53 protein-coding genes (1 of these 53 cut by a window edge) are annotated in these 56,785 nt (G+C 59.0%); 44 read left to right on the top strand and 9 right to left on the bottom strand.

The window, feature by feature from the left end; translation table 11 throughout:
* The 6 genes from N5D53_RS20350 to N5D53_RS20325 all read left to right on the top strand — a co-directional run.
* Positions 1-791 carry the 3' portion of a ParB family protein gene (locus N5D53_RS20350; RefSeq protein ID WP_279840696.1) on the top strand. The gene continues 745 nt to the left of window position 1, outside the view, so the window shows 791 of its 1,536 coding nt (coding positions 746-1,536); its start codon lies off the left edge, out of view; the stop codon is at positions 789-791.
* 16 nt (positions 792-807) lie between these two features.
* Entirely contained in the window at positions 808-1,359 is a 552-nt protein-coding gene (locus N5D53_RS20345) for a DUF2857 domain-containing protein (RefSeq protein WP_201173481.1), read from the top strand.
* Positions 1,353-2,573 (top strand): STY4528 family pathogenicity island replication protein, encoded by a 1,221-nt coding sequence (locus tag N5D53_RS20340; protein ID WP_279840694.1) that lies wholly within the window; start codon positions 1,353-1,355, stop codon positions 2,571-2,573. Before N5D53_RS20345 ends, N5D53_RS20340 begins: the two co-directional genes overlap by 7 nt.
* Before the next feature lie 151 nt (positions 2,574-2,724).
* On the top strand, positions 2,725-3,480 hold the full coding sequence (locus N5D53_RS20335) for a PFL_4669 family integrating conjugative element protein (protein WP_279840693.1): 756 nt from the start codon (positions 2,725-2,727) through the stop codon (positions 3,478-3,480).
* Positions 3,477-3,986, top strand: a complete 510-nt coding sequence (locus tag N5D53_RS20330; protein WP_279840691.1) for a DUF3158 family protein — start codon at positions 3,477-3,479, stop codon at positions 3,984-3,986. Before N5D53_RS20335 ends, N5D53_RS20330 begins: the two co-directional genes overlap by 4 nt.
* On the top strand, positions 3,983-4,420 hold the full coding sequence (locus N5D53_RS20325; protein WP_279840690.1) for a single-stranded DNA-binding protein: 438 nt from the start codon (positions 3,983-3,985) through the stop codon (positions 4,418-4,420). Before N5D53_RS20330 ends, N5D53_RS20325 begins: the two co-directional genes overlap by 4 nt.
* A gap of 94 nt (positions 4,421-4,514) precedes the next feature.
* On the opposite strand, the gene N5D53_RS20320 is transcribed toward N5D53_RS20325, so the two are convergent.
* Entirely contained in the window at positions 4,515-4,742 is a 228-nt protein-coding gene (locus N5D53_RS20320; protein WP_279840688.1) for a hypothetical protein, read from the bottom strand.
* Positions 4,743-4,864: 122 nt separating this feature from the next.
* Here N5D53_RS20320 and N5D53_RS20315 point away from each other — a divergent pair, with 122 nt between their 5' ends.
* From N5D53_RS20315 to N5D53_RS20240, 16 genes are all read left to right on the top strand, one after another.
* Positions 4,865-5,224 (top strand): helix-turn-helix transcriptional regulator, encoded by a 360-nt coding sequence (locus N5D53_RS20315; protein ID WP_347881668.1) that lies wholly within the window; start codon positions 4,865-4,867, stop codon positions 5,222-5,224.
* A 124-nt stretch (positions 5,225-5,348) separates the two neighbouring features.
* A complete protein-coding gene (locus tag N5D53_RS20310; protein ID WP_279840686.1) occupies positions 5,349-7,322 on the top strand; it encodes a DNA topoisomerase III in 1,974 nt (657 codons plus the stop codon).
* A 757-nt stretch (positions 7,323-8,079) separates the two neighbouring features.
* Complete coding sequence (locus N5D53_RS20305) at positions 8,080-8,625, top strand: STY4534 family ICE replication protein (protein WP_279840685.1); 546 nt, start codon at positions 8,080-8,082, stop codon at positions 8,623-8,625.
* Positions 8,626-8,692: 67 nt separating this feature from the next.
* A complete protein-coding gene (locus tag N5D53_RS20300; protein ID WP_279840684.1) occupies positions 8,693-8,950 on the top strand; it encodes a hypothetical protein in 258 nt (85 codons plus the stop codon).
* Between the two features lie 67 nt (positions 8,951-9,017).
* Positions 9,018-9,512 (top strand): JAB domain-containing protein, encoded by a 495-nt coding sequence (locus N5D53_RS20295; RefSeq protein ID WP_279840683.1) that lies wholly within the window; start codon positions 9,018-9,020, stop codon positions 9,510-9,512.
* Between the two features lie 65 nt (positions 9,513-9,577).
* A complete protein-coding gene (locus N5D53_RS20290; protein ID WP_279840682.1) occupies positions 9,578-10,294 on the top strand; it encodes a hypothetical protein in 717 nt (238 codons plus the stop codon).
* Between the two features lie 131 nt (positions 10,295-10,425).
* A complete protein-coding gene (locus N5D53_RS20285; RefSeq protein WP_279840681.1) occupies positions 10,426-10,935 on the top strand; it encodes a PilL N-terminal domain-containing protein in 510 nt (169 codons plus the stop codon).
* On the top strand, positions 10,932-11,600 hold the full coding sequence (locus tag N5D53_RS20280) for a hypothetical protein (RefSeq protein WP_279840680.1): 669 nt from the start codon (positions 10,932-10,934) through the stop codon (positions 11,598-11,600). The genes N5D53_RS20285 and N5D53_RS20280 overlap by 4 nt, the downstream gene beginning before the upstream one ends.
* A 10-nt stretch (positions 11,601-11,610) precedes the next feature.
* Positions 11,611-12,330 (top strand): TIGR03759 family integrating conjugative element protein, encoded by a 720-nt coding sequence (locus N5D53_RS20275; RefSeq protein ID WP_279840679.1) that lies wholly within the window; start codon positions 11,611-11,613, stop codon positions 12,328-12,330.
* On the top strand, positions 12,312-12,866 hold the full coding sequence (locus N5D53_RS20270; RefSeq protein WP_279840677.1) for a transglycosylase: 555 nt from the start codon (positions 12,312-12,314) through the stop codon (positions 12,864-12,866). Before N5D53_RS20275 ends, N5D53_RS20270 begins: the two co-directional genes overlap by 19 nt.
* Complete coding sequence (locus N5D53_RS20265; RefSeq protein ID WP_279840676.1) at positions 12,863-13,282, top strand: integrating conjugative element protein; 420 nt, start codon at positions 12,863-12,865, stop codon at positions 13,280-13,282. Before N5D53_RS20270 ends, N5D53_RS20265 begins: the two co-directional genes overlap by 4 nt.
* Positions 13,283-13,291: 9 nt before the next feature.
* Positions 13,292-15,418: a type IV conjugative transfer system coupling protein TraD gene (traD, locus tag N5D53_RS20260; RefSeq protein WP_279840675.1), complete on the top strand. Its 2,127-nt coding sequence runs from the start codon at positions 13,292-13,294 to the stop codon at positions 15,416-15,418.
* Between the two features lie 26 nt (positions 15,419-15,444).
* A complete protein-coding gene (locus tag N5D53_RS20255; protein ID WP_279840674.1) occupies positions 15,445-16,173 on the top strand; it encodes a TIGR03747 family integrating conjugative element membrane protein in 729 nt (242 codons plus the stop codon).
* Between the two features lie 104 nt (positions 16,174-16,277).
* Entirely contained in the window at positions 16,278-17,483 is a 1,206-nt protein-coding gene (locus N5D53_RS20250) for a HEPN domain-containing protein (protein ID WP_279840673.1), read from the top strand.
* A 68-nt stretch (positions 17,484-17,551) separates the two neighbouring features.
* Positions 17,552-18,223 (top strand): hypothetical protein, encoded by a 672-nt coding sequence (locus tag N5D53_RS20245; RefSeq protein WP_279840672.1) that lies wholly within the window; start codon positions 17,552-17,554, stop codon positions 18,221-18,223.
* Between the two features lie 69 nt (positions 18,224-18,292).
* Positions 18,293-18,703, top strand: a complete 411-nt coding sequence (locus N5D53_RS20240) for a hypothetical protein (protein WP_279840671.1) — start codon at positions 18,293-18,295, stop codon at positions 18,701-18,703.
* A gap of 375 nt (positions 18,704-19,078) precedes the next feature.
* On the opposite strand, the gene N5D53_RS20235 is transcribed toward N5D53_RS20240, so the two are convergent.
* The 5 genes from N5D53_RS20235 to N5D53_RS20215 all read right to left on the bottom strand — a co-directional run bounded on the left by N5D53_RS20235 (position 19,079) and on the right by N5D53_RS20215 (position 30,888).
* Positions 19,079-19,939 carry a phospholipase D-like domain-containing protein gene (locus N5D53_RS20235; RefSeq protein WP_279840669.1) on the bottom strand — a complete coding sequence of 287 codons (861 nt, stop codon included), beginning with the start codon at positions 19,937-19,939 and terminating at the stop codon, positions 19,079-19,081.
* Positions 19,929-21,683, bottom strand: coding sequence for a hypothetical protein (locus N5D53_RS20230; protein WP_279840668.1), 1,755 nt, complete (start codon positions 21,681-21,683; stop codon positions 19,929-19,931). The genes N5D53_RS20235 and N5D53_RS20230 overlap by 11 nt, the downstream gene beginning before the upstream one ends.
* Positions 21,684-22,155: 472 nt before the next feature.
* Entirely contained in the window at positions 22,156-26,355 is a 4,200-nt protein-coding gene (locus N5D53_RS20225; protein WP_279840667.1) for a DEAD/DEAH box helicase family protein, read from the bottom strand.
* 11 nt (positions 26,356-26,366) lie between these two features.
* Positions 26,367-28,886, bottom strand: coding sequence for a hypothetical protein (locus tag N5D53_RS20220; RefSeq protein ID WP_279840665.1), 2,520 nt, complete (start codon positions 28,884-28,886; stop codon positions 26,367-26,369).
* Between the two features lie 322 nt (positions 28,887-29,208).
* Positions 29,209-30,888, bottom strand: a complete 1,680-nt coding sequence (locus N5D53_RS20215) for an N-6 DNA methylase (protein WP_279840664.1) — start codon at positions 30,886-30,888, stop codon at positions 29,209-29,211.
* Between the two features lie 649 nt (positions 30,889-31,537).
* Between N5D53_RS20215 and N5D53_RS20210 the strand changes: the two genes are divergently transcribed.
* The 13 genes from N5D53_RS20210 (at position 31,538) to N5D53_RS20150 (ending at position 43,370) form a co-directional block, all read left to right on the top strand.
* Positions 31,538-31,873, top strand: a complete 336-nt coding sequence (locus N5D53_RS20210) for an RAQPRD family integrative conjugative element protein (RefSeq protein WP_279840663.1) — start codon at positions 31,538-31,540, stop codon at positions 31,871-31,873.
* On the top strand, positions 31,860-32,099 hold the full coding sequence (locus N5D53_RS20205) for a TIGR03758 family integrating conjugative element protein (protein ID WP_279840662.1): 240 nt from the start codon (positions 31,860-31,862) through the stop codon (positions 32,097-32,099). Before N5D53_RS20210 ends, N5D53_RS20205 begins: the two co-directional genes overlap by 14 nt.
* A gap of 15 nt (positions 32,100-32,114) precedes the next feature.
* The gene (locus N5D53_RS20200) at positions 32,115-32,492 is read left to right on the top strand and encodes a TIGR03745 family integrating conjugative element membrane protein (protein WP_279840661.1); all 378 of its coding nucleotides are present in this window, start codon (positions 32,115-32,117) and stop codon (positions 32,490-32,492) included.
* 7 nt (positions 32,493-32,499) lie between these two features.
* Positions 32,500-32,901, top strand: coding sequence for a TIGR03750 family conjugal transfer protein (locus N5D53_RS20195; RefSeq protein WP_279840660.1), 402 nt, complete (start codon positions 32,500-32,502; stop codon positions 32,899-32,901).
* The gene (locus N5D53_RS20190) at positions 32,898-33,536 is read left to right on the top strand and encodes a PFL_4703 family integrating conjugative element protein (protein WP_279840659.1); all 639 of its coding nucleotides are present in this window, start codon (positions 32,898-32,900) and stop codon (positions 33,534-33,536) included. Before N5D53_RS20195 ends, N5D53_RS20190 begins: the two co-directional genes overlap by 4 nt.
* Positions 33,536-34,342 carry a TIGR03749 family integrating conjugative element protein gene (locus tag N5D53_RS20185; protein ID WP_279840658.1) on the top strand — a complete coding sequence of 269 codons (807 nt, stop codon included), beginning with the start codon at positions 33,536-33,538 and terminating at the stop codon, positions 34,340-34,342. The genes N5D53_RS20190 and N5D53_RS20185 overlap by 1 nt, the downstream gene beginning before the upstream one ends.
* On the top strand, positions 34,332-35,840 hold the full coding sequence (locus tag N5D53_RS20180) for a TIGR03752 family integrating conjugative element protein (RefSeq protein WP_279840657.1): 1,509 nt from the start codon (positions 34,332-34,334) through the stop codon (positions 35,838-35,840). Before N5D53_RS20185 ends, N5D53_RS20180 begins: the two co-directional genes overlap by 11 nt.
* Positions 35,803-36,222 carry a TIGR03751 family conjugal transfer lipoprotein gene (locus tag N5D53_RS20175; RefSeq protein ID WP_279840656.1) on the top strand — a complete coding sequence of 140 codons (420 nt, stop codon included), beginning with the start codon at positions 35,803-35,805 and terminating at the stop codon, positions 36,220-36,222. Before N5D53_RS20180 ends, N5D53_RS20175 begins: the two co-directional genes overlap by 38 nt.
* Complete coding sequence (locus tag N5D53_RS20170) at positions 36,222-38,963, top strand: conjugative transfer ATPase (RefSeq protein ID WP_279840655.1); 2,742 nt, start codon at positions 36,222-36,224, stop codon at positions 38,961-38,963. The genes N5D53_RS20175 and N5D53_RS20170 overlap by 1 nt, the downstream gene beginning before the upstream one ends.
* A 221-nt stretch (positions 38,964-39,184) precedes the next feature.
* Positions 39,185-40,162, top strand: a complete 978-nt coding sequence (locus N5D53_RS20165; RefSeq protein ID WP_279840702.1) for a TIGR03756 family integrating conjugative element protein — start codon at positions 39,185-39,187, stop codon at positions 40,160-40,162.
* Complete coding sequence (locus N5D53_RS20160) at positions 40,162-41,517, top strand: integrating conjugative element protein (protein ID WP_279840654.1); 1,356 nt, start codon at positions 40,162-40,164, stop codon at positions 41,515-41,517. Before N5D53_RS20165 ends, N5D53_RS20160 begins: the two co-directional genes overlap by 1 nt.
* Entirely contained in the window at positions 41,514-41,819 is a 306-nt protein-coding gene (locus N5D53_RS20155) for a hypothetical protein (protein ID WP_279840653.1), read from the top strand. Before N5D53_RS20160 ends, N5D53_RS20155 begins: the two co-directional genes overlap by 4 nt.
* A gap of 9 nt (positions 41,820-41,828) precedes the next feature.
* Complete coding sequence (locus N5D53_RS20150; protein WP_279840652.1) at positions 41,829-43,370, top strand: conjugal transfer protein TraG N-terminal domain-containing protein; 1,542 nt, start codon at positions 41,829-41,831, stop codon at positions 43,368-43,370.
* Here N5D53_RS20150 and N5D53_RS20145 read toward each other — a convergent pair.
* Positions 43,359-43,724 (bottom strand): hypothetical protein, encoded by a 366-nt coding sequence (locus tag N5D53_RS20145; protein ID WP_279840651.1) that lies wholly within the window; start codon positions 43,722-43,724, stop codon positions 43,359-43,361. The genes N5D53_RS20150 and N5D53_RS20145 overlap by 12 nt on opposite strands.
* Before the next feature lie 438 nt (positions 43,725-44,162).
* Here N5D53_RS20145 and N5D53_RS20140 point away from each other — a divergent pair, with 438 nt between their 5' ends.
* From N5D53_RS20140 to N5D53_RS20130, 3 genes are all read left to right on the top strand, one after another.
* Positions 44,163-44,528 (top strand): DUF3085 domain-containing protein, encoded by a 366-nt coding sequence (locus N5D53_RS20140; protein ID WP_279840650.1) that lies wholly within the window; start codon positions 44,163-44,165, stop codon positions 44,526-44,528.
* A gap of 295 nt (positions 44,529-44,823) precedes the next feature.
* Positions 44,824-45,144, top strand: coding sequence for a hypothetical protein (locus tag N5D53_RS20135; protein WP_279840648.1), 321 nt, complete (start codon positions 44,824-44,826; stop codon positions 45,142-45,144).
* A gap of 89 nt (positions 45,145-45,233) precedes the next feature.
* The gene (locus tag N5D53_RS20130; RefSeq protein WP_279840647.1) at positions 45,234-46,172 is read left to right on the top strand and encodes a zincin-like metallopeptidase domain-containing protein; all 939 of its coding nucleotides are present in this window, start codon (positions 45,234-45,236) and stop codon (positions 46,170-46,172) included.
* A gap of 85 nt (positions 46,173-46,257) precedes the next feature.
* On the opposite strand, the gene N5D53_RS20125 is transcribed toward N5D53_RS20130, so the two are convergent.
* Together N5D53_RS20125 and N5D53_RS20120 are read right to left on the bottom strand one after the other, a co-directional pair.
* Entirely contained in the window at positions 46,258-46,623 is a 366-nt protein-coding gene (locus N5D53_RS20125) for a histone-like nucleoid-structuring protein, MvaT/MvaU family (protein WP_279840645.1), read from the bottom strand.
* A 125-nt stretch (positions 46,624-46,748) separates the two neighbouring features.
* Complete coding sequence (locus tag N5D53_RS20120) at positions 46,749-46,943, bottom strand: hypothetical protein (RefSeq protein ID WP_279840644.1); 195 nt, start codon at positions 46,941-46,943, stop codon at positions 46,749-46,751.
* A 222-nt stretch (positions 46,944-47,165) separates the two neighbouring features.
* Here N5D53_RS20120 and mobH point away from each other — a divergent pair, with 222 nt between their 5' ends.
* The 6 genes from mobH (at position 47,166) to N5D53_RS20090 (ending at position 56,410) form a co-directional block, all read left to right on the top strand.
* Positions 47,166-48,878: a MobH family relaxase gene (gene mobH / locus N5D53_RS20115; RefSeq protein ID WP_279840643.1), complete on the top strand. Its 1,713-nt coding sequence runs from the start codon at positions 47,166-47,168 to the stop codon at positions 48,876-48,878.
* A 169-nt stretch (positions 48,879-49,047) separates the two neighbouring features.
* Positions 49,048-50,220, top strand: coding sequence for an ABC-three component system protein (locus N5D53_RS20110; protein ID WP_279840642.1), 1,173 nt, complete (start codon positions 49,048-49,050; stop codon positions 50,218-50,220).
* A 39-nt stretch (positions 50,221-50,259) separates the two neighbouring features.
* Positions 50,260-50,754 (top strand): three component ABC system middle component, encoded by a 495-nt coding sequence (locus tag N5D53_RS20105; protein WP_279840641.1) that lies wholly within the window; start codon positions 50,260-50,262, stop codon positions 50,752-50,754.
* Entirely contained in the window at positions 50,754-52,739 is a 1,986-nt protein-coding gene (locus tag N5D53_RS20100; protein ID WP_279840640.1) for a DUF3732 domain-containing protein, read from the top strand. Before N5D53_RS20105 ends, N5D53_RS20100 begins: the two co-directional genes overlap by 1 nt.
* A gap of 289 nt (positions 52,740-53,028) precedes the next feature.
* Entirely contained in the window at positions 53,029-54,186 is a 1,158-nt protein-coding gene (locus tag N5D53_RS20095) for an ATP-binding protein (RefSeq protein WP_279840639.1), read from the top strand.
* A 1-nt stretch (position 54,187) separates the two neighbouring features.
* Positions 54,188-56,410, top strand: a complete 2,223-nt coding sequence (locus tag N5D53_RS20090; protein ID WP_279840638.1) for a hypothetical protein — start codon at positions 54,188-54,190, stop codon at positions 56,408-56,410.
* The last annotated feature ends 375 nt before the right edge of the window (positions 56,411-56,785 follow it).

Here is a 56,785-nt window from a genome sequence, read left to right as displayed (position 1 = left end):
AACCCGAGCTGGATACCAGCGAGCTACAGGATGAGCTCATCGCCAAGATGGCGGTGTACCTGAATCAATCGCCACGAGTGCTGACGCTGGACATCCACCAGGATAGCCGCGCGATGTTGAACCCGGCACCGCCAACGCCCAGCCTATCCCAACAAAACGCAAACCCCAGACCGGCACCATCAGCGACTCAGGTTATCGAGAAAGAGCAAGTTTCTGAGTCGCTGAAGGATGAACCAGCCGTGGCCAGTGTTCAAAATGCTCCCAATTCGGAACCTCGACTGCCGCACATCCTGCAAGCGCTGGGAAGCGAATCGTCCGGGACCGCGCCATCTGAGGTCGATGAGTCAGACCGAAGGACCAGGGGACCGGCGTACTCCGGACTTGGAGCTACCGATGACATCGACGGCCTGCGGGAACGCTGTGCCCAGCTGGCGCAGTACCTGGCGGTTTACGCCGATGCCAACGACCTGGTGCTTCGGCAAGCAGAGGGCCTCGGTTTCATCCTCGCTCTGGACCAGGACGCCCAGCTCACCCCTCGACGCACGGGCGTCCAACTGCTGCTCTCGGCGCTGTTGCGCCTGCAGGATGACGTGGCCTGGGCGCAACGCCAGCAGTTGCCAGCCGCCCTGTTTGGGCAATTGCTGATCGGCGCTTACGACCTGCCGTTTGCCGAACGCCCGGCTCTGACCATTGGCCTCGAGCGCTTGCCAGACCAACAGCTTGAGCAGCTATTTGCCCTGATCCGCCATGCTCGGCAGCTGATCGATACCACGCTGTCGACCCTTCGTTAACGTGAGGAGCCACCTCATGACCACGACTTTCAACCTGCTAAACCACGCCATGTTGAACCAGGTGCTGCATGAGCTGCGCCACGGGCGTTTGCAACGCTGCAAAGCACTCGGCCTGGCGGATGAGGACATTGAGGTGCTGCAGTCGCTACCGCCGACAACGCTGTCCCAACTGGCCCATTCGACGATCAGTTGGGTCGAAATCAAGGTCGACACTACCGTGTTGCGACGGCTCATCGCCCAGGCCGAACGGGACGAACTGAACGAGCGGTTGATCAACCGGGCACTGAAGCTCGGCGCCAGCTCCAGCATCATGTACCGCTGCTTCGGCCTGGACCATTCGGAAACCGCCCTGCGCCGCCGGGTACTGAAGATCGAAACCCACCGCGGTCGACCGGTACAACTCACCGAGGCGCAGGAGCATGCGGTGTGGAACCGCTGGAGCCAGTTGCGTGAGGAAGACCCGGACAATGATCCCCTCGACGCGATGATGATGCTCGCTGAAGAGCAGCACATCAGCCTGACGCTGATCTGGCAACAGATCGAGCTGTACGGAGGCGCCCCATGCTGAGCTTCTACGAGGTCGATTGGCAGGACGTCGTGCGCCAGTGCTACGACGCACTCCGTCGGCGCTTGGAATGGCAGGCCGAGCAGGCAGAACTGGCAGAGGTCGCTGCTGCCGAGGCACCGATCCGCACGATCTACTATGGCGACAACGATCCATTGCCGATGAAGCTGTTGCTCGACCGCCGCCTCACGCCGCTGGAGCGCAACACCTGGCAGGTCCTGCGCTGGCTGATTACCGAGCGGAAGGTGCAGACACCCCGCTATCAAGACCTTCAGCCCTACCTGGCCACCAGCCCCTGCGGTACCCAGGCCTCCCGTGAAACGGTCGCCCGGGCGCTCAATGTCCTGCGCAGCACCCGCTGGCTCAGCCTGGTCGAGCGCTCGCGGGATGCCCAGGGCTGTCTGCGTGGCTGCGTCTATGTGCTGCACGGAGATCCGTTGACGGCGGCCGAGCAGCTTGAGCTCGACAGCGGCTACCGGTCACTGCTGCTGCAGAACCTCACCCATGCCACCAAGGGTGTCAGGGATGTCGCCGAGCATGTGATCGCAGATATCCAGTCTGATCCCAAGGTCGCCGCTGCTGACAAGGCCATGCTTGCGACGACCCCGCCCGTGGCGCAGCAGCACTCGCTGCCGCTGATAGAGGAACAGACGGCGGATTCCGAACGCGGTGAATGCCACCCGGTTCGGAATTTTAGGGCCCCGGCAAGGAATTCCGAATCCTGCGGCAAGTCCACAGTTTCCGCTGCCGTTCGGAATGCCGACGACGGCCGTACAGTACAGAAAGACAAAAACAAAAAAAGTACAGTACTGGCGCACGTGGAGTTCGGACGAGCGCGCTGGCCAGAGGATCTCAAACTGAGCCCTGCCGAGCGGCGCATGGCCTCCCAGGCGATGCGCCCGCTCGAGCCAGAACAGCAACAAGCGGTAATCAACGAAGCGGCGGTGCGCTGCGCCCGTGGCGAGATCCGAAAACCAGTCGCCTATCTGATGGGGTTGATCAAGCGGGCGTGCCGAGGCGAATTCAACCTGTGGGCCGCACGCACCGACACGACTACCCCTGAGCACACACCTCGGCGCCCGCCGACTGCAGTGCCGGAACCTGAACCATCTCGCGAGCGTCGGCAGCCCGGCGAGCAGCGCACCGCCTCACCACTTGCCCTCGCCTGCCTGGAAGAACTCAAATTGCGTTGCCGCGTCCCCGCTGCATCGACCTAGCGTCGGAACACAGTGGATTTGATGCCTAGTGTGATCAAATCCACGGACGTCCACTGTTTGAAAATGCGAGCCCAGCACCTTCGCGTTGATCCACGCCGAGGGCGATGACACAGCTCATCGTCTGCCTCAGTTCAACGGCGAGGATCCGGCGATGGTCGATCACTACCAGCTCAACCTGGGCTCATTGCGCAGCAGCATCACGCTCACCCTGCACACCCACCATGCCGCGCGACTGTGGCAGGGACGTGCCGCCCGCGAGGGCGTGCATGGCATCCTCGGCATGGCCGGCTACATCAGCGTGACCAACCTGCTCAAGCAGGCCAGCAGCCAGGACGATCCCTTTGCCGACTGGTTCATGCTGCAACTCGAAGACAAGCTGCTGCAGGCAAAGGCCGATCTGCAGACGTTGACCGAGCAGGTCAGCCTGGTGGAGCGCGGTCTCCCCACGCAGGTCGATGTCGGCGACAACCTCAATATCCATCCAGTGACCCTGCCGCTGTTCATCGGCAGCCAGTTGGGCTTTCTCGCCGTCTACCTGCTGACCGACTACGACACGTTGGTGCGGCGGGTGCTGCTGGCGCACCACACCGCGCTGATTGGCCGGGGCGACATGGAGATCTGGATCGACCGCGGCGCGCACTTGCTGCGCAGCGTGTTCGGCCTGGCCCAGCGCTACCGCCTGGCCGGCGTCAGCCGCGACGACGTGGCGGCCAACAACGCCCGCGCGCGGGAGGCCGTGGACAAGTTCGGCTTACCCCCGCAGGACGTCCTGGAGGGCACGCGCCGCTCCCGCTTTGCTCCGCCCATTCTGCGGCAAGCGATGGACTCTAACCTGGCCACACCGCCGTCTGAGATTGCCGATGAGCCCCTGATCCCGCCGCCCGCGTCGGAAGGCGGTGACGCATGACCCTCGCCGAGGCCATCGCACGGCGCTTTTCAACGGATGCTTATCGTCAGCTTGAACAGGGTGCCTCCCTAAAAGGTCTTTTAAAGCCTTTTAAGGGTAAGGGGGAGCTGCAGCAGTTCGCCGAATCGATCCTGCGCCTACGTACCCAGGTCGCCGGGCTGATGGCGGGCATGCTGGCCATCGTGGCGCAGCCGCCCTTCTCACTGCTGGACCTGCGGTTGGTGGTGCAGCACAGCGCAGCCGGCACGGACTTTCTACGCTGGCGCAGCCGTGACTTCAGCCGCATGGGCGCCGAGGTGTGGAAGCAGGCGATGGAGCAGCCGCACCTGGCACCTGCCGTGCGCGAGGCGCTGCACCAACTGGAGGTCAACCGCGTGGTGCTGAACCTGCAAATGAGCAGCCTGCACTCACTGCACCGCCAGGCCTCGGCTTCCGCCAATCAGTTACTCGACGCCGAGGTCGCATTCGGCAGTTCCGTTTCCCCCCACCCGGAGTCAGTCCCATGAGCACGTTATTTGTTGGCGAAGGCAACATCGGCAGCGTCCCTGAGTTTCAGGAATTCAACACCAACCCCGAAGAGCCGCGTCGCCTGCTGCGGCTCAATGTGTATTTCGACAACCCGGTACCGCGTGACGGCAACTACGAGGACCGCGGCGGCTACTGGGCGCCGGTCGAACTGTGGCACCGTGATGCCGCGCATTGGAGCACCCTGTTCCAAAAGGGCATGCGCATCCTGGTCGAGGGCCGTACGGTCAAAGAAGAGTGGGAGGACAGCGAGGACAACGCGCGGGTGACGTTCAAGGTCGAGGCCCGGCGCATTGGCATCCTGCCCCACCGTCTGGCGTCGGTGACCATGCGCGAGAAGAACCAGGACGGCGGCAAAGGCGACGGCGCCAGCACTCGTCGCAAACCCGCGAGCAAGAAGAGCCCGCGCAAGTAGGGTGATGTTGTGGTACTCGGTGGACTGGCCGAGCCAGCGTGCAGCTGGTTCAGCACGGCCACCCACCGAGCGCGGTACATGCCGCAGGGCTTGCTCAATGGCGCGATGATGACGCCAGTCGGCTATGGGCCAGCAGCAATGAGGCCTGCTCCAGGTGTTCATCCAAAGCGCGAAACGCGCGCCAGTGTTCGGGGCTTTCGCGCAGCCATTCCTCAAGCCGGGTGCGAGCGTCAGGGTTGTCCGGCTCCAGGTGCGTGGCCAGCAACAACTCGTACGCCTTCAACTGCAGAGCCTCGGCCCCACCGTCCTTGCTTTCGTTCATGTCCCTACCCTCCACGAGAGTTGGCAACTGCACTTTATTGGGGTGATACGCCTCAAAAGGTTGATAGTCAACCTTATGAGGCGTTCATATGCGCGGGTTGATGGTCAACCATATGGGTCGAATTGGAGAGCGCCCCATTGCCCGCGAAGAAGCCTAGCCTACGCCATCATATTGGCCGCCAATTGGCCAAGGTCCGCACTGCCTGCAATCTGACGCAGGAAGAAGTAGGCGTGCGGCTGCACGTAACCAGCGAGGCCATTTCTCGCATGGAGCGGGGCCAGGTCGACCTGTCAGTGAGCAAGCTGCTACGGTTGGCGGACATCTACAAATGCACGGCAGACGAACTGTTGCTGGCCGCGAGCAGCCGGCCTCTCGATCAAGGGCTGGTGATCGCTGAGCTGTTGCAAGACTTGAATGAAGACGATCGGCTGTATGCCGTGGAAAACTTGCGCCAACTGGCCACCCACCTCGCCCGGCGCTGATCCGCGCACTCCCCTCCTTTCCCCTCGGGCCAATCGTTGAAGTGACTGGCGCCCATTCGGCTTTCCGCTGGCCTCCCCTTCCCACCCCGGCACGCTGTGGTGAACCGACTGGGAGTGCCTGCTCATGCGTCTGTTCATCTGTGAAAAACCTTCGCAAGCGCGCGATATCGCTCGCGTGCTCCAAGCCACGCGGCGCGGCGACGGCTGCCTGGCGGGGTCGGGCGTGACGGTGACCTGGTGCGTGGGCCATTTGCTGGAGACCGCGCCACCGGAAAGCTATGGCGAGCGCTACAAGCGCTGGACCCTGGAGGATCTGCCCATCATCCCCGAGCGGTGGCAGGTCGTTGTAAAGCCGAAGGTGGCCAAGCAGCTGAAGGTGATCCAAGGTCTGCTGCAGTCATGCGCCGAGGTGGTAGTCGCCACCGACGCCGATCGCGAGGGCGAGATGATTGCTCGCGAAATCATTGAGCGTTGCCAGTACCGCGGTCCGATCCAGCGTCTGTGGTTGTCTGCCTTGGACGAAGCCTCGATCCGCCGGGCCTTGGCCGCCCTGCGCCCGGGTGAGCAAACCCTGCCGCTGTATCACTGCGCGCTGGCGCGATCGCGCGCCGACTGGCTGATCGGTATCAACCTCAGCCGTCTGTTTACCTTGCTCGGCCGGCGTGCCGGTTTTGACGGGATACTGCCGGTGGGTCGGGTACAGACGCCGACGTTGCGCTTGGTGGTCGAGCGCGATCGCGCCATCGCCAGCTTTGTCGCCAAACCGTTCTGGACCGTTGAAGCCACGCTGGAGGCCGACGGCACGCGCTTTCGCGCACGCTGGCAGCCCCCGGCGAACGCGTGTGATGACAGCGGTCATTGCCTCACTGAGACCGTAGCGCAGGAAGCCGCCGCACGACTGGAGCATCGAGCCTCGGCACAGGTCCGCAGCGTCGACATCGAGGCTGTCCGCGAAGGTCCACCCCTGCCCTTTGACTTGGGCACCCTGCAGGAAGTCTGTTCCGCCAAGCTGGGCCTGGGCGTTCAAGAAACGCTGGCAGCAGCGCAGGCGTTGTACGAGAACCATAAGGCCACGACCTACCCACGGACCGACTGCGGCTTCCTGCCCGAGAGCATGCTGGATGACGTGCCCAAGTTACTGCGAGCCCTCGCCGCCGCATCGCCGGCCTTAGCGCAGTGGTTGAAATCGGCTGACCCAGCGCGACGGTCGCGCGCCTGGAACACGCCCAAAATCACCGCCCACCACGGCATCATACCCACCGCAGTGGTCATCGACCTGACGCAGTTGTCCGAGCAGGAGCGGGCCGTGTATTCGCTGATCCGCGCCCGCTACCTGGCCCAATTCCTCCCTGATCATGAATACCTGAAGAGCCAGGTGCTGCTGCAGGCGGGTCAGGACCGCCTGCTCGCCCGCGGCAAGCAGATCCAGGTACGCGGCTGGAAAGCCGTGATCGACGAGCTCGGTGACAGCGATCGGCCAGAACCCAACCAACCGCTGCCCACGTTGAGCGAAGGCGCTCAAATCACGCTGCTGGAGACTGCGGTCGCGGCCCAGCGGACCCAGCCCCCGAAAGCCTTTACCGAAGGTACTCTGGTCAAAGCGATGAAGACCATTGCCAACCAGGTGGACGATCCGCGTCTCAAGCAGAAGCTCAAGGACAGTATCGGCATTGGTACCGAAGCCACCCGCGCGGCGATCATCCAAGGCTTGATTGATCACGGGTACTTGCAGAAAAAAAGGCGTAGCCTCGCGGCATCGGCCGCCGCGCACACGCTGATAGAGGCCGTACCCCGGGAGGTCGCCGACCCTGTGCTGACCGCACTCTGGGAGCAGGCGCTGGACCGTATCGAGTCAGGCCAGCTCAGCGTCGATACCTTCCTCGCCAAGCAGGCGGCATGGCTGACTCAGCTGGTGCACAACCACCGCTCGCTCACGCTGCCACTGCCCGTCCCGAAGGGCCCAAGCTGTCCGGTGTGCCGAAGTGCCATGCGCCAGCGCAAGGGCCGAACCGGAGACTTCTGGTCGTGCACGCGTTACCCAGACTGCAAGGGCACGAAGCCCGTGAAGACGAGCAAGCGCCCGGTCAGATCCAAGTAGCGGTGGCGCCAACGCTTGACGTCGACCGGCGGCGCTGCTGTAGTGGGACTGCCCATCGCCCCTGGCGATCCCAGACCGATTCGCTCCGGGCAGTTCGGTCAGACTCATTGAGTTCGGAGCCCTCTTCTCCAGCGCACCCTGCGCCCACTTTACGTAATCAGCGTCTGACTGAAGCGGATGACCCGCGCGGCTTGCTCCCAGGCCGCAGGGGTCATCCGCTTCGGCGGCCATGCTCAGCCCCGGTGCCCGCCGGCGAAAGACTGGGCACCTTTTGTGCGCGGATGCGTGCCAGTTGGTTCCGACCCAGGCCACGACAAGGGTCGGTTGATTGCGCGGAACGACAGCTTGAGGTTTGCGATGACTTGGCTGTCCGGATACGAGTCAAAGGTGGTCCCTCTCCTCCTAGCCTGATGACCGTCGGGCTATTTTTTCGCCGGTAACAATCCGCCGAGCGCCACCCACTGCCGGGCTTCCGCAGCGCCATGCATCACCTGTTGACGACACGTTTGACCCGTCCTATAGATGGGTTGCGTACCGCTGTCGTTGACAGCACCCAGGTAGCCAGGACCTTCAAGGCTACGCCCGCTTCGGGTGGTTCTCCCTAAGTGCGACTCGCGCTCGGCAGCTCGCACGGTCATCGCCCCATAGATGATGAGCGCCCTCCACACCGATCACGTTTTTGCACCTCTCCCTTGCGGAACTCACCAGCCGCCAGGGCCGGTGGATGTCCGCGTTTCTGCTGAACAGGAGCTCCACCATGACTACTGCAAGCAATAACGCCCCCACCACCTACTTCAACCTGCACACCCAAGGCATCGGTTACCTGAACCGTGTTCGCGAAGTTCCGGTCCGCCGTGGACAAGCGTTCATGGCGTGTGACATCGCGGCCTTGCACGGTGCCTCGGACGACGTCGAGTACACCCGTTTCGATTGCAAGGTCGCCAGCGGCGAAGCCGATAGGCTGATCCGTGAGCACCTGGAAGACGTCCGCGCGGAACGCAAGGTACTCATCTCGTTTCGCATCGGCGATCTTTGGGTCGATCCGTTCCTGTACGAGAAAGGCGAACGCAAGGGGCAACCCGGCGCCAGCCTCAAAGGTCGTCTGATCTTCATCGAGTGGATCAAGGTCGATGGCCAGTTCAGCTACCGTGCGCCCGCCCGCACCGGCGCTGCCGCCGCTGCTGAGGGTGCTGAGCACGCGGAGGCGGATGGAGCCAAGGCAGACGCTGACGGTGACTCCGATCAAGGTCAGCCAATTCCAACCGCCACACGCAAACCCACCGCAGCCCATCAGTCTGCCTAAGGCAGTTTGACTCCCCCTTGCAGGCGCTCTCGCGAGCGCCTGCAACTCACCTATGTCGGAGGTCACCATGGAGAGCTTCTGGCTCTGTGAGGTCTGCCTGCAGGCCGTTGCCTACGACGACTTCAGCGCGCTGTCGCTGTACTACAGCGAGGCTGAAGTCGAACAGCGCATTACCCATATGCGCGCACAACTGCAGGCACTGCTGCCCCTGAGCGCCGATTTCGATCCGCACACTGGCGCAGGCATTCAGGCCTTTTCCACCCACCCGTGCGAGGTCTGCCAAAGCCCACTGCACGGTGAGCGTCATCGTTTTACAAGGCTGTAACTCACCTCTCTCATCTGCCTGGGGCACTCCTCCAGGAGGCGCTCCCGTCTCCCACGAGGAATTGCCCATGAACACTGCCCAAAACCGGGTCGAGCATCTCGACCCTGCACTGGCCCAGCGTGCACGCGAGGATGCGCTGCTGAGCGAAGCGCTTGAACTGCTGGATCAACGTTACTTTCAGCGCGGCGAACAACTGATCACGCCGTGCGATGCAGCGTCCTACCTCAAATTGCAGCTCGCCCCCTATCACCATGAGGTGTTTGCCCTGCTCTGCCTGGACTCCCGGCACCGCGTGCTGAGCTTCGACATCCTCTTTACCGGCAGCATCGATGGAGCTTCCGTGTATCCGCGTCAGGTCGTCGTCAAGGCTCTCGAGCACAACGCCGCTGCGGTCATTTTCAGCCACAACCACCCCTCCGGCTGTTCGCAACCGAGCGGCGCCGATCGGGTGCTCACTACCCGCCTGATCGAAGCCTTGGCCCTGGTTGAGGTGCGTGTGCTGGACCACATTATCGTGGGCGAAGGAACGCCGCTGTCGTTGGCCGACTACGGCTGGATCTGACCACACCCACCACGTGGAGGGTCACCGCCTGTACGGGGTGCCCTTCGCCTTCTTGGAGCGCCCCCATGTCCACTTCCCTTAGCAATCCCTTCCTCCGCGGCTTTCAGGATCTGAGCTATGAACGCGTGGTGCAGATCAGCTACGCCGACGATTGCCCACCCTGCTACCGATCCCTTCACCCTGCGCTGCATGACCTGCCGGATGACAGCATCAATTTCCAGCCGTGCCTGTTCGATGATGACTTCGCAGTGATCACCGACGGCGAGAGCATGCCTGAGTTCGTTCGCATGGTGTGTCCTGGCGACGGTACCGTCAGCCAGGTGCTGTATCAGGTCACAGGCCTGCATCATGGCAAGCGGCAACACGTCAGCGACCTCCCCAGCGAGGAAGCTGCACAGCACTTGATCGAGCAGCTGTCCTTTGCCACCGGACACTACAGCCGCAGTTGGGAGATCAGCAGTGCGCACCTGCCTGCAGAAGAGTTCGAGTACCTGCAAGTGTGCGCCTGGTGTCGTTCACCGTCGGGCTTCTTCGAATGCTTCGAGCTGAGCAGCAACAACGCGGTAGGCTGCAAGCTGTATTCGACGCCCTGGCTCAGACAAATTGCCGCGGGCGGCAGCTACTGCTGCATTGAGGAAGTGACTGCACGTCTGCGCACAGATCATATGCCACCGGTGCTGCTGCGCCTGCTGTTGATGGCCGGTGAAGCAGACACCCGTTTGCTCATCTTCGACCCTGATGCGCGGCCGCTGCCTGAACTGCCTTTGTTCACCGAAGATTGACCTCAAGGCGCCCTCCGGGCGCCTTTTTCATGGTTGCACCAGCATAATCAGGCCGGCGAACTTCGATTTTTCGATAGGGGCGCGCTCTGGCTTTTCGACAAGGTGTCGGCATCTTTTGTCGAGACCTGGTCATGCATATCCTCACGTTCTTCACGCTCGGACTGATGCTCACGCTGCTGGGCTGCAGCACGCCGCCACCGGCGCCCACCCCTGCGCCACCTGCACCGGCCCCGACCGCAGTGGCCAAGCCAAAATCCCCGGTACCCGCCTGGGTCCGACAGGACCGCTACACCTTGGCCAGCACCCGGCCAACGCTGGAGCAGCGCCAACCGCTGTATCAACTGATCAATGTCCAGATCGCCCCCGGGCTGCACGCGACGGTCGGTGAAGCACTGCGCCACGTGCTGCAGCACTCGGGCTACTCCCTCTGTCCCGACAGCCCTGCCGTGGCGCGGTTGTTCGGCCGCCCCTTACCCGCCGTCCATCACGACCTCGGACCGGTCTCGCTGCTGGATGCCTTGACCATAATTGGCGGCCCCGCCTGGCGGCTGGACATTGACCCGGTCGAGCGGAGCGTGTGCTACGTCCTGCCTCTGCCCACGCCCGAACCCCCCTTCTCGACCCTGGAGACCGCACCATGAAGGTTCACCATTTTCAGGCCCTGGTGATCGGCGCCCTGTGCCTAGGTGCTGCCGTTCTCGCGGCCGAAACCTACAACCAGCACCAGCAACTGGCTGAACTGCAGACCGCCGCACGCAATGCGCCGGCGGACCCTGGCCCGTCACTGCGTCGCGATATCGGGGAATTGCGCACCACCCTCGCCACGCTGTTGCCACAAATCGCGGCGCTGAAAGACGCCCAGCACCAGCACACCAGTGCACAGGCAACCCTCGGCCAGCAACTCGACGAGTTGGCGGCGTCCGTCAGGATCCTGCAAGCGGTACCGCCAGGACCGAGCAGCGCCGATCTGACCACCCTGGCGCAACGCATGAGTGCGGCAGAAGCGGCACTCGAGAAGCTGTCGACCGCTCACAAGGTGCCGGCCGCCTCTGCATCCCCAACGTCCCCCGTCAGCGATCAATCAAAAGCCAAAGCGCCGCAGCCGCCCTTCACCCTGCAGGGTATCGAGACACGCGGCACCATCAGGTTCGTGACCGCGTTGCCTGCCGGCACCCATGCACTGTCCACCGTGCACCTGCTCCAGCCCGGTGACAGCTTGAACGGCTGGCAACTGCTGGCGATTCGCGAGGGCCAGGCCGTGTTCCACGTCCCGGGCCATGGCGATCGCACCCTGCCCATCCCGTGAGGAGGTGAACGTGCATAGGTTTTCCGCTGTTGCGCTCATCCTGTTGCCAGCTTATGTGTTCGCCGATCAGGGCTTGAGCGTCCCCAAGCATGTCGACGCTCAGGTGAAGCTTAGCGAGCAGTCGCCACTATCACGGCAGGCATCTGCAGCAGACCAGGCCAAGGCGTGGGGCCTGACAGATGACGAATGGGCTACGTTTGAGCGCCTGCAGACCGGCCCTCGCCATTACTGGTCGCCACGGCTTGACCCGCTCACCACACTAGGTGTCGAGGCCGACTCGGATCAGGAGCGGCAGCGCTATGCCGAGCTGCAGGTCCGCCTGGAAGCCAGGCGTGCCGAGCGCGAACTGGCTTACCAGAAAGCCTACACCGCAGCCTGGGCGCGGCTATTCCCGGGTCTGCAGCCCGTGCAGGGGATGAGCGACGATGCCGGCCCCTCAAGCAGCAGCCGCACGGCGATGTTCGTGGAAGATCACTGTGCCGCCTGTGGGAGCAGCCTCCAGCAATGGCTACAGGCCGGTGCGCGGCTGGATGTGTACCTGGTCGGCAGCCAAGGCAACGATGCGCGCCTGCGCCAGTGGGCCAAGGCCGCAGGCATCACCGCCGCCCAGGTCTCCGGCGGACAGATCACCTTGAACCATGACCGCGGCCGCTGGTTTGCCCTGGGTACCAGCCGGCCCCTGCCAGCCCGCTATCAGCAGGTGGACGGAAAATGGCAGCGCATCGACTGATTCTCGCCCTGGCGATGGTCGGGGCGGGCAGCGTTCATGCAGGCACACTTCCGCCGCCGGCCTATCAGTTGGCGGCCGCGCGTGCCGGTATCCCCGCCTCGGTGCTGTTCGCCATCGCCCTGCAGGAAAGTGGTACACCGCTGCGCGGACAGCTTATGCCCTGGCCGTGGACCCTGAATGTGGCGGGTTCCCCACTGCGGTTTGCCCGACGCGACCAGGCCTGTGCCGCACTGGGGGAAGCGCTTAGCCTCCACGACCCTAAGCGCATTGATGTAGGGCTGGGACAGACCAACCTGGGATATCACCCCGACCGCTACCCGAGCGCCTGCGATGCCCTCGATCCCCGCGCCAACCTCGCGGTCACCGCCGAGCTGTTGCGCGCGCACTATGCCGACACCGGCAACTGGGTTGTCGCCGCCGGCCGCTATCACCGGCCTGCCGGTGGTCCGCCTGCGGCGCGCTATCGCCATCAATTCAGCCGTCACTGGCAGCGCGTCCAGCCCGTCGCGACGGCACCCGGACGAACACAGCCATGAGCTGCTTGCGCTGGGTAGCCCTGGCCCTCTGCCCTTGGCTGTCGTTTGCCGCGAACGCTGAGTCCAGCAGTCTGCCCGCTCCCACCACGCTGAACTGGGTGCTGCCAGTGCACAGCGCTCGCCTCTCGCCCGGAATCGTGCCGCCCAGGGCATTGAGCCTTCCCAGCATGACGCCGCTATTTCTGGTTGGGCAGGACGCCGCCTCCCTGGAGTGGCTGTCACGGCACGCCCAGGCGTTGCAAGACTTGGGCGCCAACGGGTTGGCGGTCAAGGTCGACGATGTGCAGGCGCTGCGTCGCATCCAGACGGCAGCGCCTGGGCTGAACATCTGGCCAGTGAGTGGTGACGACATCGCCGAACGGTTGGAGCTGGAGCACTACCCGGTGCTGATCACGCCCACCGGCCTGGAACAGTGAGGGCACCTCATGGGCGAGCATGCGATGGAATCCCTGCTGCGCCCGGCGGTGGAACTGTACACCGTGGGCATCTGCGCCGGTGCCGGTGCGCTGTGCCTGCACTCGCCCTGGGCCGTGGCCCTGTCGCCTGAGGTAGGGGCTGGCATGGCCCTGGCCTACACTGCGTTCGGCCTGAAGCGACTCAACGAGGCGCGGATCGTCCTGCGCTACCGGCGCAATATCCGCCGCCTGCCACGCTATTCGCTGACCAGCCGGCAGATTCCGGTGAGCGGCAAGCGCCTGTTCATGGGCCGCGGCTTCCGCTGGACGCGCCTGCACACGCAGCGCCTGCTCGAAGCTCAGGCCCCGGCGCTGGCCCACTATGTCAACCAGTCGGCTGCCCACCAGTGGGCGCGGCGGATGGAACAGCTGCTGGAGAACGCCCCTCCGGGGCTGTCGCTGCTCCCTCGCCTGACGGCCTGGGACAGCCCATTCAACCCGGTGCGTCCGTTACCGCCGGTGGGTGGCTCGCCATTGCTGCACGGCGTCGAACCGAAGGAACAGGAAGCCAGCCTGCCACTCGGCGAACGGGTCGGCCATACCCTGGTGCTGGGCACCACACGGGTGGGCAAGACGCGTCTGGCCGAGGTGTACATCACCCAGGACATCCATCGACCGAGCCGGGAAGTGGTCATCGTCTTCGACCCCAAGGGCGATGCCGACCTGCTCAAGCGTATGTACGTCGAGGCCCGTCGCGCCGGCCGTGAGCACGAGTTCTATGTGTTCCACCTGGGCTGGCCGGAAATCTCCGCGCGCTACAACGCCATTGGCCGCTTCGGCCGCATTTCGGAGGTGGCCACGCGGATCGCCGGCCAGTTGAGTGGCGAGGGTAACTCGGCAGCATTCCGCGAGTTCGCCTGGCGTTTCGTCAACATCATCGCCCGCGCACTGATCGAACTCGGTCGGCGTCCGGACTACCTCCAGATCCAGCGCCATGTGGTGAACATCGATGCGCTGTTTATCGAGTATGCCCAGCACTTCTTCGCCAGGCATGATCCACAGGCCTGGGAAGCGATCGTGCAGATCGAAGGACGCCTGAACGAGAAGAACATCCCGCGGCACATGGTTGGCCGGGAGAAGCGCGTCGTTGCCATTGAGCAGTACCTGACCGCCAAGCGCATCTTCGACCCCGTCATGGACGGCCTGCGCTCAGCCGTGCGCTACGACCGCACCTACTTCGACAAGATCGTGGCATCGCTGCTTCCACTGCTGGAAAAGCTCACCAGCGGCAAGACCGCGCAACTGCTCGCCCCAAACTATTCCGACCTGGATGACCCGCGGCCGATTTTCGACTGGCTGCAGGTCATCCGCAAACGCGGCATCGTCTACGTTGGCCTGGATGCGTTGTCGGATGCCGAAGTGGCCGCCGCCGTCGGCAACTCGATGTTCGCCGACCTGGTCTCTGTCGCTGGCCACATCTACAAGCATGGCATCGACCACGGTCTGCCAGGCTCTTCCAGCGCGGCAGACAAAGTGCCAATCAACCTGCACGCCGACGAGTTCAACGAACTGATGGGTGATGAGTTCATTCCGCTGATCAACAAGGGCGGCGGTGCCGGTATTCAGGTTACCGCCTACACCCAGACCTTGAGCGACATCGAGGCACGTATCGGCAACCGGGCCAAGGCCGGCCAGGTCATCGGCAACTTCAACACCCTGCAGATGCTGCGCGTACGGGAAACCGCCACCGCTGAACTGCTGACCAACCAGTTGCCCAAGGTCAACGTGCAGACACGCACCCTGGTCTCCGGCGCAACAGACACCGCCGATCCTGATGCCCATACCGACTTCACCTCGTCCTCGCAGGATCGCGTCACCACCACTGCAGTACCGCTGATCGAACCGGCGCACATCATCGCCTTGCCCAAGGGGCAGATGTTCTCGTTCCAGGAAGGCGGCCAGCTGTGGAAGGTGCGCATGCCACTACCGAAGCCAGCCAGCGACGATACGATGCCTGCGGATCTGCAGACCCTGGCTGCGCGCATGCGCGAATCGTACAACGCCAATGCGGGGAGTTGGTGGAGTAGCGCGGGAGGCGCACCCACGGCCGATTTCGATCCCGAGATGCTTCCACCAGGGCGCAGGCACGCGCCGTAAGCGACCGAGTTGTGCGGAGCCCCCCTATGCCGACCACTCCAACCAGCCCGCCTCCTGCGCAAAGACGTCCGGGGCTTATCTTCGGCACGCTTGAGCTTTGCCTGCGGCTACTCGGTTTGCTGTTCGCTTCACTGATCCTCTCCATCGTCCTGGAGTTCGTGGGCATGCTGTGGTTCTGGCCCGACCAGGGCTGGCATCACAGCCATGCCATGTGGCTCAGTGAGCTTGGATGGCTCAGCGATCACTTCAAGAACTCGCTGCTCGTGGTAGAACCCGCGCAAGCCACCGCCAAAGTCCTTGAGCACCTGAGCGATTGGGTCGTGGTCCGCTCTGGCTGGGCGCAATCAGATACTCAGCTGAAGCTCCTGAGTCACGAAATGTCAGTACAAGGCCAGTTTGCTCAAGCCTATGTCTTGTTGCAGGACTACCTATTGGCCGCCTTATTCACCGTTTTCACCTTCGTCGTGCGCCTGGCCGTCCTCACCCTGGCCATGCCCCTATTCCTGCTCGCCGTGATTACCGGCGCGGTCGATGGCTTGATGCGCCGCGATCTTCGCAAATTCAGCGCCGACCGCGAGAGCAGCTTCGTCTACCACCGAGCGAAGCGGACATTGTTGCCGTTGATGATAAGCCCTTGGGTGATCTACCTCTCCCTTCCCACCTCAGTGAATCCCATTTGGGTGCTAGTGCCATGCGCTGCATTACTTGGGTGGATGGTGGCAATAACGGCTACAACCTTCAAAAAATACCTTTAACTATCCGCTATCGCCCCATAGCTGCTCTTCGCGGGGCAGCTAGGTACCTACACATGGCCACGAAAATACTTTACGCTATGTAAAATTCCGCGTGAGTGAGAAACATGGACGATCGATTAACTCAGAGCATCTATCACCTTGCTTTCTCTCGGCCCAAAGACGGTCATCCAGAGATTGCCTATGCCAACGCGGAAAAGGCTGGAGACCGATTGAGATCGGAGATACTAAACCTCATTAATGAAGAGCATGATTTTAAGGAGTTGATGGCTGGATACCAAGTCGTAGGTGCCTCAAGAAATCTTGTAAGCTCTGAAATTATCGCTGCCTGGATGTCGTCCTGCGTTCAGAAAAACTACGGCCGAGATTTTGCGGCCGACCTTTTAAATTACTTACAAAATGAGTCATTCCAAGCCTTTGGAATCGTTCTGCTTGCCGGCATTGAAGTCGAGGAAACTATCAATCTCGGAAAATTTGGATCATTGACGAGCATTTACCAACTGCCCAACAAAGCCCTTCAGCTCTCACTCAGTGAATCATTAGATGAAAACGCATTGACGCCTCAATATTCAGCCGCTCTAGTTGTACCATTTAAACATCCTTTGCTTATAGGGCAAGCTAGGCTTGGCGAGCAGCCTAAAGTCGCTAGCGACCTGCTCCAGATTTTAGAGGATGTAGTACACTGCCTAGCGTTGTGCAGCGAGGGATCAATTGCCGTGCAAAGAATTGCCACTGCCATCGTAGCGGCCGATGAGGTTCCCTGCTTTGGACCGGCAGTATGGGAGTATCATTCGTTTCACGTTGTATCTGAACTGTCGATTCTCTCCGAAGAAGATGTAAAAAACGCTGTTGCTTTACTGACTAATCTCTACCATCTGGATGAGCGACAGAAAAACCAGATTAGGCTTCCACTCGGTAAGCTCCACGACTTTTATAGTTGCAATAACATTTCTGAGGCAGCAGTATTACTACGCACCACGTTAGAGTCGCTATTTCTTGACAATGACAGCGGAGAGCTTTCACACAGGCTATCCATCAGGGCTGCTTTATTATCAGGGGGAGGAATTGAGGAAAGACTAGCAACATATCGCATAATTAAGAAGGCTTACGAACATGGGTCTGCGGCTGTTCATCGAGGTAAAATCAGCAGTAAGAAACCCGACGAAGTGCGACTGGTTCTAGATGAAGCTGCCGCATTGGCAAAACATGCTATAAAAATGTATTTATCCAACCCATTTGATGATTGGCTAACTTTAGAGTTAGGAGGTTACTTCCCAAGCCGGCATTCACGGATAGAAGAAAACCGTTCTTGATCAGACCTAACTGATTACAATCACCCCAAAATCCAGTCAGTAGCCCTAAAAGCCGAGAGCAATCCACCATGCTACCAATAAAAAATCAGGAATTTATAAAAAATGAAATGAAAATTTTGCTAGAAAGCATTAACTCAAAACTCAGCGAGAATGTACTATCACCACATAGAAACCAGCTTGAATCTGCGATTTCTTTTTTTATAAATGCAATCCACAATCAAAATAAGTCAGGATATCTTTATAACGGAGACTCATTTCAGCCCAGCCCAGCTGAAGTAGAAATCAATAATTACAGCGCCGAATTATCTAAAGTCCTTTCGAACACTGACGCAGCGTCTACTCTTGATTCATTGAGACATGCATTTTCCTCATATGCCCGCAACGGTCTTCATGAATTGTTTACATGCCAAGAAAATGAGGGGTGGCATCCCCAAGTAATCCTTGATGAAGAACTAAGACCGAACGACATCAATATTTTACCAAACCTAATCACGCTATATAGGGGCACCGACATTACCGAGCACAACTCATCAAACTATGGGCAGTCATGGAGCACTAACAAAGAAATTGCCTATCTTTTTGCGTTTAAGCATTACCTGGGCCAACCTTGGTTTAACGCAAACCAAAGAGTAATCTTAAAAACTAATATCTCGAAAGAACATGCGTACTTTTCCAATCAGTCCGGCGAATTTGAGGTCGTTATTAACGCCAGAAAAATTTCACATGTCGAAATAGCCTAACCATCCATATCAATCGGGCCGTAGTGACACAGCCCGCTCTTAAAAGACTTTATCGCATGGAGGCCGTATATGAGTAGCATTGTTTCTCGAATCAACCAAGGAAGATATGATTCTGAGCGAAGCCTACTGAACCTACGAGACAACGCCCTTAATAAGTCTAGGACTGATGTTCTAGATGCGGTAAATCAACGCCTTAAAAAGTGCCATCCGAAAATTTACGAACGACTTGTTGGGCCGCTACATGAGCGCAAGAGAGATAAAAAATTCAACTGCTACTGTAATAATCCACAGAGCCTGTACGGCATTTATCAGGACATTATGAATGACGACGTACATTTTCATTCGTTAATTTGTGATGAATGCTGGCAGAAGGACATTGCCAAAACTTGGGGTTACTATGGCTGGACGAGTAAATTAATTCCACAGAAGACATGGCACGCGTTGTGTGAAAAACGTGCGCATGCAAAATTTGTTGAGTGAATTTACCTCAATTTAAGGGGTGATCTGAGGGGATTCGCTGTACGCCACGAAGGGCACCTCTGGGCCCAGGCTGTGTGAAAACGCAAATAAACAGGTCGACTAGTTGAAACGCTGGGTCTGCAGAAGTAAGTGGAGGTCAAACTCAGTTGGGCCCCAGCTAGCCGTATTCAAGCGCAAAAAACAGTTGGACTCATGTCCTATCGCTTCAATCAGCCAAGCGATGCCAAAGATGTTCATCATCCGTTTGAGATTGTAGGCAAGCACGAGAAGCCTCATCTCGGTGCTTCACGGCCAATAGCGGCCACTCATCTCAGGCTGCTTTCGAGCCAAACCAGCCGTACCGGCTTCCCGAAAACCGATGTTAAACGTCGTAACTCACCACCCCGCCCGCTCCATCCGCCCTGAAACGGCGCGGACGGCGCGCAGCAGCATGGCGATTCGCGTGGCAGCTTTGCCTCGTACGTACAGCCCCAGTTCGAGAGAGTACTCGAATGACCACTGGTTCATGTTGGACGAGCCCACATAGGCAGCCGCTTCGTCTGCAAGAATCACTTTGGCGTGGAACGTTTCGTTGCCTGGCGCGTCGGGACGGTCAAGACGGAAGTTAAGCACTGTCACGCCGAGGCGAGAAAGCTCTTCGCGGACGTCTTGCAGTCCTGGCGGGGGCTGCCCTTCCTTGTTAGTGCGTAAAATGAGGCATCTGTCGGGCGCAGAGGTGCGCTCGAAGAGATTTACTACGATCTGCGCGCCGAGCTCGTCAAAAAACGGCGTCATCACGCAAAAGGAGCTACGTGCAGACTCTGCAATCGCTGGCAGTAGCTGCCTAGTGTCCTTGAAACCCCAACTGCCATGCAGCATGTTCTCAAGTTGCAAGGAAACCTGGCTAGGAGCGGGTGGTTTCGTCAGCACTACGTCGACGATGTCGGCATCGCGGTAGACCCGTGCGCGATACAAGCGCGCGCCAAGTAGCAATGGTGCCAGCTGCGCTGCAAGGGCGCGATCACGCACCTGCCAGGTGAGCGGCGTTGACCGCGCGAATAGCCCATATGCTTGCCCGGCAATCAGCGAGCGCTCGACGTCAGCAACTCGCGCCTGCGGCAGACCGGCACGCGTGCAGATGGAGTGCAGGTCCAACGGCACATTAAATGAGCCTTGCCCGGCCGCGTCGCACAACGATGCACTCACCTCGCAGTAAGGGGATGGCGCGTCAAAGGCGCTTAGCAATTCACCCTGCATCAGTTTCGTTGATCACCTCGAGGAAACCACGGATGCGCTGCCCCTTGTGTGTTGCATCCTCGCGGGGCGGCGGGCCCCCTTTCAACACGGCGCGTGAAAGCAGCTGATTCTGAGCTACGCAGGATGTCTCGGGAATCATGATGCAGTCGGGGCAAGCTCCCCCTGCCGTATCACAAAGGCGCCCCGAATTGCAGCGATGTGTCGATGCCTCCAGGAAACGAGAAAGGAATCGATTGTGTTCGTTCCGCCACAGCGACGATAGGTTTCCCAAGTCCATGGTCGTGCCGTTTCGATACACCACGAATGCAAGATCCAGCGGAAATATGTATTCCCCCATAGAGCCTAGGTCCAGGCCCGACAACTCGGCTACATTCTTCATGAACGCGTGCGCGTAGGTATGCAGCAGCGTGTATACGTAACGGTAGGTCGACGCATCCCCTTCCTTGAGAAGGGAGAAGTAACGTCCAAAAGGCTGCGCCACCTCCAAAAGCCTACCGCCGAACTTGACGGAACTGCTTTCGTCCCAAATCGGCAGGTCCGATACCCCGACGGCCTGGAGCCACTTGTAGACAGCGCCAGGGTCCAGACGCACGTAGAGCGCCTCGTTGGCCTGCGTTACAACGTAGATCGGCCTCTTCCCGCTACGCAATGGCTCGAACAGCCTCAAGCGAACGGGCATGTCCTGATTTCGCTTGTCTAGTGTCGGCGTCGCTGAAACCCGCGTATACCCGTGTGTGAAGCGGCACAGGTCGAACTCGCGAATCAGCCCCAAGTCGGCGATGCCAAGCTTGACCATGAGGCGCTGGGTTTCGAGCTCCTGAGCTGCCTTCGCGCTCACATCCTTTGGTGCAAGGTCGTTGTCCAGATGATTGAAGCGCACAAACCTCGCGCGCCCCCCGTCGGGCAGAGCGGAAAGCTTGCCTCTGTTCAGCGCTTCGTGCTCGACCGCCAGGACGAAGGGGTCGAAGCGGCTGGTATACTCGCTACGTAGTGAAAGTTGCACATTGATTGCTGGTGGGAGTTCGACGTGTGGCCGCACCAGCGGCGGGTCGCTGGTGGTCCATCTTGTTACGAGCTTCTTCAGTTCGTTTTCCATTATCGTTTGAAAGGCTGTATCCGCTGAGCCACTCGCAAGCTGATGCATCCGCGAAAAGTTCTCGTACGACTCCCACTCGCTGGCCTTTCCTGCTGCGAGCAAAGCCTCTCTCATCTGGTCGGATGTGAGCTCCGCGCCACCGAATCGAAACTGGTTTCCGATGAAAGCAGCGAGCTCGGATTGCCGTTGCGGCTCTAGCATCGTGATGAGCTGATGCTCCGTCTCTGGGAAAAGTACAAATTGCTCTGACTGCGCATAGTACGCTGAAGACGCGCGATAGGAGATTGGCTCCATGCGGCGCTCGCTAACGCGCGCACTGGATTGATTTCTCAGGAGCTCGGTCGTGAACCGGTCGTTTTGGCGCCACTCATTGGACCCTTTATGCCCGCATGTAGGGTTGGCGCAGTAGAAGTGCCACTGACCGATGCGAGGCGAGTCGGTATTGAGTTTGAAGTCGCCGCCACCGCATACATTGCACTCTTCACCATAGAGCCTGAGGGTGTTGTTGCGGTCATCCCACTCCCATCGGCCGGGAGTCACAGGCATCCACTCACCGGACCAGTGCACGAAGATGACATCGACCTGACGCCACTGGCACGGCCCATTGGTATCAGCGGCTGTGCAACGGATCTTGCGTAGCTGGTCCATGCTCTTAGCTAGCTCGTGGGCTGACTTGAAACGCCTGAAGAGCCGGCACTTGTTACAAACGAAAGTCAGTGGAGCCGGGGCATATCCCATTCGCAGGGGGCTCAAGAATGCCAAGCGATCAGCGCCCAACGGGATCACAGCCGCCCCTTTGAGAAGCGACTCGTCAAGGCATTGGTAAGGGTCGATTTGGCGTGTGCCTGTGCCCACCGCATACGAGCGAGTGAACCAACTCTGCCAGACTTCCTGCAGCCTCAGGATGATTTGAGACTTCGTTGCCGGCTGGATGGGGGCGTCGTCTACCGTTGCTGATAGGTCTGGGATGGAGATGCACGCGCCCAGGCCGCCTTCGAAGGTGAAGAAAGCTCCAGGGGCATATGCGGATCCTAGCTGCCCTCTCGAGCGCGCCATCGTCGGCGCGCTGAGTGTTTTATCCTCGTCGTCAGTTGCCAGAAACCCTCTGCGTACCGCCATCTCAGTCCCCTTTCTGCGCGTTGTCCGCGCTATCGTTGTTAGACACACCGTGACGAACGAGGTCCATTACCTGCTGTATCTCGCCAAGCGACTGGATGTTGCCGGCCACGTCGCGAGTCGATGCCTGGATGACGCCGCCTTGATCAACATCGCGTAACGATGTCATCGGCTTGAGCATCAGGTCCGTCTGGCCCTTGAAGTAGCCCTCCATAGTACCGCTGCCCCAGACCGGGCTACTCCACGTGTTCACGATGAGATGGCGAGTTCTCTGGTCGATGCGAGCACGGTAGTGCTCTTCGCCTTCGGGAGAGAACGCACCGCGCAAGCCCACCGCAAGCTCAACAAACTTGTCGATTTCGTCGATGAACGCTTCGCCTCGGGAGTTAAACTCCTTGCGCACATTGGGAATGAAGCTGAAGTCAGGCGTCATGCCTTTTTCGTCCTCTGGCAGCTGAATCAGCTGGCGGCTTGGAACTACGCCCAGCAGGTAGGCCTGGAACAGGCTAGGAAATACTCGTTCGATGGCGCGCTCCGCCCAGCGATCGATGGCCGCCGGCTGAACCATACGCTCCAAGAAGCGATGGAAAATGTCGAATACATGCACGATATGCCGGTCGCGGCGACGCTGAGGCGTGGGCACTAGGACAACAAAGCCAATGTGTGTCCGCCCGACGCGCGAGGAAGCCTGGATGTACTCGGCAATATCCGAAGGCATGCCGGCGAAGAACATCGAGTTGAACTCATCGACGTCGACGCCGTGTGAGATAGCTGAAGTCGCAATTACCGAACGCAGCTGTTCTCGCAACGGAGGCAGAGGCTGCCCCGGAGTAACGCGGCGCTGCGCAGTATCCACGACACCTTGTATTTCGCCTTGCTCTACCGAGCCGGTGATTAGTCGGGTGTCCAGCCCCCCAAGGTCAATGCCTTCATTGAGGTGCCGCTTGCGTGTCTCCTCCGCCTCAGCCGCCATGATTTGATCGCCGCCCTTTTTGTTGGTGACGTAGGTCAACGCGATACGATGAAGGTCGACTAGAGTGGCTAACTCCGAAGCGCTGGCCGCGCATAGCGCCTGCCTATGAAGCCCGTGAAGCGCTCCTAGGGAGACATGGTCCAACAGCGCTTGGCGCGCCGACTGAAACAGCTGCTCGACGCCGCTAGTCAGGTTGTCGAACAGCCGGGTTACTGTCAGGTGAAAGCCAGATAACACTGCGACGCTGGTCGACGTGTGCGGCTTACCGTTGGTCATGAAGGCCGTATACACACGGGCCTGCCTACTTGCAACTTCGATGTTCGGATGGGTCTGACGATGCGTTTCTTCGGCCAGTGCAGGCTTCGCATAGAAGGATTCGTAAAGCGACGGCCCAGGCTCAGGGAACTGGGTTGCCGGAATGGAGCGCTGGTACAGATGCTCCAGCTGCCTCTCAGGGTCGGATACCGTGGCAGAGGCTGCGATGACCTTGGCCCGACGCCTACGGCCTTGCTCGTCTGTGGCTACCAGGCCACTGAGTGATTTGGCGAGATATTCAAAGACCGCATCTAACGTGGACTCGAACAGGCCGGCAAAGGTGCCCAGCGACTCATCGAGCAGATGCGCCTCGTCTTGGATAATGAGACTCGGGAAGGGGTCATGGAAGATGCGTCTGCCGGACTGGTAGGCCGGATAGACCCCGTCCATACCCTTAGCAGTTGGTCCTGCGGCTAGGTCGCGATTGTCCGTCGGCACTTGCAACCGTCCGTTGACTGGGTTAACCCACGGCGCAGCTCCGAACATTGCATAGATGCGTCGGATGGTTCGACTCGAATGGCCGATGAGTGCCAGCTTGTCTACCGTTCCCAGGAGGACGGATGGCGCCAAGTCGTAGATGTCGTCATCGACGATGTAGAACGGTAGTGGCCTCCACTGGCCCTCGTTGGAGTCGCAGTGGATGTCGGTGCAAACGTGGCCTAGCGTCTGATCCCCGTGGTCGACGAAGAGCCGCAAAGCGGTTTCTCTGCTGCAGAACGGGCACTTGGGAAGCTTCCGCCATGCACGCATGGCAGCTGAGTACTTAGAGTCGTTCTCGCGAAGGGCCAGCTCATCAGTCAGGATGGGCGGCGCTGCCGACACGGTCGGGATGCTCTTAACCCCCTTTTCACTGTGTCGGTTCGGAGAGCCCCCACTGCCGACCCAGAAACCAATGGATAGTGAGCTCCCTCCGTACCCGTGGAGGCGGCGAACTCGCTCACCGTGTGCCAGCACTCGTGCGCACCGCTGGGCCTGCTGAATCGTCAGCAACCGCAGCGGATATCGAATCAGGGCTGTCACTCCGCGGTGTTTTCCCCTCAGCCGATCGAGCATAAGGTTGAAAACCAAGAGTCCGAAAAACGCCTCGGATTTGCCACCGCCGGTGGCAAAGTACAGCAGCGTGACGGCGTCGTCTCTTCGCTCGTCATAGTGATGCGCGAACTCCGGGATGCGCGACGCTAGTGCGGGGATATTGGCGATAATGAAGGCCAGCTGAAACAGGCGCCACTCGTTGTTGTCGTCCCCGAAACGGGCCTTCATGAAGTCAGCCATAGTCTCGTTCATGGCGAGCCAGGCTTCATAGACGATTGCCTTTGAGGCAGCCTGCGCACCACGCGCGTACCAGGCTACGCGAGACTCCTCTAAACATTTCAGACCCGCAGCTAACGCCTGCAATTCGGAGGCCCATTTCTGCAGGTCCTGCGTAAACGCCTCTTCTTCCCGAGCCACGCCCGCCGTGTCAGAGGGATCCAGTCCTTCGGCGGGATTCACCTGTGCAGGTAGGCCGTCGAGCCACTCTTGCATAGCTGGCACCAACGGTGCCAGGCTGTCCAGTCCGTCTGGCTGCGAAAGCAAGCGCACTCGACACTCGACCCCATTGGCGCTCGTAGGGATAATACGTGGCTGCGCATAGCGGGGTGTCCAAGTTGTCTCGAGCACCCGAATCGAAGTACCAGACTGCACTTGCAGAACGCCGCCGTTGTGCCCCATGGCCGGATGGGCCAAGTACTTGTTGTAGCGGTAGGATGGGTCGATGCGCTCCAGTTTCAGTTCGTGATGAAGCGCAATCGGTAGCTCCACCCTAAGAGACACGAGGAAGACAGCTTCTTCCGTCTCGTCGACATGCTGGCTCGGCATGTTACTGATGTTCTCAAGCGCCAGAAAGAAGCTGCGCTTGTAGGGATCGAGCCAGTCGGTATGCAGCTCGAGATTCCAATTCAGTTGAATCTGCGGTAAAGCGATGGGTAGCTGCGACTTGCGCACCACGTCGAGGAAATCAGCCCACTTGGTGTATTGGCTGGCAGGGATGGATAGCTGATGCCGATATCCCCAGGCCTTGCCCCCCGTTTCCGGGTCGTCGCTTTCAGCCCAGTCCTGCAATCGCTTGGCCACAACCGCATTCATCCGCGTAGCGTGGTTCTCAATATCGAGTTGAATTGCTTCTTTGGATTTTGAAGTGTCAAGCTCCAGTGAGGGAAGCTCCACCTCCAGTCGCATCCACTTGTGTGGAACAGCCAATGGTTCGAAATGCTCGTCCTTGATAGGGAGCGTTTCCCCTACCTTGACAGGCACCCCTTCCTTCGTGCCGTTGCCAAGGTCATCGGCTTCACCCGAGGGCTCGTTGGTTTCGCCCGAATCCGGGGGTAACTCTGAGGTGAGCAGGTGCCTTGGGATACCCTTGGCCGAGTAAACCTCGTCAACGACCTTGACACGAATTGCCGCCCAGTCTGGATGCTTCCACTTCGAGGTGTACGCTCCTTTGACTTTATCCCATTCTTCATCCAGTCGACGGTTGCGTGCAGTTCTAATCTCGTCAACCACTGCCTGGCGAAGCATGAAGACAGGCCGGCAGTTTGGCCTCTTGAGGTCCTCCTCGCGAGGCAAAACTCGGACATAGACACACAGCCTTGGAAAAACCTTCATCACCGAGGTCTCAGCGACGTTGAGCTGCATCTGCAGTCCGTGCGAAGAAACCCAAATGGGAGACGTCACCTCGTCGTCTCCGGACGGACTGCGCTGGGGCAGCAAGAAGCCGGAGTTCAGAAGTATTCTTGGGCGGGCGCCGAATAGGTACTGGCCTGTGCCCCCTTGTCCACTGAGTTGTGCATACGTCAGGTTGAGGAGACTATCGACGACCGCCTCCTTGAGAGTGGAGGGAATTTCAGCGGGATCGGCACGAAGAGTGGGCTGTGTCATTGCTGCGATTCCTAGAGGGGGCCAACGTGCTCGACGGTGGCAACATTCTCGCGCGCCTTGTTGAACAACGTATTCAGTGTTTGCCGTCTAATGCTTGAATTGGCCATAACAGACTCCGGCTGCAAGAGCATATATGCATAGATATCAGAGACATGGCGACCGTCTAGTCGACGCGAGCTGCGCACAGCCGTTATTACGCGCTGCCACTGGTAGGATGCCTCCAGCTCAGAGAACCCGAGCACCTCTGCGAATGCCTTGAAAGTCGCTTCACGTAGCGGCGCTTGTGGGCGAAGCTGCTCGAAAGGCGTTTCAGGCGAGTGCCCGAGGTCAATCCATAGACGCATAGCCTGAAAACTCGGCAGCTTACTTTCCAAGCTCGGGTTGAGCTCGATCATCTCCTCACGTATTGCCCGAACTTTGTCAGAAAGCGTGGCCTGCGTGAACCGCTCCGCAAGGCGTGTTTGCACCTGTTCGTGATAGCTGCGCAGGGCCGACTCAAACGTCTTGTCTGATTGGATGGGCACGCCGGCGTCGCGCAGGACCTGCTCGACCGTTTCGCGCAAGTCAGCCGACATAATAAATACCTTATCTCCGACACCCAGTGAGCAGACCTGGCACGGCCTAAACCCCGCATTTGTCGCAAGCTGCGAAGCAGGGTCGTACACGTACACCTCTGAAGTGTCATGGCGATACTGGGTGACTCCGGTGTCGAATCGGATAACCCAAGATCCCGGTTCGACATCGTGGTCGCTCGAGATGATGTTCGATGACAACTCGACACGGAATGTGGGAAGCACATAGTCGCCGGTAGAAAGGACCGAGGCGCTCTCCGGCAAGTCCTTCAGCTGTCGCAAGATGGACTCCATCCGGGGTTTGTAAGACTTGAATTCGGGCATTTGCTCGACAATAGGATTGAGCGTGGCTCGCAGGAACTGACCTGCGCGCTGAGTCAGCAGAAGCACAGAATGTGCGGGGATGCGGTTGTCCGTTAGCAGCAGACGCAGGCAATCCTCATTGAGTCCGGCGAACACGAGTGTGGAACCTTGTAGCTTTTCAAGGTGATCTTCGAGATGTGGAGCAGACAGTAAATGTACGCGCTCGTGGAACGAGTCATAAGTCGCATCTTCCGGATACTGGCCATACCCGACAAGGAAGCGCTCGGCCAAGCGTAGGTATAAAGCGTTGGTAAACACAATGGCTACACTGCGCCTCTTGCTCGTCGCGACCGTCGCAACAAGCTCCGCTAGTTTATGGGCAAATGGGGTCGCCTCATGGTAGTTGGCGAACAGCCGTGAGCTTCGATCTAGACACTCCATAAGGGCCGGTCGGTTATCTCCCACGCCGACATTGCGATCAAACTCGTGGACGGCCCCCATATGTCCGGGCCAGTCGAATGCTGCGCGCGTACGGTCCGACACATCGAGACCAGCAAGGTGCTCCGACAGGTGCCGAACGCCGCAGGGTAGCGCCGCCAAGCGAGAAAGAAACGAGGCCGCTTCAACAAGCGGCCTGGCGCCCAACTTACCTCCCTGTGCAGTGTTTGCAATGTGCATGAACTTGTTCGCCGCTTTCGCCACATCCGCATCTACGATATGGACATCGAATTCGCGCGGGACTGGGGGGGGTGTTTCCTGAACACCCTCCGACAGCAAGCCCACACCACCTGCTACGCTCGGGATGCCCGAAATTCTAAACTCGTGAGGCGAATGCCAGCGACCCGCAGAATCACGTTTATGGTTTTGCGCCCAGAGCTCGTCCTTAAGTCCGTAAGCCGCATGCGGTTCATCGGTAATGACAATGACCCCCGGTCGACAGCCGCGAAAGACGTCCTCCAACATCAGGCAGAAACGCGCCAGTTGTCGCTTCCATTTAGGGGCCTCAAGGCGCACAGCTCGTGTGGCTTGCACTATCACCACCTCTGGGGCGCCGAGCTCCGCCAGAGCCTTGCAGGCTTGCCGAAGTTCGCTATCTGACATCCGCCCATCCAGCGCAAAGAGTGCATCAGGCGCAGTGCGGGGGTCACCCATGATGACGCTGTTCATCTGCAAGGCCTCTTTGGCTTTCCCTCGCCGGGAGAGCTTCGCTCGAGTAAGCGCCAGTAGCTGAGCGTCGCAGGGTTTCCACACCCTGAAGTCTGGTGTAGCTAAGTAGTGAGGTAGCAGCTCTCCAATCGTTGGATTGAAGCACCCACCCAGGACTTGACGAAGGCTGCTGTCGTTCAGCCAAAAGTAAAACGGATCCTTGTCACGCATCGATCGAGTGACGCGTGGATTGTCGGCGACCTCCACCAGCTCCTTGACAATGCGAAGGATGCTGCCACGGTCGAAATGAATGTGGTTGAGACAATGGAAGGCATTGTTCTTGGCGGGAAAAAGCAGGCCGCGCACACCTTGCTTGTCACCATTACTCCACCGGGTCAGTGTGGCGAGTGCATGTACGAGGGGAAGGGTTTTTAGCGACGCCGGCCAGACCATCGCAATGTGGCGTGAACGATGTTGAGCTGCGTGCAAGTACAAGTCGGCCAGCGCCACGAGTGCTTTTGAAGGTTCGCTGGGCTGGGGGCTATCGTCCTGGAACAGCGGGATGAGGGCTTCATGGCTGCACGGTACAACCGGAGGGGGAGGCACCACTTCTCGCGGAGCGGGCGCAGAGTGGCTCGAACGGCGTGACGGCGCAGCCTGTGCCGATGGGGTAGGCCTTGCCTCAGCGGCAGCCTTATAGGCAGCGAGCCTAGTCGCCAGTCCTTCGCGCCTTCGGCTCTCAGCTTCCAACAAATCGTTAAGCAACTTCCTTGATGCCATATGTCTTATCGGCCGTGTGGCTCCCAGATTCATTGGAGAATAAACGAAATACCTACTCTACTTCCAATGCCTTTTGTGCCGCACTAGCCATGTCGCAGCCCTGTTCGAGATAGTTCCTGAGACGGTTCGGGTCAGGCAATTGCAACTGACGGAGCTCGAAAGCCGATACGTTGGTCGCCCCTGAAATACAGCGGAAGTACCGGTCCACCGTAGGCGTTCCGAGCAACTGAGCCAACTGCTCAGGTGTCAGTACAGGGTCGGGTATCACTTGCTCAAGAATGACAGTGTGGTTCTCGCCAACGAATCCGTTGTAAGTATCAATGAGTTGGATTGGAACCGCTGCGGCAACCAGCCGTCGCGGCTGGTCATTTGAGGTGACGCGCTGCAGTAAGACGCTGGGTCTGCGCACAATCGAACGATGCCCCTTTGCCCCCATGTCCACAAAGCATCGCTCCTTATTGTTCTTGGGCTCGCCAGTGAATCGCAAGGTACCGTCCTGTGCTATGTCACTAGACCAAAGCAACGGAACGACTAAACCACCATCTGCTAGAGCGGCATTTTCCGCCGACGCGTAAGTCGTGCGTGTATCGCGGTTCCACACAAAGGCGCCGATACGAGGTGTATATCCGTAGTCCGAGAGACTCGCTTTTGACTTGGCCGCATTTTTTAGCAGCTCAACGTCGCCTTCGGCGCGAGGAATCGGCCAGGCAGCCCCCGAATTGGGCAGGACGCATCGCCCTACGTCAACGTAGTTACCATCCCGTGAGACAACCGAAACCTCTGCCTCGGTCGCCGGTGCGTGCCCGGCCTCTTCACGGCGAGCTAGAGTCAGAGCCGTCTCCTGCTCGACATCAATGAACACACCAAGACGATGGCTCACCATGCCGACCCTAAGCACCGTGGTGTGCGCCAACAAAAAAGTGCGTAATTTCGAGAAGTACTGCCCCGATAAGAAGCTCGTCGGAGTCACCAGTGCGCAGATCGCTCCAGGCGCTAGCAACTTGACGCACAAGGCGATGAAGAGCGCGTAGAGGTTAGGCTGGGCCTCGATGATGTCGGAAAACTCGTCGAAGTATTCCTCGACTTCTACCTTAGCCATCTTCCTAAAAGGCGGATTACAGATCACAACATCAAGCGCACCTAGCAGATGCTCAGCCTGCAGGAGAGAGTCACCATGCTGCACCTGGAAATTCGGGCATAAGCACGTAGTGACAACCTCGTCGTGCAACGCCATTAGCAGAAAGTGTTTTGACAGCTCGCATAGCGTGGCATCCTTGTCGAACCCTAGTAGGTGCTTTTGCACGTGGTCGAGTATTTGCGCCGCACTTGCTCCCTGAAGATAAAGCGCGTCTCGCATACGCATCGCAATAGGCGCCAAGAATGCAGCACCACCGCAAGCGGGGTCGCAGAAGCTGCGAGTGGTAAAGTCCACTCCATTGACTGACAAGTCGTCGAGCAGACGCCTCGTCAGCGACGGTGGCGTAAAGAACATCGCCAGTCGCTTGCGACGCTCTTCTCCCAGCAACTGAGCGTATGCCGAAGAGAACCAGAAGGTCGCCTCGAGTAGGTCTTGGTCCTTCACAAAGTCCACAAGCGCGCACACTGCGGGCTCATCCTGCAACGCCGCTAACGTGGGCAGGCCAGACCGCGGTAGGCCGGGGAAAGAGTTTTTGCACCACTTCGCTAATGCGCTGCCGAGAATCAGATCCGGCCCGAACTGCGTATCCTGCATGACAATCCGCAGGCCCCGAACGAGGCGATGAAACCGAGTCTTATTAGGTAAATTCATTGGAGGGCACGATTCAGGGCAGCGCATTAATCTCCGTATTGTCCAATATTACGCCCCATTCGGGATACTTTTATCCGAGGCAGCTTGGTTTGTCCTGTAGGCTGCTAAAAGGCGTCCCATCGCCAAGCTCCAACCTAGCAAATTAGTCGTACGCAAGATGGAGGTCAGAAGGGACATCACTGTAAGGCAGCTTGAGTTGTAATCGCGACCTGCTGCTTCTAGCCGACTCTTGTCTTTCCTGAAAGGCCGCTATGAGTCGAAAGCGGCCGCTCGCGAGTGCCTGATTTCGACCGATTGCACACCACCAGAGCGCGTCTTGAACAAGCTACAAGTGGTGCCAGATTGAAAAGGAATGCTTCTCTTCACCCAGTACTGCGGCAAATGCTTCAGGCGCTCCTCCGCCAGAGCACCACGGGCGACGCACACAGGCGCGATTCAAGCGGAGCCGCCCTTGTCAGACAGAGGCATCTGGACCCTGCTAGCGATCGCGCTGCCGGTGCGATAAAACCGAATCCCCTACATTCCCTTTAGCGCATGCCAACGGGAGCCTAACTGATCATGGTGAAGACCAGTTACTCAGCTGGATTTCGCCATGATGCTTTCGCCTTACCCCCTACTGATAGCCTGCTTGATTGCTTTCACGGCCGCCGCTCAGGACGTGCGCGAGCGCTCCGATCTTGGCCTGGTGCAGCGGCAGATCGATGCTATCGAGCTATTGGCCGAGCGAGCACATAGCAGCACTACCGGTGCTAACCGAGTTCGTTTTCGCTTCGACTACCTCAGGTTGACTGCGGATTTGGAGCGCATGCGCCACGGTATACGCAACTACCTATCGCCCTCACGCGCGCAGCCGGCTGATCTGGTGGAGCTGGCCGGTGATTACCGTATTGACGCGCCCCACTTGAGCACCGCAAATGAGCATGACTGACGCACAACTCAGCGCGTTCTCCGCCGTTGCCGGGTTTACCCCGCAGCTTAGCTCGGTGCTGTGGCGTTCATCGGTACTAGTGCTCGCATTGCTCTGGTGCACCTGGGCCCTGTGGAGCGGCTACCGCGGCTGGGCGGCCGGTAACCTCAATTTTGGCGCGCTCGGCGGCAGCACGCTGCGCCTGGCCCTCGCCCTGATCGTGCTGATGTTTTTCATGCTGTCGTAATCCGGAGACCTTGACATGAAACTCTCCCGCCACTTCATTCGCCCGTTTCTCCTGCTGGGGAATACCTGTTCCAAAGCCCTGTTCGGCGGTCTAGTTTTGCTGAGTTCGACGTTCGCCATGGCCGACCTACCGACTATGGAAGCGCCCTCTCGCGGCGAGGGTTCGGGGCTGATCGATACCATCAAGAACTACGCCTACGACGGCGGCATCCTGCTCGGCCTGTTGATCGCCACCCTCGCCTTCCTGGGCGTGGCCTGGCATTCGCTCACTGTCTACGCTGACGTGCAGAACCAGCGCAGGACATGGAAGGACCTTGGTGCAGTGGTCGGCGTCGGCGCACTGCTGGTGGTGGTGATCCTGTGGTTCCTCACCAAAGCCGCGACGATTCTGTGAGGTCCTCATGTCCGACGCCCCTGCCACCCTCCCTGACGGCACGCTGACCTTCCTGCCGGAGCGCCTCAATCGTGACCCAGCCGTCCTGCGCGGCCTCACCAACGACGAGATGTGGGTCGCCCTGATCGTCGGTGCCGCGCTGGGCGTGATCCTCGGTGCACCGCTGGCGGTGGCCACAGCCTCCATCGCCACCCTCCCCACCTGCATGTTCTTGTGCATGACGTTGGTGTTGCTCGGCGGCGGAAAGCTGCTGCGCCGGGCCAAGCGCGCCCGCCCCGAAACCTGGTTGTACCGGCGCCTGCAGTGGCACCTGGCAGTGCACTGGGGCATCGGTTCGCACCAACTGATCTTGCATTCGGGGCCGTGGACCGTGCGCCGTACGCGTCGGCATGTGAGGGCCACGCCATGAGCCGCTTCCGTAACAAGGTGGATGCGCAGCAGGCGCACATCTTCAGCCTGCGCTTGGCCGTGGCGGTCCTGGCGCTGCTGTGCGGCGGGCTGTGGTACGGCTGGCAGGCCGCGCCCTCCGAGCTCACCATTCACGTACCACCTGATCTGCGCTCAGGCAGCACGCGCAAATGGTGGGATGTGCCACCCGAGAACATCTACGCCTTCGCCCTGTACATCTTCGGCCAACTCAACCGCTGGCCCACCGACGGTGAGGTCGACTACCACCGCGCCATCTTTGCTCTGCAGCCCTACCTGACGCCCGCGTGCAAGACGTTCTTCGATGGCGACTTTGAATTTCGCAAGGCCGCCGGCGAACTGCGGGGCCGGGTGCGCGGCGTATACGAGGTGCTGGGCCGCGGCTACAGCGACGACCCCGACTTGCGGGTTAAGCAGCTTGATAAGCACAGCTGGCTGGTCAAGCTCGACCTCAACGCCGACGAGTACTACGCCGCCGAGCCGGTAAAGCGCGTGGTCGTGCGCTATCCGCTGCGGGTAGTGCGATTCGACGTCGATCCTGAACGCAACAAGTGGGGCCTGGCGCTGGACTGCTACGAAGGCACACCGCAGAAGCTGACGCAGCCGGGAGGTGCGTGATGATGCGTGTCTTGATCCTGATTCTGGTGATGGCCAGCGGCTGGTGTTCAGCGGTCGGCGCAGTCGAGGTCAAATACTGGGACCGCTTGCCCTTGGCCGTTCCGCTCACGGTGGGCAAGGAGCGGGTGCTGATGCTCCATGAAGACGTTCGCGTTGGACTGCCCAGTGCGATCGCCAGCAAACTTCGCGTGCAGTCGGTCGGTGGTACGGTGTATCTGCGCGCCGCCGAAGCGCTGCCCCCTACCCGGCTGCAGCTGCAGTCGGTGAAGACGGGCGACATCATCCTGATCGATATCGAGGCGCTTGAGGGCAGCGAGGCGCTGGAACCGGTCAAGATCGTGACCCAGATTCAGGTGCCGGACGCGGACACTGAAAAAGATGCAGCACCTGCGGCGACTCCGGTACCGGTGGTGCTGACCCGCTATGCCGCGCAGAACCTCTATGCACCTCTGCGTACCGTGGCGCCATTGCCTGGCGTACGGCGTGTGCCGCTGACCGACTCCATCGCATTCAGCACCTTGCTGCCCACCGAGCGGGTTTCGATCAAGGCGCTTGCTGCGTGGCGGCTCGGCGATTACTGGGTAACGGCGGTAAAGATCGTGAACCGCGGCCCCGGCAAGGTCGCGCTGGACCCGCGTCATCTGCAGGCCACGCTGTACGCCGCGACGTTCCAGCACGCAGACCTCGGCCTCGCTGGTACGCCTGAGGACACCACCGTGGCCTACCTCGTTACTCGCGGCAGCGATCTTAAGCACGCCATGCTGTTGCCCCCGCCAACGTCAGAGGCTGCCGATCATGAAAGCTAATGGCCTGCTGCAATGGCTGGTACCCGGGGTCCTGCTGGGTATCGTGCTGATCATCTTCAAATCTTGGATGGCCTCGCCGGAAAGCCAGACCGCGCACGATCCGGATAAAACCACGCTCAGCGCGGAACAGGCCAAGGCCTTGGGCATCGCTGGCGACACCCCACGCGACACCATGGCCACCCTGATCGGCCAGGTCAAGGCGATGCGCAGCGAGATGCAGACTCTGAAGAAAGGCAACGATGCGCTGCAAACCGAAAACCACCGGTTGCGCTCGCGCGAAGGCAATATCGACACGCGCATTCAGAGCACCTTGAGCAGCGTCACCCAGCAAGTTACCGAGCAGCGCCAGCAGGCCAACGATGCCCGGCAAAAGGCCGAGCAGCAGCACCGCGAAACCCAGGGCCTGCTGTCCAGGCTCAAGGATCAGCTCACCAGCAAGCCGGCCGCGAAGTCGGATCTCCCCGCAGGCTTTGGCCTTGAGCCCGGCGACGAACAACAGTTTTCGGGAGCTCAGCAGCCGGCTGACGCGATGCAGTGGATCGAACCGTCGAATGCGCGCGCCGGCCAGGACGACGCCAGCAAAGCTGACGGTCCGCTGTCATCGCTGACGTCGACGTTCAAGGACCTGCATGGTCTGGACAACAACGCCATCGATCGTGGCCAGGACCGCTTGCGTGCCGTTGCCAAAGGTGAGCGTGACCTGGAGAACACCCAGGACCGCGCCGAGGGCGCCAGACCCGTCTACACCCTCCCTGAAAACTCGACGCTGATGGGCTCGATCGCCATGACCGCGCTCATTGGCCGGGTGCCGGTAGACGGCACCGTGAACGACCCCTATCCGTTCAAGGTCTTGGTGGGCCCGGACAACCTTACCGCCAATGGCATCGACCTGCCGGACGTGGTCGGCGCGGTAATGAGCGGCACCGCCGCCGGCGACTGGACGTTGTCCTGCGTGCGCGGCCAGGTCGAGTCGATCACCTTTGTCTTCAGCGACGGTACCGTCCGCACGGTGCCACAGCCGCAAAAGGTCGTCAGCCGCAATCGCAGCACCGCCCAGACCTCGGACACCGAGAAGATCCGTGGGGGGCTGGGCTACATCTCCGATCCCTACGGCATTCCCTGCATTTCTGGGGAGCGCCGCTCCAACGCCCAGCAATACCTGGGCAGCCAGAGCCTGATCACCGCAGCCGGTGCCGGCTTCGCCGCGGCCCTGGGCAGCGAGCAGACCAACACCTCGTTCATCAACTCGGCCGGCGGCAGCCTGGGCCTGACCCAGAACAGCGGCAACAGCGCGCTGAACTCAGTCATCAGCGGTGGCATTGGCGATATCCGTGAGTGGATCAACAAGCTTTACGGTGAAGCCTTTGCCGCCATCTACGTGCCGCCCGGGGCCAAGGTAGCGCTGCACCTGGATCACGAGATCAGCATCGACTACGAGCCGAAAGGCCGGAGAGTGAACCATGAAAGCCCATCCGTTTCGGTACTGGATCTGGATTAGTCTGCTGCTCGCCCTGCACCTGAGCGGCTGCTCCACCAGCAAGGAGGAAATGCTGCCCCACGGCGATCAAACCATGCTGGACATCTGGAATGGCGGTGGCTCCGTCGGTTCCCAGCAGCAGTTGCAGGAAGCGCGTGGCGAACTGCGCCGTCCAGTGCTCGACCCTGAGCGCCTGATAGGTGACCAGAATGCCTATACGCGCACGGCTGCCAACGAAATCCGCGCCCAGTTCCCGCGCCTGCCCAACCCGGACCTGGTCATGTACGTGTACCCGCACCTGGCCGGTACCCAGCAGACCCCGGTGCCAGGCTACTCGACCGTGTTTCCGCTGTACGAGAAGGTCCAGTACGCGCTGCCCGGCGAACGCCTGGACGATCTGTGATGGCCGATGACGCAAGTCGCCACCCGCCACGCTGGAAGCCCTGGCGCGCGGCACAGCGCCGGCGCGCGACGCTTGCCGACGAGGCCGGCCAGTATGCGCACCATCCCAGCTTCACCGATCACCTGCCCTGGGTCGAATACCTCGAGGAGGAGCAGTGCTTTCTGCTCGACGACAACCGCTCGGTGGGCGCGGTGTTCGAGCTGCAGCCGATCGGTACCGAGGGCCGTGAGCCCGAGTGGTTGATGGCGGCCCGCGACGCCCTAGAGGATGCGCTGCAGGACAGCTTCGACGAACTGGACCAGGCGCCCTGGGTGGTGCAGTTTTTCTGCCAGGACGACAGTGACTTTGCCCCGTACCTCGAACGCCTGGAGCGCTATATCGCGCCGAGGGCTCGCGGCACACCATTCACCCAGGCCTTCTTCACGTCGATGCAGCGTCACCTCGACGCCATTGCTAAACCGGGTGGGCTGTTCGATGACCATGTCGTGTCTCACCTGCCCTGGCGCGGCAGCAATCGGCGGATTCGCCTGGTGGTTTACCGCTGGCTCGGCGACCAGGGTGACGATGACGGGCAGAGCCCGACTCAGCTGCTGGGTCGCACCTGCGACCGCCTGGTGGCCTCGCTGCAGGCCCTCGGGGTCAGCCCTCGACGGTTGACCGGACGCGACTTCTACGCCTGGTTGCTGCCCTGGTTCAACCCGTCCCCTACTCTCACCGACGAGTCCCCCGCGGCGTTCTATCGACGCGTGCCTTATCCGGAGACGGACGACGGCGAGGACCTGCCGCTGCCGTTCGACCACGATTTCGCGGAGCGGCTGTTCTTCCAGGAGCCGCGCTCCGATAGCGAACAGGGCCTTTGGTACTTCGATCAACAGCCCCATGCGGTGATGGTGGTCGACAAGCTGCGCAGGCCGCCGCATATCGGCCAGCTGACCGGCGAAACGCGTAAAGGCGAGGCGTTGAACGCCTTGTTCGATCAGTTGCCCGAGCAGGCGGTGATGAGCCTGACCCTGGTGATCACGCCCCAGGATGTGCTCGAGGAGCAACTCAACCGCCTGGCACGTAAAGCCATCGGCGAGAACCTCGCCTCAACCCAGACCCGCCAGGACGTGGAAGAAGCCCGAGCGCTGATCGGGCGCCAGCACAAGCTGTACCGCGGCACCTTGGCGTTGTACCTGCGCGGTGCGGATGAACAGCAGCTGCGCCAGCGCTCGGTTCAGGCCGCCAACGTCCTGCTCGGCGCCGGCTTGCAGCCGGTGCGTGAGGGCGACGAAGTGGCCGCCTGCAACAGCTACTTGCGCTGGTTGCCGATGGTCTACAACCCGGTCCGAGACACACGTAATTGGTACACGCGGCTGTTGTTTGCCCAGCATGTCGCCAACCTGCTGCCACTCTGGGGCCGCAGCGTCGGCACCAGCAATCCAGGCATCACCTTCTTCAACCGTGGGGGGGCACCGCTGTCGTTTGACCCATTGTCACGTTTCGACCGCTCGATGAATGGCCACCTGCTGTTGTTCGGCCCGACCGGCGCTGGCAAGTCGGCCACCCTGGTCTCGATCCTGATGCAGATCATGGCCGTGTACCGGCCGCGGCTGTTCATCGTTGAAGCGGGCAACTCCTTTGGCCTGCAGGGCGACTACTTCGCCACGCTCGGGCTGTCCGTCAACAAGGTGCAACTCAAACCCGGCAGTGGCCTGAGCCTGGCGCCGTTCGCCGATGCCCGTCGGCTGATCGAGCACCCCGATCAGGTCGCCAGCCTGTCGACCGAAGACCTGGATGAAACCGCACCGGACAGTGATGAGCAGCGCGACGTGCTGGGCGAATTGGAGATCACCGCGCGACTGATGATCACCGGTGGTGAAGCCAAGGAAGAGGCGCGCCTGACCCGCGCAGACCGCAGCCTGATCCGCGAGTGCATCCTCGATGCCGCCCAGCACTGCGCAGCCGCCGAGCAACAGGTGCTGACCCGTCATGTGCGCGATGCCCTGCGCCAGGTCGCCAGCGACGCCCATTTGCCTGACAAACGCCGGGAACGCGCCCAGGAGATGGCCGAGTCCATCGACCTGTTCTGCCAGGGTTTTGAGGGCGCCCTATTTGACCGGCCCGGCACGCCCTGGCCGGAGAGCGATGTGACGATCGTCGACCTCGCCACCTACGCCCGTGAGGGTTACGAGGCGCAGATGTCGATCAGCTATATCAGCCTGATGAACACGGTAAACAACATCGCCGAGCGCGATCAGTACCTGGGGCGACCGATCATCATGGTCACCGACGAAGGCCACATCATCACCAAGAACCCGTTGCTGACCCCCTTTGTGGTCAAGGGCACGAAGATGTGGCGCAAGCTGGGTGCCTGGTTCTGGCTGGCCACGCAGAACCTGGCTGACTTCCCCGACGCGGCGCAGACCATGCTCAACATGATTGAGTGGTGGATCTGCCTGAACATGCCGCCGGCGGAAATCGAGGAAATCGCCCGCTTCAAGAAACTTACGCCTGCGCAAAAGGCGCTGCTGCTCTCCGCGAGCAAGGCCTCGGGCAAGTACACCGAGGGCGTGGTCCTGTCGAAGAACCTGGAGACACTGTTCCGCGCAGTGCCGCCGAGCCTGTACCTCGCTCTGGCCATGACCGAGCCCGAGGAAAAAGCCCAGCGCTGGCGATTGATGGAAGAGCACCAGCAGTCCGAGCTGGAGGCCGCCCTGCAGGTCGCGGCCGACATCGATCGCCTGCGCGGGATGTCGTGAACGATGCCGCCTGAGCCGTTCATGCCCTTTCACTCAGCAAAAAACGAAAAGAGCACATTTGTACTCTTTCGGTATTTTTCCAGACTCGCTCTGCTGAATCAGCCCGCCAGACGAAATCGATAAACCCGGGCTCAGTTTCTCTCCCCTCCTCCAGCACCGGATCCGGGATGCTGAACCTTGGCGCATGGACGCACACCGCTGCCACCTGCCGAGCGTTGCCCATGAACGTGACCGCCTCTACCGCCTGCAGATCACCGAAGCCCAGGAAGACTGACCGACGCCGTGCGCTCACTGCGGCGGTTCTGCTCATCGCCACCGAGCAGTGCCTGGCACTGACCACCCCGACCATCATCGCCTCCGTCACTTCGCTGCAGTGCCTGGAGTACCGGGTCGTCGGTATCTGCTACTGGCTGCTGTGCACGCCGTTCGGCTGCACGGTGCGCACCTCGCCGAAGATTCGTCACTTCATTCCCGAGCTAGTGGTGTCGAGTTACGCCGGCACCGGCGCCAACCCCTGGAGCGAGATGTCGACACTGTCGACACCGACGCCAGTGTCACAAGGGGGAGGCAACCTGATCACGCCTTCGCCGCAGCGCGATAACCTGCCACGGTTCAAGAATGTCGACGGTATCGGGCACCCCGGCGGGGCTGCTCTGACCGCCCTGGCGCATACGTTCGGCTATGCGTGCCCAAGCGGTGCGGTGCCGTTTGTGCCCTACTACCTCAGTACCCTCGACCCGCTGGCGTGGCGCCAGGCCATTCCCGAATCCGTCTACCCGCAGGCACTGGTGCCGGGAATGCGCGAGATAGGCAACCAGGCACTCGGCGACATGTGGGGTAGCGTCTACCCACGCCACGGTTTTCTGGTGCAGCCCGACGATTTCAAGGCGGCTGCGGTGATGGCCCAGCGCGCCAGTGACTTCATCACCCGCGTTGGCCAGCCGCACGTCTATCGGCCGTTGCAGCCGATGCCTGCGCCCGGCTACTGGCCGCCGCAGCCGGTACTGGAGAACAACGTCAACAACCACCGCTGGCAGCTGCTCACACCGGTGACCCAGAACACCTGCGCCATCTTCCCCAGCCCAACGATCCAGAGCGCCGACGGCGCCTATGCCTGGTCGCTGTGGCGGCCCTACCGCTGCTGCCAGCGCATGGGCCAGACCTTCCTGTTCAGCATCGATTTTGACGGAGGCCAATGATGAAGACCCTCTCGCTCGGTCTGCTGTGCTTCCTCGTCTATGCCGTGGGCCACGCCGCCGAGAACGGCTACCACCTTGGTGACCAGGCCCAGGTGCTGGACGACCGGGTGATGTACACCATCGGCGGCGGTTCAGCGGCAGGAGCGCCCTCCTCGCTCTACCGACCCAATGGCCTTGGCGTGGGCATGTCTTGGCGCGCCAACATGATGTGCGGAAACATGAACCTCTCGAACACCCTCCAAAACCAGCTCAATGGCGCCACCCAGGGCTTCCAGCAGATCATGGGCAACGTCATTCAGAACGCCACACAGGCGGTAATGTCGCTGCCGGCGATGATAATCCAGCGGGCCAATCCCGGGCTGTATGAGCTACTGAGCAATGGTGTTCTGCAGGGACGGATCGACTTCGACCGATCCAAGCTCACCTGCCAGGCAATGGCGGCGAAGATGGCTGACAAGGTCGACCAGGCCGGCTGGGGCGCGCTGGCGCAGAACCAGGAAATGCAGCACAACCTTGAGCAGTCCGGCGGTGATGCCGTGACGGCGGTGAAGGACACCGAATCCAACAACGGCAACAACGGCGTCAGTTGGGTGGGCGGGCAAAAAGCCGGTGGCAACGGCCAGCAACCCATCCGGGTGACGTCGGACGTCGTCAAAGCCGGCTACAACCTGCTGCACAACCGGGCGGTCGAGGATACCTCAGCTCTGGGTTCGGGTTGCCAAAATGGCGCCATCTGCCAAGCCTGGTCGAGTCCCGAGGAGGCCTCCCAGTGGGCGACGCGTGTGCTCGGCGAAACCGAGGTGCAGACCTGCGACGACTGCGAGACACTGCGGGTAGCCGCAGGCACTGGTCTGACCCCGCTGATCCAGGAAACCTACACGGAAAACCTGGAAGGCTTACAACGCATGGTCTCAGGTGCCGAGCAGCCGACACCAGAGAACCTGGGCAAAGTCTCTAGCCCGTTGCTGCAGGTCTCCCGAGGTGTCATCGAGGGGCTGCGCGACGACCCCGACCAGAATCTGCTGGCCCGGCGCCTGGCCAGCGAGACCGCGCTCTCCAGCGTGATCTACAAAGCGATGCTGTTACAGCGCACGCTGTTTGCCGGCAGCCATGAGCCCAACGTGGCTTCGGCACAACCCGCCACCAGCGCCCTGAACAGCAACGTCGAAACCCTGGAGCGCGAGATCCGCCTGCTGCAAACCGAGCTGCAGGTACGCCAGGCCCTGGCCACCAATACCGCCAGCCTGGTCCTCGATCGTTACGCCGGCGGTGCCGAGGCCTCACGCATCATCGACCAGCGCGATCCAGAGCCGGACCGACTGCGCCGGGCCGAGCAAGAGAGGAGGACGCCATGATCCCGTTTTCTGTGAAGTACACGCTTGCGCGTGTGCTTCTGATCCTCGGCGCCGTGCTGGGCATGTTGCTGATTGCCTGGATGGCGCTGCACTTGTCTGCCACCCAACTGAGTTGGCTCCAACCAGCACGCGCGAGCACGCCCTACTTCGCATGCTGGCGCGCCCTTTTGTACACCCTGATGCTTGCCGGCTGGACCGCATCGTTGCGCAGGCGGCCCAACCCTGCAGATCAGCAACGGCTGAAGCACCTGGGATTGATCGGCTTCAGTTCGATCATCCTGGTCGAACTGTCTCGCATGTGAGGTGCAGTCATGAATATGAGCACCAACAGCTACCTCGAGTATTACCTGTCGCTGCTGGCCTGGATCATCAACAACGGTATCTGGAACACTTTGGCGGACACCGGGCTGTTCGCCGCGCCCTTCGGTGGAATCATCCTGCAGGAATGGCTGTCGGCCCGCCAACAGGGCGCCGACGAGGGTAACAAAGGTTTGTTATCGATCCCTCGCGTCGAGAACCGACTGTGGATGAGCTACGTGGTCATTCTGTTTGGCTGCATGCCGTTTTTCCCGCTGAACCTGTCCTCCGTGAGCTTCGATGATGCTGCGAGCCAGCGCTGCGGGGTATCCGTGGCCAAGCCAGCCGACACCGCCTGGGGCACAACCTTCAATACCATCGGCGAGAAATCCGCGAACGTGCCCGTGTGGTGGTTCCTGGTACATGCCATGAGCAAAGGCATCACCGCCGCCGCCACTGCCTCAATCCCATGTGCACCGGACATCCGTGCGATGCGCATGGAAATCGACAGCTCACGGATCAACGACCAGGTGCTGCTGCAGGAAGTCGCCGATTTCACCCGGGACTGCTATGGCTTCTCGCGCTCGCGGTTGTTTACCAATCGGCCCGAACTGGACGAATCGCAGAGCTACGACGCGTCCTGGATTGGCTCGACCTACCTGCTGAACACACCGGGCTACTACGATACCGATCGATCGCGAACGCCCAGAGTCGATTGGCCCTACGACGAGACCCGTGACACCTCCCTGCCCCAGCTCGACAACGGTGCCGGTTATCCCACCTGCAAGCAGTGGTGGAGCGATGGCACCATCGGACTGCGTGATCGCCTGGTGGCCGAGATCGATCCGTCGCTCATCTCGCAGCTGCGAGGCTGGCTGACCGGCCGCACGTCCACAGACATCGAAGACGCCACCCTGCGCGAATTGGTGAGCCCACGCCAGCAATCATTGAGCATGGCACCTGGGCAGGTGTTCCAGGACTACGGCAGCAGTGCCCGGGGTGGTTCAATGACGCAGGGGCTCAACAACCTAGCCACCAACACCGGCCTGGCCCTGGGGTCTTTCAGCAATTTCCCGGCGATGAATGCCTTGCGTGCAGCCTTACCCATGGTTCAAGCCTTCCTGATCATGGGCACGATCATCAGTTTGCCATTGGTGCTGCTGATCAGCACCTACCAGCTCAAGGCGCTAATGACGGTAACCTTTGCGCTGTTCACCCTGCACATGCTGACGTTCTGGTGGGAGCTCGCGCGCTGGATCGATTCAAGCATGCTGGAAACGCTGTACAACCAGGTCTCTGCCACAGACCAGGCGCTATTGACGTTGCCCACAGCAGGATTCATGGACGGGACGGTCACCGCGCAGGTGATCGAGTACGTCATGGGCGCAATGTTCATTGTCTTGCCAGCGCTGTTCGTGGGCACCATGAGCTGGGCAGGATATGCCGTGGGTAACGGGATCCAGAGTATGTTGGCAAACGGAGGCAAGAATGCATCTGACGCAGCAAGCAAAGGCACAGGCCAATTAACGAGTGCCGGCAAAAAATCAATCAGATGATTTGCAATCACCTATGTAATTGCCGTTGCTATCGTAATCGCCAATATAAAGATCAGCCCCCAAATAGTCTGGGGCTGAATCTTCTCGACTCGCCGCAGGTTCGGCGTTCTCCCACCAGCATCGAACCAGGGCAACTACCAGATTGGTGATGATCAGCAAAGCAAAGGCGAGAGCTACAGCAGCAAGTCCGATCAAACAAAGCAGCCTAACAGCTGCCGTCACCCAAAGTTGTCTATGTGGTCTTTGAGTCGAACTCTGAGAGCTTACTAATTTGGATGCCAAATTTCGCCAGGCTGTTCCAAGGCTAGAACCCATACGGCCCGGAACTGAATGAGGCCGGATTTTGCTACTCATATTGCACCTCCACAGGCCGGTAGCCCGTTGGATCCAAGATTCAAGTCTACTCCTTTCCGACCCGCGAACAGCACCGCTCATCGTTCAATAGCGGACTGAAACATCGCCATGGAACAATGCGGAAACGGAGCCTGACTTTACATCTGCCCCACCGTTGACCACAGCCAGCCTGCCTGATATTGAGTAAGTGCAATCGCTGGTTTTCCAGCATCCCAGGTAGCCATAACCTTTGAGGCTACGTCACACACGTGATGGTTATCCCCAAATGTGATTCGCGTTCGGCAGCTCGCATGGTCACCGTTCCCCGGTGATGAACGCCTTCTAATCCCCCATAGCTCTCTGAGTCCGCGTCTTCGACGCACCCAACCCAATCCATTCCAGTGCTGGGAATTCTCCCGCATGGGTGGCATTCCTCCGCACCTTCTGGAGGATCTCATCATGTTGCGTTTCACAGGCACTGAACTTCACGCCGTGTTAGCAGAGGCCGGTATCAACGGTTGCAGAGTGATACTGGTCAAAGACCACGGCGTCTACCTCATATCAGAGGTTGGCGAGAGCAAGCCGGATGGCGGTGGGCGCAAACGCGTGGCCTACGCCACCGGTTGCAACCCTGCCGTCGACGACTTCGACACCTGGTGGAATCGCGCCCGCGATGAATTCGGCGGCGATGATTTTGCCGAGTACTTCGACGTCGATGATCCCGTTCTCGCCAGCCTTCGCGGCACTGCAGGTTCGCTGGTGGTGGAGGCCACCTCTACCCATCTGTACCTGGCAGCCGAGGTTGATACTGCGGGAAGACCTTGAACGTAAAGGCGAGCACCTCGCGCTTCCCGAGAGGCACCTACCGCGCCTTTCGGGAGGCATTACACACTACGTTCAGACTGAGTGGAGATCGCCGCTGGTCAGGAATTCAAGTCCGATAATCTTCCTTGGAACGCCCTGGATAGACCCGTTCAAAAGAGGTCAGGATCGGAGATTGACCCCACGTTCAGGCGCGTTTTAATGGACGCACGCTCCCTGCTCGGTGGGTTGATCGGATCGGGCAAATCCACACCAAACCTCAGAAAGGTGACGCGGAACCTGCTAACCGGAGGCCACCATGTCCAGCATGAACCACCTCTCCACTGCCATTGTACTGAGCCCAGGTGTCTGGCGGCAGTTCATTGAACCTGCCACAGACGAGGAACCGGTTGGACAGTCCGCACTGCGCTTGGCAGACCTGCTCGATTGCGCGCTGACCTCTGCACCGCTGGCCTTGCACCGTCCCGTAGCACTGCAGCTCGACCTGCAGAGCAACGGCACTTCAGTAGTTGCCCATTTGCCACAGCTTCAGCTGGCTCGCGTCACACCACGCAGCGGCCCGGCTTTTTTACTCGTCCGACTGCCTGATGAGAGCGCGGTAGACATCGCCGCCCTCTGACCCACTCAGTACCGTCGCACCCTCCTCTACCCCCACCGGGAACCCTTCCCGGCCGGGCAGCGTTCCCCCCTTCACGACCGGAGAACGCCATGTCCGATATCTACCTGGACGTCACCAACAAAATCGTCAGTGCCCTGAGCCAAGGCGTGATCCCTTGGATCAAACCCTGGAGCACCGCAGGCTCGAGCTCTGACTTCCCATTCCCCATCAACGCCATTACCCGGCGGCCCTACGCCGGCATCAACGTTCCACTCTTGTGGGCTGAGGCCCGCCTGCGAGGGTTTACCCAGGATCGCTGGCTGACCTTCAATCAGGCACGCAAGGCTGGCGGCCATGTGCGCAAGGGCGAGCAATCCACCCTCGCGGTGCTATACAAACCGATGAGCAAGGAGGCGCATGACGAGGACGGCCAGGTCGTTCGCGATGAACAGGGCAACATCAAATTGGTGCAGTTCGCGATACTGCGCACGCACTGCCTGTTCAATATTGAGCAGACCGAAGGCTTGCCTGACGAGGAGCCAGCCTCCACCGAGCGCACTGAGCCCACGACCTTCATCGATCATGAACCGGCAGAGCAACTGCTGGTCGCCAGCGGGGCGCGAATCGAGCATCGCTACAGCGATGACGCGTTCTATCAGCCGATTCGTGATCTGATCCAAATGCCCACAAAGGCGCAGTTCGAAGACGTCGGCAGCTACTACGCAACGGCGCTGCATGAGCTGACACACTGGTCGGGCCACCGTACTCGTCTAAACCGTGAAGGTATCACCGGCGGGCATGCATTCGGCTCCACGGCATATGCCTTCGAGGAGCTGGTCGCAGAAATGGGCGCCGCGTTTCTCTGCGCACTCACCGGTACCACGGGTGAGTTGCGTCACGAGGAATACCTGGCGTCCTGGCTGAAGATACTCAAGGAAGACAAACGAGCCATTTTCCGCGCCAGTGGTCAGGCCCGGGAAGCCTCTGAGTACCTATTGGCCTTGCAGTCTGATCAAGCCACGGATATGCCAGCTCGTCTCACCGCGTGATTCCACTCACCCAGCAAAAAGGCCCCTATCCGGGGCCTTTATTTTGTCTGCAGCGCAGCATTCGCCGCACTCATGAAGCCTGTGATTACTTTACCCAGCTCTCAACGGTGTCCGAGCCGTACTCTTGTTTCCACTGCTTGAGGGTCTTGTGATTACCGCCTTTGGTTTCCACTACCTCGCCGTTATGCGGATTCTTGTAGCGCTTCACCTCACGAGGTTTGCGCTGAGCGGTGCTGGACGCACTTACGGTGACTACGTTGAGGGCCTTGGCAGGGTCCAGGATGGTGATCACCTGGCGCAGACTCATGCCGTACTCTTCCAGCAAGGCTCTGAGTTTTTGTTCGAACTCGATTTCCTGCTTCAAGCCAGAGTCGTTCTTCATGGCATCCAGCTGTTGCAGCTGCGCGGCCAGTTGCGCTTCCAGTGCTTTGAATTCGGCAAGTTTGGACATGAATAATCTTCCTAGGCGTGGGGCAAGTGCTGGGATAATAACTGAGACTGCGGATTTAGCCGAGGGTTTACTTAAAGCGCACGCGCTCTTGCAAGGTGCCGGTTAAAACGACCTCGTTTGGGAGCTCAATCAGGCAAGTGCTGACACAGGTGCGCCACAAGTTTCCGCGGATTTGCGCTGTTTCCAATCTTGAACACGATATCGCGCTGGCTGCGGGGCAGTTTTTTCGCACAGCGCTTGGCTGCAGATCGGATGGCTGCATCCGTGCCATGAATCCGATCAGCCAATAACACGACCAATACCGCATCACTCAACGTCATCCGCGCCCCAGCTCTAGAAATCATGCCGGGCAGTCTACGCCCTGAACAAAGGGACCGCTATTCCGAGCGGCCGCCGATCCCGATGGATCTGGCTTCGAATTATCAAACGCGTAAAAAGGGTCAAGGCGGTAAAGGGTAACGGCGGCAATGGAAGGGGGCGCAAGGGTAAGAGCTCTATCCGAAAAGGCAAAAGGACCTCCCGAACGAACAGCAGGTCATGCGATGAAATGGTGGTGGTTGAAATTTCGAAAAGGTGAGGCGGCAGAGCCCACCCCCATCGCCGAGGGCTTCCTGCTTCCCCTGTCGGCCGAATCTCTACTCGCCGCCGATCACCGGAGAAAGCTGCTCGAACGCATCTGGCAGTACACGGCCCTCTCCGAAGCGCAGTTTGATCGGCTCTACCTCGAGCCCATCCGCCGCTACGCCAGCTTCGTACAGCAACTTCCGGCCAGCGAAAGCCATCATCACGCCTATCCCGGGGGCATGCTCGATCACGGGTTGGAACTGATGGCTTGCAGCTTGAAGCTGCGCCAGTCCTACCTTCTCCCCAGTGGAGCTGCACCAGAAGACCAGGCTGCACAGTCCGATGCCTGGAGCGCTGCTATTGCCTACGGCGCCCTGCTTCATGACATCGGTAAAATCGCCGTCGACCTGCTGGTGGAGTACCAGAACGGCGAGTGCTGGCATCCTTGGCATGGCCCGCTGAAACAGCCCTACCGTTTCCGCTACCACTCAGGCCGCGATTACAAGCTGCACGGTGCCGCGGCGGGGTTGCTCTATACGCAGATCCTATCGCCCGCCCTACTCAACTGGCTCAGCGATTACCCCGAATTATGGAGTCAATTGCTGTTTCTGCTCGCCGACCACTACGAGCACGCTGGGACCCTCGGGGAATTGGTGCTGCAGGCTGACCGTGTCTCCACCGCGCAAAACATCGGTGGCAATCCTGCGAAGGCTTTGCAGGCGCCCAAGCACTCGCTGCAGCATCATCTGCTGACGGGCCTGCGCCACTTGATCAAGAACGAGTTCAAGCTCAACCAGCCCGGCGCGGCCGGCTGGCTGACCGAAGACCACCTGTGGCTGGTCAGCAAGGCCACGACCGACAAGCTGCGCGCGCATCTGCTAGCTCAGGCCGTGGACGGAGTTCCCTCTTCAAACATCGCCTTGTTCGATGAACTGCAGTCCCATGGATTGGTGGAAGCGACACCGGAAGGCAAGGCGGTTTGGAACGCCACTGTCACGGACGGTGACTGGCAGCATAGCTTCACATTCATCCGCCTGCAGCCGAGCCTGATCTGGGCCGGTGAACCACGTCCAGAATGCTTCGCTGGCACAATTGAGCCGATGATGGGCCATCCCCTTCAGACAAGTGAAGCCAGCGAGTCGGCTCTAGAGCGACCGCAGGCACCTGCGGAAGAACAACTACCAACTTCCTTGCCGCTGAATCAGGATTTCGACTATCTCGACGATCTGATGGACATGCTGCTGGAGCCAGCCGAGTTCGAGACTGGATCAAATACGGGATCCCTGAAAACTGCCGCTGCGCAATCACAGGATGCCGTGGGGCTGGCCTTTCTCGAGTGGCTGCGAGACGGAATCCATACTCATCGCTTAGTAATCAACGACAGCAAAGCCAAGGTCCACACCGTGGACGGCACCTTTTTCCTGGTCACGCCGGGCATTTTCCAGCGTTACGCTGCGGAGCATCCAGAGCTAGCAGCGGAAAACCCTGAAAGCGAAGCCTGGCGAGTTCTCCAACATCAATTTCAGAAACTGGATCTACATCTGAAAAAGCCCAATGGCCAAAACGTATGGACCTGCGCAGTGCAGGGTCGCCGCAAATCCTCCTCATTGAATGGCTATTTGTTGCGTAGCCACCAAACGCTAAGTCGCGATCCACCAAAGGACAACCCCTTCCTAGCGTTGCAGTCTTGAAAATTGATGGATGGTCTAGATGTCGCCTTGACGGCTTCGGCTGCAGCCCCCAGTGTCCGTCAACCAACCAAAGTAGCAATCTGATATCATGCTTGGCATTGACAGCACTCTCATTGGGCTAAATAGCTCCCTGGACACGCCGCGACTCGCAAAGGAAGAGCACAGAGGCATGCAAATCCCGCCATCGACCACATCCTCAGCACCTGGGCAGTATTACGGATTTTCGATCCAACCGACGAGACAATGCCTGCATCTGCTACTCGCACCTGCAGGCTCTGTAGTCGCCTTGGAGGTTCTAGATGACACCGATGTCGTTCAGCCTGACGGCGAGGTCACGGTCGAGCAGTCTAAAAGCGGACTGGTAACTAACCCAATTTCAGATTGGTCAATCGATCTCTGGAAGACCTTCGCCAACTGGATTGATACAATCGAGGCGGGCCATATTGACTTAGCACGTACCCGATTCCACTTATATGTAGTACAGCACAAACAAGGTGATATCGCAGATCTTCTAAAATTCGCGCATTCTGTTGAGTATGCACGTGAAGCCGTGGAGAAGATCACCAAACGGTTCAAAAAAGAAAAGCCAACCGGCTGCGAGCAACACGTTAGAAAGTTCCTAGACTATGACCCTGATAAACTACATCAGCTCATCATCAAATTTAGTTACGAATGCGGCGACAGCGACCCGGTAAAACCAATTAAAGACATCTTGCGAAATACAGTTGCCGAGATATCTTTAGACGAGGTCTGCTGTACAGTAATAGGTTGGGTAAAATTACGCTCAGATGAGCTTATCGGCTCACGCAAGCATGCGGGCCTTGAAAAAAATGCATTCGCCGACTGGCTTTCTACCTATTGCTCAAAATTCTCGTACGAATACCTACTTACCTACACAGTCCCTAGTCCCGAGCGGCTGGAAGTTGAAGCCAACATCACCAAGCACCCTGTGATGATGTATCAGCTTGAACTGATCGAACAAGGCCAGAGAGAAAAGCTTAGGGCAATGACAGATTTCATGCGCTCCAAAACTGGGAAAACCCGCTGGGCAGAGGCCGGATTCATCGTCGAGTCACAGTTTGAAGACTATGTAGACGACCTTAAGATGCTATGGCGAAGCAACTACTTAGAGATTAAGAGCTCTACATCAGAGCTTTCCCCAGTTGAAAAAGGTGAGTCTTTATTCTTGAGATGCCATGCACTCAACCCACCAATAAATGGCAAAAGCGCACCCAACTACTTCCCACGTGGAACTTTTCATTATCTAGCCGATAAGCAGCTGATTGGGTGGCACCCCACATATAAAGAGCTGCTAGAAAAGAAGCTTGGCAGCACCTCTTAGCAAAAAGCCAGACAAAGGAAAACAAGATGAGGATCAAGGATGCGACCTAATCAAGACCTCGACGAAATTTACTTAATGCAGAACCCTGCTTTAGGTGCCTCGCTAGTTTGGCGATTTGTAGAAGGTTATGCTCCAAAAGGTAATGGAATACTACCCTGCATGCCGTTACTTTTCATAGTGCTTCCTATCCTGTATCACCAAGAGCTTCGAGATGCGGCCAAATCTACTTTCCCCTCATCGGGACTGCGCGTATTTGCAGGAAAATTCAAGGGTGAGCAGGAAATTTTATACGGTATTCAAGGCCGAATGCTTAAACTCAAAGAGGTCACTCTAGCCTCGATTTCCATTGCTATCCAGTGCGGATTGATATCGCTCAATACAGCTAATGCTGAAGTAGAGAGCTTAAGACCTAAAGCCCCTACTGACCTAAATGAGAAAATCAAGGACATGCTTCGGTCTTCTGAAAAGCTAGGTCAATGGTGCAGAACACTGACAATACAGGAAGTTCAAGCAATTCTAAGGATTAAGCTGTAATGAAACTACAAATTCGCAAGCTCATCCTTTGGCCAAAAAACGGTGGAGCCTACCGAGAGCTTGAATTCGAGCCGGGCAAGGTCAACATCATCAGCGGTTCTTCAAAGGCCGGCAAGTCCGCTGTTATCCCTATCATCGACTACTGCTTAGGCTCCGAGCGCTGCGCTATCCCGGTAGGCACCATCCGTAAAACTTGTGAGTGGTTCGGGATCCTGATTGATACTGACGAGGGTCAAAAGCTTATTGCTAGGATAGAACCTGGCAATCAACGCTCCACAGATGACATGTTCATCATCGAGGGGCAGTCAATCGAAATTCCCGATGCGATTGACAGTAAAAATACCAATCGTGAGAACGTGAAAGAAATTCTGAACCGGTTATCAGGCTTACCCAACCTCGGCTTCGGCGATGACCCTGCCGAGTTTGGCTTCAAGAACCGGCCAAGCTTTCGCGATCTGATGGCATTTACTTTCCAGCCGCAAAATATCGTAGCTAACCCAGATGTCCTTTTCTACAAAGCGGATAGCTATGGTAACCGTGAAAAGCTGAAGAGTATTTTTCCGTTCATCCTTGGAGCAATCGACTCGAAACTTTTAGTAATCGTGTGGGAACTCAAGGAGCTGAGGAAACAGCTCAAGACGCTGCAGAGCGAGCTCACGGCGATTGAAACGGTGTCGAAGCAGTGGAAAGCCGAAGCGCATGTCTGGTTCTACCGCTCCAGGGAATACGGATTGGTGGACGCTACCGTCCAGCCCCAGACCGAATGGCCTGATCTTCTTATGCAGCTGCAGGGCATCGCCCACAAATCATCTCGTGATGCAGTCACCACCCCTGCTGCTGCAGAGTCATCATCGGAAGTTCTGACGGTGCTACGGGAGCGCGAGACGCTAATTGGCGACAACATCTTTATAGCCAAGCAAAAGTTGGAAGACCTCAAGGAGATCAAAGCGGAGGCGAAACACTATTCATCTTCGCTTGAAAAAATCGGGCAGCGACTTTCTCTGTCTACCTGGCTCAAAGAACTCGCTGAAAATAGCTCGGACACGAATCCCCTGGTGTTTCCCACTCTCACTCCGTCAACGCAGCTCACTGAACTGTGCAGTGCCCTTGAAGAAATTGAGCAAGTCGCCAATTCAACACCAAAAGTGTCGGCATCCGTCGAGAGCGAAATCGTCCGGATTCGCAATCTCATCCGTCAAGACAGCGACACACTTGCTGCTATTCGGACAGAGATAAAAGGCATCGAAACCCGCGACGAACTCGTCGCCAAGCACTCGTTGCGCATGACGGAAATCGACCAGTTTTTGGGTAGCATGCAGCAGTCCATCAAGACCTACACTGAGGCAAGAGCAGACTCAACGCTCACAGAACGAGTGAAGGCGCTCGAGGAGCGAATAAAGCTGCTCGAGCCCCAGGTTTCAGACGCGACAGTAAAACTGAAAACCAGCCAAATCCTGGAAGAGATCAGCAAAATCTGCGCGCTGATCACTCCCCATCTGGATGCGGAATGGGCGGACGCCAAGATCACCCTTTCCATCCCTGACCTCGCAATCAAGGTAAAGCACGACGGACGCGACGACTTTCTTTGGGAGGTGGGTAGCGGAGCTAACTGGCTGGCCTATCACATCGCAATGCTACTCGCGCTTCAACTCTATTTCCTGAAGAAACCGGATCACTCTGTTCCCCACCTTCTGATCTTCGACCAGCCAAGCCAAGTCTACTTCCCCGTTAAAAGCGCGGTGCGCAAAGGAAAAGGCGTGGACGACGACGGAGACACTGAACCTGTACTTGACGATGAAGACCGCGATGCGGTTCGTAAGGTGTTCAGCGTACTTGCCAGGGGGGTCAATAAAGCAAAAGGTCGGCTCCAAATCATTGTTCTCGACCACGCGGGCAGCGAGGTTTGGGACGGCATTGAAGGCGTGAGTTTGGCCGAAGAGTGGCGGGATGGAGAAAAGCTTGTGCCACCACGCTTCGAGCGTTGAAAAACCGAAAACCTCTGATTAAAGGATGGAGAGTCTCCACAGGCGCGGACGTTGTAAATTGAGAAGATGTTACAAGCGGTCTTGATGGGATCAGGTCGCGTCCTTCTTAAGGCAGCAGCTTATTGGAGAAGCTGACCAGGCTGCCCCAAAGCCCACTCCAACCCCTAGTACTAGGGCGCGATGAAGCTTAAATCGCCTATCGCGCCAATGATGGGTGGCGATATGATTCACCTGGGTGTGTCCAGAAATCTGGTTCAGCACTCGGAACGATGGACTGTTTGAGGTGCTGATGAAAATCGCCAAGGCTCTGAACACATACGAAATCGAAGACCTATACCCGCTCTGCAAAGAGGACGCCTCCCTGCGTCTCCCAAAGACCATGAGTCACGGGGGCTTATTTGGGGTCGACGCGGCGCTTGCCCAGTTGGTAATCAGCTGGGCTCGTGCGCACGAGCAAAGCTTGCTCCACCTGTATGCGGGAGCTGAAAGCGCTCGTGATCGCATTCTTCAGCTAGGCCAGACTGCCGCTGGCCTAGCGGCTTTGATAATGTCTTCTCGCATCGAGACCGAGGCACATGAAACGATAGAAAAGCGCGCCGCCCTCACCGTGATCAGGCCTTTAATCGAAGCGATGTACGACGGCGACCTGCGGAACACCTCGAGCGAACGAGGAGCGCGGCCTACCACCATTAACCTCTTCAGCATCAACTTCGCGAAAATGGAGTTCATCAAACCTTTCTACTACGGAGGAGCGAGCCCGCAGATCCATTCCCACTCCTCGTTCGCAAGCCTCTTGGAAATGTCATCCGCGCTGATGCATACCAAGCAGGACAAGAAAGCACTTCATAAGGGCGGGCTTCCTGCCCTCGGCAGTGTGCTTGCCGAGCTGATCGCTAACGCAGATCAACACTCGGTCACCGATGTTAATGGGGTGAAATATAAAAAGGGACTGAGAGGCACCTCGGTGAAATCCGGGAGGATCAAGAAGGAAGACATCCACCTTGTTTCGCACAAGGAGCCGCAGTTTGCCCTGTTCGTGATGCGAAACATGCTTAAGGATGCGGAATACCTCGAATTCATTGAGATTTCCGTCATTGACAGCGGCCCGGGCCTAGCACGACGTTGGCTCTCGGCCAAACAAGGCGCTCCTGTTGAAGCTCTCGACGATCTCCCCCTAGCAGTGGAGCTTGAAGCAACCCTAGAGTGTTTCAAAAAACATGTCACGACCAAAGACTCAGTGACATCTGGCATGGGCCTTCACAACGCAGTCCAAGCGCTCAACAAGCTAAAAGCCTACGTACGTCTCCGCACAGGGAGAGTCTGCCTTTATCAGGCATTCCAAGGTCAAGACCAAGTCGTAGATTTCAACCCAAAGAATTGGAGCGGTGACCGTGAGCTGGTGGCAGCTGAAGGAACCGTATTCACCATTTGCATTCCGGTGAACTGAGATGCCTGACTTGTTCGATTTTGAAGTGACCCTGACCCCTTCCCCCACTGCTGAACCAGCGCATGTCGTGGTTTTTTTCACGGGCCCAGAACGAATCACAGACGCTCATATCACGGAGGCCCTGCAGAATCGGCTAAATGACTACGTCCTGCCGGATCATGTCACCTTCTTAGTACCCGATTGTCATCGTGCATGGCTCAAAGAAGAGTGTGCTGACAAGTCGTCAGCCATAGCCATTGCTCTGGAGCGACGCTCCAGTGGCGGGACGCCATCGTATGGATTCTCCTTTTTCAACGAGCACGGAGAAATCTCGAAATACGTAAAAGTCGCCGGCGCCGACAAAGGAATCGGCAAGCTCATCACCCGAGCCACCGACAATTTTGTCCAGGCTGGAATGCGGAAGCTCGTCAAATGCACATCTGTGCTTACCAAGGCGCCGGCTGGATTCTTATTCTCGAAACCCTCCTCACGCGCTTCCAACTATTTCATCCGCGCAGAGAACCTTCTTACTGAGACGCTGCATTCGCACTTCCTGGCATTCTGCTGCCTCAAAGTGATCAAGAATGCCTCCGGTGACGGCATGCGAGAGCCGGAGACAATTTACCTGGACACCATGGCGTTCCTACCAGTAGCGCTCTCGATCCAGTTATTCCAAACGAAATTCGGCAATCAAACGATCTCTAGTATCAAGTCGTTTCACTCACACGATGGCTTGAACGACGGTAGCCTGGCCGATGCCGCCACTTCGCTATGCCTGATTTCGGCCTCCACCAACTGTGGACTCGCCAAGGAGTGGGTTAAGGTCAACCGCGCCCCACCTACCCGTGTCGCAACCTTCCTGTCTTTCGTTAGCCAATCAGAATCGTGCACCGTGCTGCATACCATTGAGAAGCCCGAGGACTTCGAGTCTGTAGCCGAGAGTGAGTCAACCGAGGGTCGTAAGCTTATTCGGATCCATGGCGAAAGGTTTGTTGCACAGCACACCGAAACCCGGCTGCTCAACATTGGCATGGGTCACCTTCCGGAAGGACTCCAGACCAAGTTTTTCTCGTTCATGGGCAAAGGCTTGTTCACGTGCTTCAGCCAAATCCCCCAAAGAGAACGCTACAGAACCGTCCAGGTAAACAAGGACAAGCTCGTTCGCACTGATGAGTTCGATAAATGGTTCAAGCAAATGCTCATGGAGGAGTCCCCTGCCTCGACCTCTTTCATCATCCATGATGATGATGGTGCCAGTAAAAAAATGGCCATCGACGCCTTGGCATTCCTCGAGGCAAAGGGTCTCAAATGTGAAGTGGTGAGCGCTTCAGAATTTGACCCTAAGGACAAGTTCAAGGGTTCGGTGATCATCGTTGCCGCAGCTGCGGAACGAGGCACATTGCTTCTCAGCATCAGTCGCCGCCTCAGGTCTGCCCAGGAATCTGGGACTCGCGTTTACCTCGTAGGTGCGCTTCTGGGGCGTTCGCACGAGCTAATGGAGGAGCTTGCCTCGAATCTCACGCAGCCGCCCAAAGGAAGTCGAAAGTACGTATTCAAATCTTTCATCGAGATCCCGGCCGCAAGTCTCGCTTGCAACAACCACTGGCACCAGGAACAGAAGCTACTCAACCGCTTGCTTTCATTCGGAGAAGACGGCGTTTCAGATGCCGTAAAAGCACGTATCGAGGCATTCGATAAGGCTAAAACTGACGGCCTTTCGGAGGCTGCGTTCTGGCCGAGCAGCTACCAGCCTGGGCAAATGAAGCTTACAAAAGGATTCGCATTTGTCAGCGGAGCAAACGATGTCACCGTGGCTGCGTGTGCGGATATCTTTCTGACCATTCTGTGGATCCTGCAAAATGCCCGGAAAGGTGCCAAAATCGATCAATCGAAGCGATTAGAATCTGGGGAGCTTCAACAGGTGCTGCTCTCTCCCGAGATCTTCTCTCGCTACGACGACGGGATTATTCAAGGGGCATTCCTGAGAGCCGCGTTGCCCACCGAGCTTGATTACAGCGCCCATGAGACGCATAGCGCATCCATGGCCGACATCATCTTGCGCGTTGTTCAGGGCCACGGGTTCGAGCGGGGTGATGCTTCCATGGAGTTCATCACTGCACTGGCTATTGGCAAAATTCGGCTTCACAAAGAGGTAGATGAGAAGCTCCGAAACAACATCACAGTTGCCTTGGAAGGCAACACCGATGCGATCAAGATTCTCTTTGGAGAGGAATCGCCATTCTAGATCGGTGAGAGCATCGGTCGCGTTCAAGCTATGGCCGCTGCTCTCAGCCGTGATATCCCACACCAGCTTTTACTCGCCCCTATCCTCGGAAAAAATCCGCGCTCTCTGGTGGGCCTGCGCCAAGAGAGGCCGCAGCCCTGGAGGGTAGCAGGCGAACAGGATGGAAGCCGGCGGGCCCGAGGCTGGGCGAACGCCAAGGCCTGGCTATACGACAGCCTTCCCAAGGTGAAAGGCGCATGTTTAAGCCAGGCTTTTCCCTGAAAAAAGCGCTCGCGCGCTCGGAGGTTCGAGACCGTCGGGCAGAAAATTCCAGGGACGCTCACTGAAAGCCGGCGCCCGAAGCATGGGCTAGGGTATGGGCTGAAAACGACCAGA

This window comes from Pseudomonas sp. GD03862 (genome assembly GCF_029840855.1).
In the GTDB taxonomy this organism is placed as follows: Bacteria; Pseudomonadota; Gammaproteobacteria; order Pseudomonadales; family Pseudomonadaceae; genus Aquipseudomonas; species Aquipseudomonas alloputida.
Note: the sequence above shows the minus strand (reverse complement) of the source record. Positions and strands in the feature narration are given on the sequence as shown.

What these genes read in the sequence shown, in the direction of transcription:
- N5D53_RS20125 (WP_279840645.1), bottom strand. Translation starts at nt 46,623, where the DNA reads ATGTCCAAACTTGCCGAATTCAAAGCACTGGAAGCGCAACTGGCCGCG.
- N5D53_RS20190 (WP_279840659.1), top strand. Translation starts at nt 32,898, where the DNA reads ATGAGCCGCTTCCGTAACAAGGTGGATGCGCAGCAGGCGCACATCTTC.
- N5D53_RS20225 (WP_279840667.1), bottom strand. Translation starts at nt 26,355, where the DNA reads ATGACACAGCCCACTCTTCGTGCCGATCCCGCTGAAATTCCCTCCACT.
- N5D53_RS20090 (WP_279840638.1), top strand. Translation starts at nt 54,188, where the DNA reads ATGCCTGACTTGTTCGATTTTGAAGTGACCCTGACCCCTTCCCCCACT.
- N5D53_RS20215 (WP_279840664.1), bottom strand. Translation starts at nt 30,888, where the DNA reads ATGCAGGATACGCAGTTCGGGCCGGATCTGATTCTCGGCAGCGCATTA.
- N5D53_RS20130 (WP_279840647.1), top strand. Translation starts at nt 45,234, where the DNA reads ATGTCCGATATCTACCTGGACGTCACCAACAAAATCGTCAGTGCCCTG.
- N5D53_RS20095 (WP_279840639.1), top strand. Translation starts at nt 53,029, where the DNA reads ATGAAAATCGCCAAGGCTCTGAACACATACGAAATCGAAGACCTATAC.
- N5D53_RS20340 (WP_279840694.1), top strand. Translation starts at nt 1,353, where the DNA reads ATGCTGAGCTTCTACGAGGTCGATTGGCAGGACGTCGTGCGCCAGTGC.
- N5D53_RS20110 (WP_279840642.1), top strand. Translation starts at nt 49,048, where the DNA reads ATGCAAATCCCGCCATCGACCACATCCTCAGCACCTGGGCAGTATTAC.
- N5D53_RS20210 (WP_279840663.1), top strand. Translation starts at nt 31,538, where the DNA reads ATGATGCTTTCGCCTTACCCCCTACTGATAGCCTGCTTGATTGCTTTC.
- N5D53_RS20195 (WP_279840660.1), top strand. Translation starts at nt 32,500, where the DNA reads ATGTCCGACGCCCCTGCCACCCTCCCTGACGGCACGCTGACCTTCCTG.
- N5D53_RS20305 (WP_279840685.1), top strand. Translation starts at nt 8,080, where the DNA reads ATGACTACTGCAAGCAATAACGCCCCCACCACCTACTTCAACCTGCAC.
- N5D53_RS20100 (WP_279840640.1), top strand. Translation starts at nt 50,754, where the DNA reads ATGAAACTACAAATTCGCAAGCTCATCCTTTGGCCAAAAAACGGTGGA.
- N5D53_RS20230 (WP_279840668.1), bottom strand. Translation starts at nt 21,683, where the DNA reads ATGGACCAGCTACGCAAGATCCGTTGCACAGCCGCTGATACCAATGGG.
- N5D53_RS20155 (WP_279840653.1), top strand. Translation starts at nt 41,514, where the DNA reads ATGATCCCGTTTTCTGTGAAGTACACGCTTGCGCGTGTGCTTCTGATC.
- N5D53_RS20240 (WP_279840671.1), top strand. Translation starts at nt 18,293, where the DNA reads ATGAGTAGCATTGTTTCTCGAATCAACCAAGGAAGATATGATTCTGAG.
- N5D53_RS20245 (WP_279840672.1), top strand. Translation starts at nt 17,552, where the DNA reads ATGCTACCAATAAAAAATCAGGAATTTATAAAAAATGAAATGAAAATT.
- mobH (WP_279840643.1), top strand. Translation starts at nt 47,166, where the DNA reads ATGAAATGGTGGTGGTTGAAATTTCGAAAAGGTGAGGCGGCAGAGCCC.
- N5D53_RS20140 (WP_279840650.1), top strand. Translation starts at nt 44,163, where the DNA reads ATGTTGCGTTTCACAGGCACTGAACTTCACGCCGTGTTAGCAGAGGCC.
- N5D53_RS20345 (WP_201173481.1), top strand. Translation starts at nt 808, where the DNA reads ATGACCACGACTTTCAACCTGCTAAACCACGCCATGTTGAACCAGGTG.
- N5D53_RS20120 (WP_279840644.1), bottom strand. Translation starts at nt 46,943, where the DNA reads ATGACGTTGAGTGATGCGGTATTGGTCGTGTTATTGGCTGATCGGATT.
- N5D53_RS20310 (WP_279840686.1), top strand. Translation starts at nt 5,349, where the DNA reads ATGCGTCTGTTCATCTGTGAAAAACCTTCGCAAGCGCGCGATATCGCT.
- traD (WP_279840675.1), top strand. Translation starts at nt 13,292, where the DNA reads ATGGGCGAGCATGCGATGGAATCCCTGCTGCGCCCGGCGGTGGAACTG.
- N5D53_RS20265 (WP_279840676.1), top strand. Translation starts at nt 12,863, where the DNA reads ATGAGCTGCTTGCGCTGGGTAGCCCTGGCCCTCTGCCCTTGGCTGTCG.
- N5D53_RS20295 (WP_279840683.1), top strand. Translation starts at nt 9,018, where the DNA reads ATGAACACTGCCCAAAACCGGGTCGAGCATCTCGACCCTGCACTGGCC.
- N5D53_RS20235 (WP_279840669.1), bottom strand. Translation starts at nt 19,939, where the DNA reads ATGCAGGGTGAATTGCTAAGCGCCTTTGACGCGCCATCCCCTTACTGC.
- N5D53_RS20285 (WP_279840681.1), top strand. Translation starts at nt 10,426, where the DNA reads ATGCATATCCTCACGTTCTTCACGCTCGGACTGATGCTCACGCTGCTG.
- N5D53_RS20150 (WP_279840652.1), top strand. Translation starts at nt 41,829, where the DNA reads ATGAATATGAGCACCAACAGCTACCTCGAGTATTACCTGTCGCTGCTG.
- N5D53_RS20300 (WP_279840684.1), top strand. Translation starts at nt 8,693, where the DNA reads ATGGAGAGCTTCTGGCTCTGTGAGGTCTGCCTGCAGGCCGTTGCCTAC.
- N5D53_RS20270 (WP_279840677.1), top strand. Translation starts at nt 12,312, where the DNA reads ATGGCAGCGCATCGACTGATTCTCGCCCTGGCGATGGTCGGGGCGGGC.
- N5D53_RS20160 (WP_279840654.1), top strand. Translation starts at nt 40,162, where the DNA reads ATGAAGACCCTCTCGCTCGGTCTGCTGTGCTTCCTCGTCTATGCCGTG.
- N5D53_RS20325 (WP_279840690.1), top strand. Translation starts at nt 3,983, where the DNA reads ATGAGCACGTTATTTGTTGGCGAAGGCAACATCGGCAGCGTCCCTGAG.
- N5D53_RS20170 (WP_279840655.1), top strand. Translation starts at nt 36,222, where the DNA reads ATGGCCGATGACGCAAGTCGCCACCCGCCACGCTGGAAGCCCTGGCGC.
- N5D53_RS20180 (WP_279840657.1), top strand. Translation starts at nt 34,332, where the DNA reads ATGAAAGCTAATGGCCTGCTGCAATGGCTGGTACCCGGGGTCCTGCTG.
- N5D53_RS20330 (WP_279840691.1), top strand. Translation starts at nt 3,477, where the DNA reads ATGACCCTCGCCGAGGCCATCGCACGGCGCTTTTCAACGGATGCTTAT.
- N5D53_RS20335 (WP_279840693.1), top strand. Translation starts at nt 2,725, where the DNA reads ATGGTCGATCACTACCAGCTCAACCTGGGCTCATTGCGCAGCAGCATC.
- N5D53_RS20290 (WP_279840682.1), top strand. Translation starts at nt 9,578, where the DNA reads ATGTCCACTTCCCTTAGCAATCCCTTCCTCCGCGGCTTTCAGGATCTG.
- N5D53_RS20185 (WP_279840658.1), top strand. Translation starts at nt 33,536, where the DNA reads ATGATGCGTGTCTTGATCCTGATTCTGGTGATGGCCAGCGGCTGGTGT.
- N5D53_RS20145 (WP_279840651.1), bottom strand. Translation starts at nt 43,724, where the DNA reads ATGAGTAGCAAAATCCGGCCTCATTCAGTTCCGGGCCGTATGGGTTCT.
- N5D53_RS20255 (WP_279840674.1), top strand. Translation starts at nt 15,445, where the DNA reads ATGCCGACCACTCCAACCAGCCCGCCTCCTGCGCAAAGACGTCCGGGG.
- N5D53_RS20280 (WP_279840680.1), top strand. Translation starts at nt 10,932, where the DNA reads ATGAAGGTTCACCATTTTCAGGCCCTGGTGATCGGCGCCCTGTGCCTA.
- N5D53_RS20105 (WP_279840641.1), top strand. Translation starts at nt 50,260, where the DNA reads ATGCGACCTAATCAAGACCTCGACGAAATTTACTTAATGCAGAACCCT.
- N5D53_RS20135 (WP_279840648.1), top strand. Translation starts at nt 44,824, where the DNA reads ATGTCCAGCATGAACCACCTCTCCACTGCCATTGTACTGAGCCCAGGT.
- N5D53_RS20205 (WP_279840662.1), top strand. Translation starts at nt 31,860, where the DNA reads ATGAGCATGACTGACGCACAACTCAGCGCGTTCTCCGCCGTTGCCGGG.
- N5D53_RS20175 (WP_279840656.1), top strand. Translation starts at nt 35,803, where the DNA reads ATGAAAGCCCATCCGTTTCGGTACTGGATCTGGATTAGTCTGCTGCTC.
- N5D53_RS20250 (WP_279840673.1), top strand. Translation starts at nt 16,278, where the DNA reads ATGGACGATCGATTAACTCAGAGCATCTATCACCTTGCTTTCTCTCGG.
- N5D53_RS20320 (WP_279840688.1), bottom strand. Translation starts at nt 4,742, where the DNA reads ATGAACGAAAGCAAGGACGGTGGGGCCGAGGCTCTGCAGTTGAAGGCG.
- N5D53_RS20200 (WP_279840661.1), top strand. Translation starts at nt 32,115, where the DNA reads ATGAAACTCTCCCGCCACTTCATTCGCCCGTTTCTCCTGCTGGGGAAT.
- N5D53_RS20165 (WP_279840702.1), top strand. Translation starts at nt 39,185, where the DNA reads ATGAACGTGACCGCCTCTACCGCCTGCAGATCACCGAAGCCCAGGAAG.